This is a genomic window from Kitasatospora sp. NPDC022785, from assembly GCF_055561295.1.
Genome location: NZ_JBVHHB010000016.1, coordinates 1 through 57,554, shown reverse-complemented (window position 1 = coordinate 57,554; position 57,554 = coordinate 1). Strand labels below are relative to the sequence as shown.

At 72.7% G+C, this 57,554-nt stretch carries 47 protein-coding genes and 3 pseudogenes (1 of these 50 running past the window's edge); 18 read left to right on the top strand and 32 right to left on the bottom strand.

Annotation, left to right across the window (positions count from 1 at the left end):
• From ACZ3YO_RS23660 to ACZ3YO_RS23640, 5 genes are all read right to left on the bottom strand, one after another.
• A protein-coding gene (locus ACZ3YO_RS23660) for a cation:proton antiporter (protein ID WP_465572550.1) crosses the window boundary here: on the bottom strand, window positions 1–488 show its start. 1,279 nt of this gene lie to the left of the window's left edge; only the first 488 of its 1,767 coding nucleotides appear in the window; the start codon lies at window positions 486–488; its stop codon lies beyond the left edge, outside the window.
• A gap of 86 nt (window positions 489–574) precedes the next feature.
• Window positions 575–1,594, bottom strand: coding sequence for a cytochrome d ubiquinol oxidase subunit II (locus ACZ3YO_RS23655; RefSeq protein ID WP_465572547.1), 1,020 nt, complete (start codon window positions 1,592–1,594; stop codon window positions 575–577).
• Complete coding sequence (locus tag ACZ3YO_RS23650; RefSeq protein WP_465572544.1) at window positions 1,591–3,054, bottom strand: cytochrome ubiquinol oxidase subunit I; 1,464 nt, start codon at window positions 3,052–3,054, stop codon at window positions 1,591–1,593. Before ACZ3YO_RS23650 ends, ACZ3YO_RS23655 begins: the two co-directional genes overlap by 4 nt.
• A 168-nt stretch (window positions 3,055–3,222) precedes the next feature.
• Window positions 3,223–4,047 (bottom strand): SDR family oxidoreductase, encoded by an 825-nt coding sequence (locus ACZ3YO_RS23645; protein WP_465572802.1) that lies wholly within the window; start codon window positions 4,045–4,047, stop codon window positions 3,223–3,225.
• Window positions 4,048–4,199: 152 nt separating this feature from the next.
• The gene (locus ACZ3YO_RS23640; RefSeq protein ID WP_465572541.1) at window positions 4,200–5,159 is read right to left on the bottom strand and encodes a 2-hydroxyacid dehydrogenase; all 960 of its coding nucleotides are present in this window, start codon (window positions 5,157–5,159) and stop codon (window positions 4,200–4,202) included.
• A gap of 247 nt (window positions 5,160–5,406) precedes the next feature.
• On the opposite strand from ACZ3YO_RS23640, the gene ACZ3YO_RS23635 reads away from it, so the two are divergent.
• Window positions 5,407–5,895 (top strand): gluconokinase, encoded by a 489-nt coding sequence (locus ACZ3YO_RS23635; protein WP_465572800.1) that lies wholly within the window; start codon window positions 5,407–5,409, stop codon window positions 5,893–5,895.
• A 74-nt stretch (window positions 5,896–5,969) separates the two neighbouring features.
• On the opposite strand, the gene ACZ3YO_RS23630 is transcribed toward ACZ3YO_RS23635, so the two are convergent.
• Window positions 5,970–6,410, bottom strand: coding sequence for a DUF7144 family membrane protein (locus ACZ3YO_RS23630; protein ID WP_465572539.1), 441 nt, complete (start codon window positions 6,408–6,410; stop codon window positions 5,970–5,972).
• 408 nt (window positions 6,411–6,818) lie between these two features.
• Here ACZ3YO_RS23630 and ACZ3YO_RS23625 point away from each other — a divergent pair, with 408 nt between their 5' ends.
• Both ACZ3YO_RS23625 and ACZ3YO_RS23620 read left to right on the top strand, forming a co-directional pair.
• Window positions 6,819–7,271: a DUF6325 family protein gene (locus ACZ3YO_RS23625; RefSeq protein WP_465572536.1), complete on the top strand. Its 453-nt coding sequence runs from the start codon at window positions 6,819–6,821 to the stop codon at window positions 7,269–7,271.
• 34 nt (window positions 7,272–7,305) lie between these two features.
• Window positions 7,306–7,590: an SHOCT domain-containing protein gene (locus ACZ3YO_RS23620; RefSeq protein WP_465572533.1), complete on the top strand. Its 285-nt coding sequence runs from the start codon at window positions 7,306–7,308 to the stop codon at window positions 7,588–7,590.
• A 183-nt stretch (window positions 7,591–7,773) separates the two neighbouring features.
• On the opposite strand, the gene ACZ3YO_RS23615 is transcribed toward ACZ3YO_RS23620, so the two are convergent.
• The 9 genes from ACZ3YO_RS23615 to ACZ3YO_RS23575 all read right to left on the bottom strand — a co-directional run bounded on the left by ACZ3YO_RS23615 (window position 7,774) and on the right by ACZ3YO_RS23575 (window position 20,782).
• On the bottom strand, window positions 7,774–9,354 hold the full coding sequence (locus ACZ3YO_RS23615; RefSeq protein ID WP_465572530.1) for a GMC oxidoreductase: 1,581 nt from the start codon (window positions 9,352–9,354) through the stop codon (window positions 7,774–7,776).
• A 185-nt stretch (window positions 9,355–9,539) separates the two neighbouring features.
• Window positions 9,540–10,430 (bottom strand): cyclase family protein, encoded by an 891-nt coding sequence (locus tag ACZ3YO_RS23610; RefSeq protein ID WP_465572798.1) that lies wholly within the window; start codon window positions 10,428–10,430, stop codon window positions 9,540–9,542.
• An 85-nt stretch (window positions 10,431–10,515) separates the two neighbouring features.
• Window positions 10,516–12,339: a glycoside hydrolase family 15 protein gene (locus ACZ3YO_RS23605; protein ID WP_465572528.1), complete on the bottom strand. Its 1,824-nt coding sequence runs from the start codon at window positions 12,337–12,339 to the stop codon at window positions 10,516–10,518.
• A gap of 455 nt (window positions 12,340–12,794) precedes the next feature.
• Window positions 12,795–13,706 (bottom strand): LysR family transcriptional regulator, encoded by a 912-nt coding sequence (locus ACZ3YO_RS23600; protein ID WP_465547565.1) that lies wholly within the window; start codon window positions 13,704–13,706, stop codon window positions 12,795–12,797.
• A 103-nt stretch (window positions 13,707–13,809) separates the two neighbouring features.
• Window positions 13,810–15,750, bottom strand: coding sequence for a phosphatase PAP2 family protein (locus ACZ3YO_RS23595; RefSeq protein WP_465572524.1), 1,941 nt, complete (start codon window positions 15,748–15,750; stop codon window positions 13,810–13,812).
• A 925-nt stretch (window positions 15,751–16,675) separates the two neighbouring features.
• Entirely contained in the window at window positions 16,676–17,869 is a 1,194-nt protein-coding gene (locus ACZ3YO_RS23590; RefSeq protein ID WP_465547567.1) for a glycine C-acetyltransferase, read from the bottom strand.
• Window positions 17,870–17,905: 36 nt separating this feature from the next.
• On the bottom strand, window positions 17,906–18,934 hold the full coding sequence (gene tdh, locus ACZ3YO_RS23585) for an L-threonine 3-dehydrogenase (protein WP_465547568.1): 1,029 nt from the start codon (window positions 18,932–18,934) through the stop codon (window positions 17,906–17,908).
• A gap of 319 nt (window positions 18,935–19,253) precedes the next feature.
• Complete coding sequence (locus tag ACZ3YO_RS23580; protein WP_465572521.1) at window positions 19,254–19,910, bottom strand: hypothetical protein; 657 nt, start codon at window positions 19,908–19,910, stop codon at window positions 19,254–19,256.
• Window positions 19,907–20,782: an ATP-binding cassette domain-containing protein gene (locus ACZ3YO_RS23575; protein ID WP_465572519.1), complete on the bottom strand. Its 876-nt coding sequence runs from the start codon at window positions 20,780–20,782 to the stop codon at window positions 19,907–19,909. The genes ACZ3YO_RS23580 and ACZ3YO_RS23575 overlap by 4 nt, the downstream gene beginning before the upstream one ends.
• A gap of 295 nt (window positions 20,783–21,077) precedes the next feature.
• On the opposite strand from ACZ3YO_RS23575, the gene ACZ3YO_RS23570 reads away from it, so the two are divergent.
• On the top strand, window positions 21,078–22,508 hold the full coding sequence (locus ACZ3YO_RS23570) for a serine hydrolase domain-containing protein (protein WP_465572516.1): 1,431 nt from the start codon (window positions 21,078–21,080) through the stop codon (window positions 22,506–22,508).
• A gap of 164 nt (window positions 22,509–22,672) precedes the next feature.
• On the opposite strand, the gene ACZ3YO_RS23565 is transcribed toward ACZ3YO_RS23570, so the two are convergent.
• Window positions 22,673–23,734 carry an ATP-dependent DNA ligase gene (locus ACZ3YO_RS23565; protein WP_465572513.1) on the bottom strand — a complete coding sequence of 354 codons (1,062 nt, stop codon included), beginning with the start codon at window positions 23,732–23,734 and terminating at the stop codon, window positions 22,673–22,675.
• 66 nt (window positions 23,735–23,800) lie between these two features.
• Between ACZ3YO_RS23565 and ligD the strand changes: the two genes are divergently transcribed.
• From ligD to ACZ3YO_RS23550, 3 genes are all read left to right on the top strand, one after another.
• On the top strand, window positions 23,801–24,808 hold the full coding sequence (gene ligD / locus ACZ3YO_RS23560) for a non-homologous end-joining DNA ligase (RefSeq protein WP_405358789.1): 1,008 nt from the start codon (window positions 23,801–23,803) through the stop codon (window positions 24,806–24,808).
• 70 nt (window positions 24,809–24,878) lie between these two features.
• Complete coding sequence (locus ACZ3YO_RS23555; protein ID WP_465572509.1) at window positions 24,879–25,529, top strand: GNAT family N-acetyltransferase; 651 nt, start codon at window positions 24,879–24,881, stop codon at window positions 25,527–25,529.
• Window positions 25,526–25,699, top strand: a complete 174-nt coding sequence (locus tag ACZ3YO_RS23550) for a hypothetical protein (protein WP_465572506.1) — start codon at window positions 25,526–25,528, stop codon at window positions 25,697–25,699. Before ACZ3YO_RS23555 ends, ACZ3YO_RS23550 begins: the two co-directional genes overlap by 4 nt.
• Before the next feature lie 176 nt (window positions 25,700–25,875).
• Here ACZ3YO_RS23550 and ACZ3YO_RS23545 read toward each other — a convergent pair whose 3' ends face one another.
• Both ACZ3YO_RS23545 and ACZ3YO_RS23540 read right to left on the bottom strand, forming a co-directional pair.
• Window positions 25,876–26,406 (bottom strand): hypothetical protein, encoded by a 531-nt coding sequence (locus ACZ3YO_RS23545; protein ID WP_465572504.1) that lies wholly within the window; start codon window positions 26,404–26,406, stop codon window positions 25,876–25,878.
• Between the two features lie 251 nt (window positions 26,407–26,657).
• Window positions 26,658–27,872, bottom strand: coding sequence for an 8-amino-7-oxononanoate synthase (locus tag ACZ3YO_RS23540; RefSeq protein WP_465572502.1), 1,215 nt, complete (start codon window positions 27,870–27,872; stop codon window positions 26,658–26,660).
• A gap of 226 nt (window positions 27,873–28,098) precedes the next feature.
• Between ACZ3YO_RS23540 and ACZ3YO_RS23535 the strand changes: the two genes are divergently transcribed.
• From ACZ3YO_RS23535 to ACZ3YO_RS23520, 4 genes are all read left to right on the top strand, one after another.
• The gene (locus ACZ3YO_RS23535) at window positions 28,099–28,551 is read left to right on the top strand and encodes a WXG100 family type VII secretion target (protein ID WP_465547578.1); all 453 of its coding nucleotides are present in this window, start codon (window positions 28,099–28,101) and stop codon (window positions 28,549–28,551) included.
• Between the two features lie 25 nt (window positions 28,552–28,576).
• The gene (locus tag ACZ3YO_RS23530; RefSeq protein WP_465572500.1) at window positions 28,577–30,835 is read left to right on the top strand and encodes a hypothetical protein; all 2,259 of its coding nucleotides are present in this window, start codon (window positions 28,577–28,579) and stop codon (window positions 30,833–30,835) included.
• Complete coding sequence (locus ACZ3YO_RS23525) at window positions 30,828–31,502, top strand: hypothetical protein (RefSeq protein WP_465572498.1); 675 nt, start codon at window positions 30,828–30,830, stop codon at window positions 31,500–31,502. The genes ACZ3YO_RS23530 and ACZ3YO_RS23525 overlap by 8 nt, the downstream gene beginning before the upstream one ends.
• A gap of 360 nt (window positions 31,503–31,862) precedes the next feature.
• A complete protein-coding gene (locus ACZ3YO_RS23520) occupies window positions 31,863–34,355 on the top strand; it encodes a DEAD/DEAH box helicase (RefSeq protein ID WP_465572795.1) in 2,493 nt (830 codons plus the stop codon).
• A gap of 258 nt (window positions 34,356–34,613) precedes the next feature.
• Here the strand turns inward: ACZ3YO_RS23520 and ACZ3YO_RS23515 are convergent, their stop codons facing one another.
• Entirely contained in the window at window positions 34,614–35,447 is an 834-nt protein-coding gene (locus ACZ3YO_RS23515; protein WP_465572497.1) for a hypothetical protein, read from the bottom strand.
• Window positions 35,448–35,659: 212 nt separating this feature from the next.
• Here ACZ3YO_RS23515 and bioB point away from each other — a divergent pair, with 212 nt between their 5' ends.
• The 4 genes from bioB (at window position 35,660) to ACZ3YO_RS23495 (ending at window position 39,676) form a co-directional block, all read left to right on the top strand.
• The gene (gene bioB, locus ACZ3YO_RS23510; protein ID WP_465572495.1) at window positions 35,660–36,922 is read left to right on the top strand and encodes a biotin synthase BioB; all 1,263 of its coding nucleotides are present in this window, start codon (window positions 35,660–35,662) and stop codon (window positions 36,920–36,922) included.
• Window positions 36,923–36,945: 23 nt separating this feature from the next.
• Window positions 36,946–38,262: an adenosylmethionine--8-amino-7-oxononanoate transaminase gene (locus ACZ3YO_RS23505; protein WP_465572490.1), complete on the top strand. Its 1,317-nt coding sequence runs from the start codon at window positions 36,946–36,948 to the stop codon at window positions 38,260–38,262.
• Complete coding sequence (gene bioD, locus ACZ3YO_RS23500) at window positions 38,259–39,035, top strand: dethiobiotin synthase (protein WP_465572488.1); 777 nt, start codon at window positions 38,259–38,261, stop codon at window positions 39,033–39,035. The genes ACZ3YO_RS23505 and bioD overlap by 4 nt, the downstream gene beginning before the upstream one ends.
• A gap of 194 nt (window positions 39,036–39,229) precedes the next feature.
• On the top strand, window positions 39,230–39,676 hold the full coding sequence (locus tag ACZ3YO_RS23495) for a hypothetical protein (RefSeq protein WP_465572485.1): 447 nt from the start codon (window positions 39,230–39,232) through the stop codon (window positions 39,674–39,676).
• Between the two features lie 111 nt (window positions 39,677–39,787).
• Here the strand turns inward: ACZ3YO_RS23495 and ACZ3YO_RS23490 are convergent, their stop codons facing one another.
• Both ACZ3YO_RS23490 and ACZ3YO_RS23485 read right to left on the bottom strand, forming a co-directional pair.
• Window positions 39,788–40,234, bottom strand: coding sequence for a GNAT family N-acetyltransferase (locus tag ACZ3YO_RS23490; RefSeq protein ID WP_465572793.1), 447 nt, complete (start codon window positions 40,232–40,234; stop codon window positions 39,788–39,790).
• Between the two features lie 195 nt (window positions 40,235–40,429).
• On the bottom strand, window positions 40,430–41,029 hold the full coding sequence (locus tag ACZ3YO_RS23485) for a class I SAM-dependent methyltransferase (protein ID WP_465572482.1): 600 nt from the start codon (window positions 41,027–41,029) through the stop codon (window positions 40,430–40,432).
• A gap of 473 nt (window positions 41,030–41,502) precedes the next feature.
• Between ACZ3YO_RS23485 and ACZ3YO_RS23480 the strand changes: the two genes are divergently transcribed.
• A complete protein-coding gene (locus ACZ3YO_RS23480; protein WP_396323707.1) occupies window positions 41,503–42,684 on the top strand; it encodes an ROK family protein in 1,182 nt (393 codons plus the stop codon).
• Window positions 42,685–42,873: 189 nt separating this feature from the next.
• Here ACZ3YO_RS23480 and ACZ3YO_RS23475 read toward each other — a convergent pair whose 3' ends face one another.
• On the bottom strand, window positions 42,874–43,659 hold the full coding sequence (locus ACZ3YO_RS23475; RefSeq protein ID WP_465572479.1) for a GntR family transcriptional regulator: 786 nt from the start codon (window positions 43,657–43,659) through the stop codon (window positions 42,874–42,876).
• 319 nt (window positions 43,660–43,978) lie between these two features.
• Between ACZ3YO_RS23475 and ACZ3YO_RS23470 the strand changes: the two are divergent.
• Both ACZ3YO_RS23470 and ACZ3YO_RS23465 read left to right on the top strand, forming a co-directional pair.
• Window positions 43,979–44,770, top strand: a pseudogene (locus ACZ3YO_RS23470) (exodeoxyribonuclease III); the annotation flags it as partial.
• 964 nt (window positions 44,771–45,734) lie between these two features.
• A complete protein-coding gene (locus ACZ3YO_RS23465) occupies window positions 45,735–46,259 on the top strand; it encodes a P-loop nucleotide/nucleoside kinase family protein (RefSeq protein ID WP_465552637.1) in 525 nt (174 codons plus the stop codon).
• 70 nt (window positions 46,260–46,329) lie between these two features.
• Here the strand turns inward: ACZ3YO_RS23465 and ACZ3YO_RS23460 are convergent, their stop codons facing one another.
• The 10 genes and pseudogenes from ACZ3YO_RS23460 to ACZ3YO_RS23415 form a co-directional block, all read right to left on the bottom strand.
• Window positions 46,330–46,869 carry a hypothetical protein gene (locus ACZ3YO_RS23460; protein ID WP_465572476.1) on the bottom strand — a complete coding sequence of 180 codons (540 nt, stop codon included), beginning with the start codon at window positions 46,867–46,869 and terminating at the stop codon, window positions 46,330–46,332.
• 37 nt (window positions 46,870–46,906) lie between these two features.
• Complete coding sequence (locus ACZ3YO_RS23455) at window positions 46,907–47,269, bottom strand: hypothetical protein (protein ID WP_465572473.1); 363 nt, start codon at window positions 47,267–47,269, stop codon at window positions 46,907–46,909.
• A 258-nt stretch (window positions 47,270–47,527) separates the two neighbouring features.
• Window positions 47,528–48,379 (bottom strand): hypothetical protein, encoded by an 852-nt coding sequence (locus ACZ3YO_RS23450; protein ID WP_465572472.1) that lies wholly within the window; start codon window positions 48,377–48,379, stop codon window positions 47,528–47,530.
• Between the two features lie 180 nt (window positions 48,380–48,559).
• Window positions 48,560–49,743: pseudogene (locus ACZ3YO_RS23445) on the bottom strand (ROK family transcriptional regulator).
• A gap of 321 nt (window positions 49,744–50,064) precedes the next feature.
• Complete coding sequence (yjfF, locus tag ACZ3YO_RS23440) at window positions 50,065–51,036, bottom strand: galactofuranose ABC transporter, permease protein YjfF (RefSeq protein WP_465572470.1); 972 nt, start codon at window positions 51,034–51,036, stop codon at window positions 50,065–50,067.
• A complete protein-coding gene (locus tag ACZ3YO_RS23435) occupies window positions 51,033–52,115 on the bottom strand; it encodes an ABC transporter permease (RefSeq protein ID WP_465572467.1) in 1,083 nt (360 codons plus the stop codon). Before ACZ3YO_RS23435 ends, yjfF begins: the two co-directional genes overlap by 4 nt.
• Window positions 52,112–53,635 carry a sugar ABC transporter ATP-binding protein gene (locus tag ACZ3YO_RS23430; RefSeq protein WP_465572464.1) on the bottom strand — a complete coding sequence of 508 codons (1,524 nt, stop codon included), beginning with the start codon at window positions 53,633–53,635 and terminating at the stop codon, window positions 52,112–52,114. Before ACZ3YO_RS23430 ends, ACZ3YO_RS23435 begins: the two co-directional genes overlap by 4 nt.
• A 78-nt stretch (window positions 53,636–53,713) precedes the next feature.
• The gene (locus ACZ3YO_RS23425; protein ID WP_465572462.1) at window positions 53,714–54,697 is read right to left on the bottom strand and encodes an ABC transporter substrate-binding protein; all 984 of its coding nucleotides are present in this window, start codon (window positions 54,695–54,697) and stop codon (window positions 53,714–53,716) included.
• Window positions 54,698–55,164: 467 nt separating this feature from the next.
• Window positions 55,165–56,153: pseudogene (locus tag ACZ3YO_RS23420) on the bottom strand (LacI family DNA-binding transcriptional regulator).
• Between the two features lie 441 nt (window positions 56,154–56,594).
• The coding region (locus ACZ3YO_RS23415; RefSeq protein ID WP_465572459.1) for an alpha-L-arabinofuranosidase B at window positions 56,595–57,554 on the bottom strand (960 nt) is incomplete at its 5' end.

Below are 57,554 nucleotides of genomic sequence, written 5' to 3'. Positions count from 1 at the left end.
ACCGGGTCGATCAGGGAGCCCTCCCAGACGAGGATGCGTTGCAGCCGTTCGGTCGGGCGGACGAAACCCAGCAGGGGCCCGACCACGGTGGGTCCGCTGACCACGAGGATCGCGCCCAGCATCACGGCGGAGCCCAGCGACATGCTGATGATCGGGACGGCGAGCAGCGCCGCCGACATCCAGGTGACCAGGCCACCGAGCCAGATCAGCCTGACCACGACCCGGCGGGTGTGCCCCTTGAGCCGGCGCAGGTCCAGCCCGAGTCCGGCGTCGTAGAGGATCACCGCCACGGCGAGCGACACCAGCGGTGAGAAGGCGGCGCCCAGCAGCTTCTCGGGATTGACGTCGTCGGTCAGCGCGCCCGCGACGAATCCGGCGGGCAGCAGCAGGAGGATCGCCGGCACCCGCAGCAGGCTCGCCAGCAGCTGGGAGCCGACGGCAAGGGCGAAGATCAGTGCGATGCCGATCAGGATCTGACTGGATGTCACGACATCTCCTCCTTGGACGCGCCGGTCCTACCCGACGGGCTGCGAGATGCTCCGGCCGGCCGGGCGGGAGGGCCCCGCCGTGGCCGTCACCGCGCGACATCCTCGTCGGCCAGCGGTTCCAGCACGCCGTGGGTGTCGAGGCGGTAGAGGACGACGAGGGCCGGACCGATGAAGACCAGGGCGACGGCCGCGACGATGAGCATCCACTGGAGCGGGGCGCTCGCCCCCGCCCCCTGCTGGACGGTCAGCGAGGTGGGCACCAGGTAGGGCTTCTGGGCGAAGCCCCAGGCGGCGACCAGCAGGGCCACAACCGCCACCGAGGTGTAGCGCGCCCACCCGGCGGCAGGGCCGGCGACCAGCCAGGCCGTGACCGCCAGCGCCGCCGTGGCGAGCAGGAGGAGCAGCAGCCCGATCCCGTGGGTGAGCCCGTGGTGGACGTACGAGGCGTGCGGGTCGGTCACGGTCAGGCCGATCACGCCGAGGATCAGCAGGCCGGCGGCGGCGATCCAGGCGCGCAGCCGGAAGTAGCCGACCAGGTCGTGCGCCTCGAAGCGCCGGGCGTCCACCGTGAGGAACACCGCGCCGAGGAAGGCGGTGGCCGCCACGGCGATCAGGCCGCCCATGATCGAGGTGGTACTGGCCCAGGCGTCGGCCGACGCGACGGTGCCGGGGGCGACCCGCCCGGAGGCCACGGCGCCGATGGCGGCGCCCAGGAAGAACGGGGTGAGCAGGGAGGAGACCGCGAACACGGCGCCGTAGATCCGGCGTTCGGCCAGTCGCCGGGTGGGCTTGCGCAGCGCGAACCCGGCGCCGCGCAGGACCAGGCCGACGGCGGCCAGTGCCAGCGGGAGCCAGAGTGCGGTGAACACCGTCTGGAAGAACACCGGGAACCCGGTCCACATCACGATGAGCACGAAGATCAGCCAGACGTTGTTGACCTCCCAGACCGGTGCCATGGCGTGGTCGATCAGCCAGCGGGGGCGTTTGCCGCGCTCGGCGCCGCCGGCCAGGAGGTCCCAGAACCCCGCGCCGTAGTCGACGCCGCCGCCGCCGGCATAGGCGGCGATCGCGAGCAGCAGGATCCAGGCGACGACGTTCGCTGTCACAGCTCACCCCCGGGGGACCGGCCGTTGCCCGGGGTGCCCGCGGCCGCCTCCGGACGCGGACCGTACGGGGTGTCCGTCTCGGGGCCCTCGGCGAGCGCCGGGGAGGCTCCGGAGTCTGCGAGCCGCCAGCGACTGCGCATCTTCAGGACGACGGTGAGAAAGGCGCCGAAGACGAGGACATAGACCGTGACGATGATCCCGAACATGGTCCACAGCGAGGCTGCGGCGGTGGGGGTCACGGCCTCGGAGACCCGCATGTTCTGGTAGACGATCCAGGGCTGGCGGCCCACCTCGGTGGTGATCCAGCCGCACTCCACCGTCAGCAGGCTGGCCACACCGGCCACCGCGGCGCACCGGAAGAACCACCGGGAGCGGGGCAGGTCGCGGCGGCGCAGCCAGCACCAGCCGTACCAGAGGGCGAGCAGGATCAGCAGGCTGCCGATGGTGACCATGATGTCGAAGGCCCAGTGCGCGATGGTCGCCTGGGTCGTGGTGGGGCGGTCGGAGGCGGGCACCGAGGTCAGCCCGGTGACCTGGGTGTCGGGGCTGAACCCGGCGAGGATGGAGTCCAGTTGGGGAATCTTGAGGCCGCCCTTGATGGTGCCGTCCTCCTGGAGGCGGCCGAACATGTACTCGGGCACGTGGGTGCCGGTGTTCCAGACGATCTCCGTCGCGGCGAACTTGACGGGCTGCTTGTGGAAGACCGCCCGGGCGATGGCGTCGCCGAGCATGAACTGGACGGGGGTGAGGATCGCCGCGGCCGTGAACGGCACGGTGAAGCCGAGGCGGTGGTAGCGGTCCCGGCGGCCGCGCAGCCAGCCGACCGCGTAGACGCCCGCCACCACGTAGCCGGCGGTGAGGAACATCGCGACGACGAAGTGCCAGTACTGGGGGCCGAACATGGGCGTGAAGACCGCCTGTTGGACGCTGACGTCCACGGGATTGCCGCTCGCGTCGAGGGTGAAGCCCTGCGGGGTGTTCATCCACGAGTTGGCGGCGATGATGCCGAACGCGCCCATCAGCGCCGTCAGCGGCAGTGGCACGCCGAGCCAGAAGTGCGTCCACGGCTTCAGCCTGCGCCAGCCGTAGAGGTAGATCGCGATCAGGATCGCCTCCAGGAAGAACGCCCACGCCTCCACGCCGAAGCCGAGGCCGAAGACGTCCCCCCAGCGGCCCATCATGCCCGGCCACAGCAGTCCGAACTCGAACGAGAGCACGGTGCCGGTGACGATGCCGACGGCGAACTGGACGGCCATCACGGCGGACCACCGCCGCGCCAGCAGCAGGGCGGTCGGGTCGGCCTTGCGCAGCCCCCGGTGGTGCATCACCAGAGTGACGAACGGCAGCGCCACGCCCAGCGGCACCAGCAGGATGTGGGAGGCGAGGGTGAACGCCATCAACTCCCGGGCGGGGAGCAGCTGTGCGGGGGTGTCAGCCAGGAGGTGTGCTGCGGTGTTCATGCGGGCCTCGGTGGCTCGTGCCGGGTGGCCGCTGGGTCACCCGGTGGACCGGACGGGGAGGGGGCGTGCGGACCGGCGGCGGGAGGCAGGCCTCGGACCGCGCTGGGGACGGCCGGCCGGTCCGCGGGCGTCGCACGGTGGTGGGCACGGCGGCCTTCCACCCTGCGGTCAGCCTCCGGTGGCGAAGCCGGGGAAGAGGGTCATCCCGCCGTCGACGTAGAGCGTGGCACCGACGACGTAGTCCATCAGGTCGGAGGCCAGGACGGTCACCGCGTTGGCGATGTCCTCCGGGTCGCCGACCCGGTGGTAGGGGATCAGCCGCAGGAGGTCGGCCTCGGCCTCGGGGGTGTCCCAGGCGGACTTGTTGATGGGGGTGCGGATCGCGCCGGGCGCGATGGCGTTCACCCGGATCCCCTGCGGGGCGAGTTCCTGCGCCAGGGTCTGCATCAGCATCAGGACACCGCCCTTGGAGGCGGCGTAGTTCACGTGGCCCGTCCACGGGATGATCTGGTGCACCGAGCTCATGCAGACGATCTTCCCGGCCGAACGGGAGACCTCCGGCACGACGCCCCGGCGGACGAACTCCTTGGCGGCCTCCCGGGCGCACAGGAACTGGCCGGTGAGGTTGACGTCCAGCACCTTCTGCCACTGGGCGACGGTCATCTCGGTGAGGGCGGCGTCCCGCTGCAGTCCGGCGTTGGCCACCATGATGTCGATCGTGCCGAACTCCCCGACCATCCGGTCGACCATCGCGACGACCTGGTCCTCCTGGGAGACGTCCGCCTCGTGGGCGTAGGCCCGCACCCCGTAGGACTTGATCTCCTCGACCACCTCCTCGGCCGCCTCCGGGCCGAAGACGTAGTTCACGACCACATCGGCGCCGGCGCGGCCGAGACCGATCGCGGTCGCCTTGCCGATACCGGAGTTCGCACCGGTCACCAGGGCCTTCTGCCCCCGGAGAACAGGCGGAACCGGCCGCCGCCCCTTGTCCACAGCTGACGTCACTGATCTCTCCCGTCCTCGGCCGCAAGCCGGCACCGGGTGACCACACTGGTCGGCCCGGCCCGCGGCACGGGGAACGGCTCGCCCGACGGCGCGCCACTGTCCCCCCGACGGCTCAGCGCGCAGCCGGCGGCGGGCTCCGGTCAGTCACCCGGCCGGGCCACCACGTTCTCCAGCGGGCCGCCCGCGAGGAACCGCTCCAGCTGGGTGCGGATCAGGCGCAGGCCCCGGGGCAGGAAGGCGGAGCTGTTGCCGCCCACGTGGGGTGTGATCAGGGTGTTCGGGGCCCGCCAGAGGGGGTGGCCGGCGGGCAGCGGTTCGGGGTCGGTCACGTCGAGTGCCGCGGCCAACCGGCCGCCCTGCAGCTCGGCGAGGAGGGCGCCGGTGTCCACGACGGCCCCGCGGGCCACGTTGACCAGCAGGGCGCCGTCCTTCATCGCGGCGAGGAAAGCCGCGTCGACCAGCCCCCTGGTCCCGTCCGTGAGTGGGACGGTCAGCACCACGACATCCGCGCGCGGCAGCAGGTCCGGGAGGTCGGCGAGAGCGTGCACCGGCCCGCGAGCCGCCGTCCGGGCGGTGCGGGCCACGCGCAGGACCTCGCACTCGAAGGGCACGAGCCGCTCCTCGACGGCCGCACCGATCGACCCGTGGCCGACCACCAGCACGGTACGCCCGGCGAGCGACGCGAACGAGCCGCCCTCCCAGGCACCGGCGTCCTGCGCCCGGACGAAGCCCGGGACTCCGCGCAACGAGGAGAGGACGAGGGTGACCGCCAGCTCGGCGGTGCTCGCGTCGTGGACACCCCTCGCGTTGCAGAGCACCACACCCGCCGGCAGGACGGGAAGCAGTTCCTCGACTCCCGCCGAGAGGCTCTGCACGACCCGCAACCGGGGCATCCGGGCCAGCAGCGGAACGGCGGCCGACGTGCAGGTGTAGGGGATGACGAAGAACTCCACCTCGTCGAGCACCCGCTGGGGCGGGCCGTCACCCCGGCCGTCCCACACCACCGTCGCCACCTCCGGGCGCAGGCCCACCTGTGCGAGCGGGTAGGGAAGCAGGATCCTGGCCGGGGGGCCGCCGGGCACCGCGTTCGGGATGCTCATGAGGCGATCTCAACAGCGATCACCCGCCGGGGCAAACCCCCGGCCCGCCATTCGGTGCGGCCGGCGGAGGCGCAGGGCCGGCGGAGGCGCAGGGCCGCCGGGGCCGGGGTGGACCCGCACGGCCGCGCCGTCGCGCCGCCCCGGTGGAACTGCGCGCATGATCTCCTGCAAGGGCCGTCCAGCTCATGCGCAACCCGGGAGAGCCGCCGTGGAGACATCCGGACCAGCACCGGCCATCGTCGTGATCATGGGCGTGTCCGGCTCGGGCAAGACCACCCTGGGGAGGCTGCTCGCCGAGCGGCGCGGCGTGCCCTTCGTGGAGGGCGACGACTTCCACCCGGCCGCGAACATCGCCAAGATGGCGGCGGGACACGCACTCGACGACGAGGACCGCGAGCCGTGGCTGCGAGCCCTCGCCGACTGGATCCGGGACGCGACCCGCCTCGGAACGGGCGGCGTCGTCACCTGCTCAGCCCTCAAACGCGAGTACCGGGACGTCCTCCGCGCCGCCGGCCCGGGCGTCCGGTTCGTGTACCTGAGGCTGGACCGGGAGGTCGCGCGGGCCCGCGTCGCCGGGCGCGCCGGGCACTTCATGCCGGCCGGCCTCCTGGAGTCGCAGTACGACACCCTGGAGCCGCTGGGCGCCGACGAACCCGGACTGACCGTCGACGCGGACGCCGACACCGCCGCCGTCCTCGGGCAGGTCCTCGCCGCCACCGCCCGCTTCGGGACGTGACGCCGTGCGGGCCGCGCACTCCGGGGCGGCGCGCCGTCGGCGGTGACGGGCCGGCGAGGACGGTTCGTCAGGGTTCAGGGCCTGCGGGCGTCGCGGAGCGATCCCGCACACAGGGCCCAGATGATGAAGATGTTGACGGCGATCAGGACGATGGCCCAGAACGGGTAGTAGGGCAGCCACAGGAAGTTGGCGATCAGGATCAGGCCGGCGAGCACGACACCGACAGCACGCGCCCACACCGCCCCGGTGAACAGGGCGCAGCCGGCCAGGAGGATCACGATGCCCAGGATGAGGTGGATCCAGCCCCAACTGGTCAGGCTGAACCGGAACGTGTAGTTGGCCGTTCTGACGAACAGGTCGTCCTTGGCGATGGCGGCGATCCCCTCGAAGATCGCCATGGCTCCGCCGAAGATCATCAGGACGGCGGCGAGAACGATCCAGCCCGACCGTAGGGCATGCCGCGAGGTATCGGCGGTGACCTGCCCGGGCTGCGGCTGGTTGACGTTGCCGGCCATGGGGCCTCCTTGGTTCGGGGAGCCGCCCGGCCTTCCGAAGGACCGGCCGGCGGCTCCGCTTCCAGCGTTCCACGACGACGTCCATACCGCGCTCCGTACCACCGGGGGCCGCCGGGGCGCGGGACGCGGGGCGCGGGACGGCGGAGGCGCAGGGCCGTGTCGAGTCAGGGCAGCGTCGTGTCAGGACCGGCAGCGTCGTGTCAGGACCGACAAGCAGACCCGAGATGCGGCGGTGGCCGCCCGCTGGTGAAATGACCGTGAGTACCGAACCGGCCGTCCGCACTGCTCCGGCAGCACTTCGGCCGTGGTCCGGCAGCACGCAACCCGCCCGGCAGCAGGTGCGGAACAGTTCCCGGCGCCGAGCCCGGACGTCCGGCCCGGGTCGGACAGACCCGATGAGGAGTCGATGTGAGCACCGAAGCCACCGAACCCGACGAACCGGGACCCATCGACTACGTGGTGATCGAGTTCCCGGGGAGCCGGGTGAACGGGGAAGGGCTGCCCCTGCTCGTCGACCTGGTCGATCGGGGCATCATCCGGATCCTGGATCTCATCTTCGTCCGGAAGGAACCGGACGGGTCGGTCGTCGGTGTCGAACTCGCCGACCTGACCGGCGACGGCCAACTCGACCTCGCCGTGTTCGAAGGCATCTCCTCCGGCCTGCTCGGCCAGGACGAGATCGACGACGTGGGCGGCGTCCTGGAACCCGGCAGCTCCGCCGGCATCCTCGTCTACGAGAACGTCTGGGCCGCCCCCTTCGCCGCAGCCGTCCGCCGCGGCGGCGGACGGCTCGTCGCCAACGGCCGCATCCCGGTCCAGGAACTGCTGGCAGCCCTCGAAAGCGCCGAGACTCAGGCCTGACCTTTCCGGGTCGGTCCAGCAGAGGAGCAACACCATGCCAGGCCTACTCCGCGGCGTCGCCCGCACGGCCGTCATCGCCGGGACGGCAACCGCCGTCTCCAACCGGGTCTCCCGCCGCCAGGCCGGCCGCTGGGCACAGCAGGAGGCGCCGGCGGCACCCCCGCCCGCCGCCGAGGCCGCGCCGGCACCGGCACCGGCACCGGCCGCCGATATGAGCAGCAAGATCGCCCAGCTCAAGGACCTCGGTGAGCTCAGGGACCAGGGCGTGCTCACCGACGCCGAGTTCGAGACGCAGAAGGCCCGGATTCTCGCCTCCTGAGCACGCGCGGGGCCAGGCGGAACGAGGAGCTGTCGGGCCCACGGCGCCGGCCTCGCACTCGGGCCGTCCTGCGGGGACGGCGGCCATGACCGCCGTCCCCGTCGCGCAGCCGACAACACGGCGCCGGCATGGCACGGCGCCTTGCCGGCACGGCGCTGAACCCGCCACGGCGCCGTGCCGGGTTCAGCGGAGGCGCTCCGCGATGCGGTCGCCGACCCGCAGGGCGTTGGCGATGGCCGTCAGCGACGGGTTCACCGCACCGATGCTCGGGAAGAAGCTGGTGTCGACGACGTAGAGGTTGTCCAGGTCGTGGGCCTTGCAGTCGGTGTCGAGGGCCGAGGCCTGCGGGTCGGTGCCGAAACGCACGGTGCCGGCCTGGTGCGCGGTGGCGCCGATCGGCATCCCCTTGTGCAGGTAGAGGCTGTGCGGCAGCAGGTGGTGGGGGTGCATGCCGAGGTAGCCCAGCATCTTCTGGAGTTTGTGCTGCAGGCGCTTCAGCCCTTCGATGTTGTTCTTCTCGTCCAGGGCGAGGTGGATGTCGCCGTCGCTGTCGAGGGTCACGCGGTTGTCGGGGTGCGGGAGGTCCTCGCCGCACAGCCAGAAGTCCACCGCGTGGTGGGCCAGCACCTCGAACGGCATGTCGGGTGAGGCGAGTCCGGCCCAGCGGGGGGCCTCGCCCTTGATCTGGTCGGAGTCGGACTTGCCGAGCATCTGGATGCCGCCGAGGGGGTAGTCCCAGTCGTCCGCGCCCAGGTACCAGTCGTTGAGCGCGAGGGTCTTCTGGAACTGCGTGTCGTTGGGCTCCTTCGACACCGCCATCAGCGCCAGGTTGTTGTGCCGCATGTAGTGGCGCCCCACCACGCCCGAGCTGTTGGCGAGACCGTCCGGGTGCCGGTCGTTCGCCGAACGAAGCAGCAGAGCAGCCGAGTTGACGGCTCCACAGGCCACCACCACGATGTCGGCGGAGTACTCCGCGACCGTGCCGTCGGCGAGTTCGGCGACCACCTTGTCGACACTGCGACCGGTCGGCCCGGTCTCGAGCCTGCGGACGTTCGCCCCGGTGACCATCGTGACATTGTCGTGCTCCAGGGCCGGGTCGACACAGATGACCTGGGCGTCGGCCTTGCCCTGTACCAGGCACGGGAATCCGTCGACCCGGTTGCAGCGGATGCACACGCTGGTGTGGGTCGCCCGGCCGTCGCCGTCCTGGGTGAGGTTCACGCCGATCGGCAGGTGGAAGGGGTGCAGACCCTGCTTCTCCAGGTCGTCGCTGAGCTGCTGGATGCGCGGCTCGTGCTGCACCGGCGGGTACGCGTACTGGGCGCTCACCGGCCCCTCGCCGGGGTCCTCGCCGTGGTGGCCGTGCACCAGGTACAGGTGCTCGGCCTGGGTGTAGTACGGCTCCAGGTCCTCGTAACGGATCGGCCAGGCCGGGGAGATGCCGCCGTGGTGCCGCAACTCGCCGAAGTCCTCGGGGCGCAGCCGGAACAGCGCGGCGCCGTAGAACTTCGTGTTGCCGCCGACGTAGTAGTTGACCTCGGGTGGGAACCGGTCGCCGTGCTTGTCGTACCAGAACTCGGGGGCGCGGTACTTGCCCTTGACGAAGACCGCGGTGGACTCCCAGTTGTCCCGCTCGCGGGGCAGGTAGCCGCCGCGTTCCAGGATCAGGATGCGTTTTCCGGTCGGGGCGAGGCGGTGGGCGAGGGTGCCGCCGCCTGCTCCGGTGCCGATGACGATGACGTCGTAGTGCTCGGTGGCTGCCATGGGGTCGCCTCGGATCGTGAGTCGGTGCGGTGCGGTGCGGGTTGATGCGGTGCGGGTTGGTGCGGTGCGGGTCGGTGCGGGTCGGTGCGGGTTGGTGCGGTGCGGGTTGGTGCGGTGCGGGTTGGTGCGGTGTGGTGCGGGTTTGCGCGGTGCGGTGCGGTGCGGGCCGGCGGCCGGACCGTCGGTCAGAGGATGGCGATGGGGTTGACGGGGGACCCGGTGGCCGCGGGGAGCCGCAGGGGCGCGACCACGCAGAGGAACGACCAGCGGCCCTCCTCCTCGCAGAGCGGCACCAGGTCCTCGAACTGCAGGTAGTCCATGAAGTAGAGCCCGAGGGCGTGGATGCCCAGGACGTGCACGGGGAAGTCCACGCCCTCGGTGAGGCTGGGGGCCGTGTCGTTGTTGCCGTCGCTGCCCAGCGCGCAGACCCGGCGCTCGGCCAGGAACTCCACGGCGGCGGGATGCAGCCCGGCCCGGCTGCGCGCCGCGTCCCAGGGCCCCGTCTCGACGCGCCTGCGGCGGTGGCCGACCCGGACGAGGAGGATGTCCCCGGCGCCGACCCGCACATGCTGCGCAGCCTCGGCGGCGCGGAGGTCGTCGGCGGTGACGTGGTCGCCCGGCTCCAGCCACGGCACGCCGCGCAGCCGCGGAATGTCGAGCAGGACGCCGCGGCCGACGATGCCGTCCCGCACGAGCTCGACGGAAAGGGCGGTGGCGCCCTCCCCGGTCACGGTGCTCGCGGGGACGCCCCCGTACAGGGTGCCGTCGTAGACGACGTGGCACAGGGCGTCGAGGTGGCTGTCCGCGTCGCCGTGGACGTGCATCGAGAAGTGGTCGGTTGCGAAGTGGAGCCCGGTGGCCGGAGCCTCGGTCTCCGGCCGGCTGGTGAGCCGGTGGCCGGCCGGGTGCGGGTTGTCGGGGGCCGCGCGGGTCTCGACCGGTGCGGCGAGGGTGACGGTCCGGCCCGAGCGGACCTCCGCCGCCGCGGCGCGGACCGTCGCGGGCGTGACGGCGGCCGGCGCCCCGCGCCCGCCGGACCGTGCACCGGCCGACGACTCCCGCAGGCGTGCGTACAGTGCGTCGAACGCGGCCCTGCTCTGCGGGCGGCCGCCGCCCTGCCCGTGCTCCGGATTCCCGTGCCCCGGCTGCCCCGGCTGCGGATCAGTCACGCTGTCGCTGCCGGTCAAGGGCCTCGTCCAGGGTCGATGCCGCCATGATGAGCGACAGGTGGGTGAACGCCTGTGGGAAGTTGCCGAGTTGCTCACCGCTCGGGCCGATCTCCTCGGCGAAGAGCCCGACGTGGTTGGCGTAGGTGTGCATCTTCTCGAAGGTGTAGCGCGCCGGACGGACGCGCCCGGCCCGCGCCAGGGCGTCGACGTAGAGGTAGGTGCAGAGGCTGAACGTGCCCTCCGAGCCGCGCAGGCCGTCCGGCGACGCGGCCGGGTCGTAGCGGTAGACGAGGCTGTCCGAGACGAGTTTGCGCTCCATGGCGTCCAGGGTGGAGAGCCAGCCCGGGCTCTTCGCGGCGAGAAACCCCACGCGCGGGATGAGCAGGAGGGAGGCGTCCAGGACGTCGCCGCCGTAGTGCTGCACCAGGGCCTGCTCGGCCCTGCTCCAGCCCTGCTCCATCACCTGTTCGAGGATGCTGTCGCGGGCGGCGCGCCAGCGCGGGATGTCGGCGGGCCGGCTGAGTTCGGTCGCCAGGCGCATGCCCCGGTCGAACGCCACCCAGCACATCACCCGGCTATAGGTGAAGTCCTTCCGCCCGCCGCGCGTCTCCCAGACGCCCTCGTCCGGACGGTCCCAGTTGTCGGACAGCCAGTCCAGGGTCCGCGCGAGGCCCTTCCAGCCGTGGTAGCCCAGCTCCACGCCGACGTCCAGGCCCTCGGCCATCGCGTACAGGGACTCGCCGTAGATGTCGAGCTGCAGCTGGTCGGCGGCGGCGTTGCCCGCCCGCACCGGGCGCGAACCCCGGTAGCCCTCCCAGTGGTCCAGGATCTCCTCGGTGAGATGCGGGTCGCCGTCGACCCGGTACATGATCTGCAACCGCTCGCCGGGCAGGTCGGCCCGGTCGTGCATCCGGTCACCCAGCCACTTGGTGAAGGCCGACGCCTCCTCCACGAACCCGAGGTCGAGCAGCGCACGCACCGAGAGCGAACCGTCCCGCACCCACGAGTACCGGTAGTCCCAGTTGCGCTCGCCCCCGACCTGCTCGGGCAGACCCATGGTGGCGGCGGCGACCGGTGCACCGGAGGGGTGGTAGGTGAGGAGCTTGAGGGTGATGGCCGAGCGGTTCACCATCTCGCCCCAGCGGCCCCGGTAGCGGGACGTGTGGAGCCACTTCTGCCAGAAGTCGACCGCCGCCCACAGCCCGTCCGTGATGCCCTCCACGGTGAGCGGGGGCGGCGCCGCGCCGTCGGCGGCGGAGGTCGTGAACACGGCGGCGGCGGACTCCCCGCTGTTGAGGGTTACCGCTCCTCGGACGTCGTCCCCGTCCCGCTCCAGCGGGAAGCTGGCCTGCAGGTGCCCGGCGATCCCGGGGGCGCGGAACACGGCGTCCTGGCCGTGCAGTTCGAGCTCGTGACCGGCCCGGCCGTAGTCGAACCGCGGCCGGCACTCCAGGACGAACCGCACGGTGCCGCGCACGGCGCGGACCACCCGCATCAGGCTGTGGCGGTCGGTCGGGGTGCGGCTGGTGTTGGCAGGCATCCAGTCGACGACCTCGCCGACGCCGTCCGGCGACATGAACCGTGTCACCAGCACGCCGGTGTCCGGGTAGTAGAGCTGCTTGCACGACATGTCAGAGTGCTCGGGCGCCAGCCGGAAGTACCCGCCGCGGTCGTGGTCGAGCAGCGCGGCGAAGACACTGGGCGAGTCGAACCTAGGCGAGCAGAACCAGTTGACCACGCCCTGCGAGGACACCAGGGCGGCGGTCTGCAGATCGCCCACCAGACCGTGGTCGGCGATCGGGGGGTAGCGGTCCATGAACATCCAATCCCCGAGGGTGACTACACAGCGTCCACTATCCGACGCTTTGTGCGACAAGAAGGCGCGCGACGCGCCGCGACCGTCGATGTGCCGTCACCGGCGTTGGCGCGGTCGCGGCCCTGGTCACCGGCCCTCCCGGTGGAGTCGCCGAGCTCGCCTGTCTGCCCGCGCTCTGCGACGGCGGGAAGGCGGCGTGCCCGGGGTGGGCCGGCTCCTTCAGGTCGGGTGGGGGGCGTTCGGGCTCTTGAGGTGGGTCGCGGCGGGGCCGCTGTTGCCGAACCGCTGGGAGGCTGCTGCTGCGGTCGGCGGAGGAGGTTCGACGGGGAAGGTTCGGCGGAGGAGGTTCGACGGGGAGGGTGAGGAGCGCGCTCGGCTGCGGGCGCGCTCGACTCCGTGCCGGCTCGGCTGGTGACCGCTCTCAGGGGGCGTCCGCTTCCGGGGAGCGTCCGCTCTCAGGTGGTGGCCGTGGCCGCCTCGGCGAGGGCGTCCAGGACCGGGCGGATCAGCGGGTGGCCGTCCGCGCCGGCCCGGACGGCCGCGAAGACCCGGCGGGTGGCGAGCGCGCTGTCGACCGGCCGGACCGCGACCTGTGCGAGGTCCACGCCCAGCAGCGCGGAGCGCGGCACCAGCGCGACCCCGGCGCCGGCCGACGCGAGCGCGACGACCGCGCGGAAGTCGTCCGAGGAGTGCACCAGACGCGGCTGGAACCCGGCGTGCTCGCAGGCCAGCAGCACCACGTCGTGGCAGGGGTTGCCGGGGTACGGGCCGATCCACGGCTCGGCGGCGAGGTCGGCGACGGCGATCGGCCCCTCGGTGGCGGCGAGCGCGTGGTCGAGCGGGAGCACCGCCTCGAACGGTTCGGCGTACAGCGGCACCCGGGTGAGCCGGGCGTCGTCGGCACGCGGGGCGCCCCGGTACTCGACGGCCACCGCGAGGTCGGCGCGCCCGTCCAGGACCATCGGGAGGCTGGCGTCCCCCTCCGCGTCCAGCACCTTGAGGCGGACGCCGGGCGCGCGGGTGGCGAGGGTGCCGATTGCGGGGGCGAGGACGAGGGAGATACCGGTCGCGAAGGAGGCGACGGTGACCTCGCCGCAGACGCCCGCGGAGTAGGCGGCGAGGTCCGCCTCGGCCCGCTCCAGCTGGGCGAGGACGGCGTCGGCGTGGCCCAGAAGGATCTCCCCGGCCGCGGTGAGCCGCACGCCCCGGCCCTCGCGGGCGAGCAGGTGGTGGCCGGTCTCCTGCTCCAGCGCGGCCAGCTGTTGGGAGACCGCCGAAGGGGTGAGGTAGAGGGCGGCCGCCGCGGCGGTCACGGTGCGGTGGTCCGCCACGGCCCGCAGGGTCCGAAGCCGTCGTGCGTCGATCACACGCCAATTCTGCCAGCGTGGCGGGGAGCCCCGGGGCGGGGGAGGCAACGGGTGCCGGAGTGGGAAGTCGGACGGGCCGACTTCCCACTCCCGGGCGTGGCCCTCAGGGGTCCTTGCGGCCCGGGTGGGCGAGGTCGTCGTCCGGGGCCGGAGCGGAGGCGGACGCGGGCGCATGGACGGGCAGGTCGGGGTCGGTGAGGAGGCGGGCGGTGAGGACGTACTGGACGAGGCAGCCGGCGAGCAGGACGGCGACGCCGCCGACCGCGTCCAGGACCCAGTGGTTGGCGGTGGCCACCACCACGAGGAACGTGAGCGCCGGGTAGAGGGCTGCCAGGGGGCGCAGCCCGGGGTGGCGGGTGGTGGTGATCACGACCAGGGCGCACCAGCCGGCCCAGGCGATGTGCAGGGACGGCATCGCCGCGTACTGGTTGGAGAGTGCCGTCAGGGCGCCGAGCGGGGCGTCGCCGGGGCTGTCGGACGGGTCCTCGCGCAGGCCGTACTCGGGGACCAGCCGGGGCGGCGCGAGCGGGAAACCCCAGAAGCCGACCAGGGCGAGGCCGGTGGCGGCGAACAGGATGGTGCGGGCAGTGCGGTAGCGGGACGGATGCCAGGCGTAGAGCCAGACCAGCATGCCGAGCGGCACCACGAAGTGGAGCACCTTGTAGTACTCCTGTGCCGCGTCCAGCAGCCAGTCGCCGGCCTGCAGCGCCCACCCGTTGAGGCCCGGTTCGATGTCGATGTGCAGCGCCCGTTCCAGGTCGTAGATGCTGCGGGCGTGCCCGGTGGCGATGGCGACGCGGTCGGGGGCGGCGTTGCGGATGAAGCTGTAGATGCCGTAGCCGACCTGGATGAAGAGGAGTTCCAGTACCAGGTTCGGGCGGGACACCGGCCGCAGCGGCGCGGGCAGCAACGGCATGTGCCGCAGGACGGGCCGGTGGCGCGGGGGCGGGGCGGGGCTGCGGCGCAGGTGCCAGAGCGGGTCGCTGCGGGAGCGGAACGGGAGGACGGCGGCCGCGGCGAGGGCGACCAGGGTGGGGGCCTTGCGCAGCAGCAGGCCGCTGACCGGTTCGATCCCCGGGTCGAGCATGGTGCTGGGCAGCAGGGCGACGGTGGTGGCGATCACCGGCCAGAGTGCGCGGTCCTCGGGCCGGCGGCCGAGCCGGCCGGTGGCCGCGAGGAGCAGCCAGCCGAGGTCGGCGGGTACGGCGACGGGGGCGATGACCAGGGTGGCGCAGCCGAGCACGCCGGCCGCGAGCAGCGGCTGGCCGTCGCCGGCGAGGGTACGGGCGCGGCGGAGGGCGAGCACCACGGCGGTGACCGCCACCGCCAGCCAGACGCCGAGCAGCGGCGGACCGTGCAGGCCCAGCCGGAGCAGGACGCCGAGGGCGGTCTGGTTGGCGGGGTCGCCGGTGGCGGCCGGATCGTCGAACCGGTGCCGGAAGCGGGCGGCGCGCGCCGGGTCGGCGACGCGGACGACACCGTGCAGCAGGACGGCCACCGTGAAGGCGGTCAGGGCGGGACGGATGCGGGTGGACGGCCGGGGGCCGGGGCGCGGGAGGGCGGCGACGAAGAGGAGCAGGGCGGGGTGGAGCGCGATCGCCGCGCCGAGCGCGAGACCGGAGGTGGGACCGGGGTGCCCCGCACGGCGCGGCAGGACGTCGAGCAGGACGAGGGCGGTGGTGGCGAGTCCGAGGACGGCGTCCACCGGGTGGCCGCGCAGGTCGGCGCTGACCAGCACTGCGCCGGCCGCGAGCGGGCCGACGGCGGCCGGGGCGGGCACGCCCGGGGGTGGGTGGCGGGCGATCAGGGCGCCGATCGTGGCCGCGGCGGCGAGGGCGGTGAGCACCAGACCGGCCCGGGTGGCGGTGGACGGCCAGGTGCCGAGGAGGAGTGGAAGGGCCGGCCGGTCGTCGGCGGCGTCGCCGAGGGTGGTCCAGGTGACGGCGGCGGCCGCGGCGAGGGCGATCACCAGGCAGAGCACGGTGAGGATGGTGCGGGGGCTGGGCCCCCGGCGCGTTCCGGTGGCGGGCCTGGTCGGGACCATCCCGCTCCTCTCGCCGCACCGCACCGCTGCGCCCGGGCCGGTCGGCCGGGTCGCCCTCCTGCCGACTCTCGGACGGCGGCGGCCACCTCGCACCCCGAACGGCGCCGCGCGGGGGACGGGTGGGACCGGGTGGGACGGGGTGGGACCAGGACTGCGGGGTGGGACCTGGACTGCGGGGCCGCGGTGGGCGGTGCGCTTTGCAAAGGTGGGCAGCTGTTTGCAAAGTGCGAGGCGAAGGGGCGGTACGGGCAGGGCGGGAGGGAGCGTACGGGCTCGGATAGAGGCGAGCCGGGACGGAAAACGGTTCGCCCCACACCTCCGTACTTTGCAAAGCCACGTGTTTGCAAAGTACGGGAACGTGCGGGAAACGAAGCGGGAGCTGCGGGAACAGGGCGGGAGCGTGCGGGAACGCGGGTGGGAGCCCTGCCGGAAAGGAGCGGAAGCTACGGGACCGCGCCGGAACGGGCGGAAACGGGCGGCACACGATCCGCGGTCGGGAGTGGGAAGTCGGACGGGCCGACTTCCCACTCCCGGGCGGGAGGGTGGGGGAGATGGTCTCAAGTGGCACGGCCGGCGTCGGCGCCGCAACCGGCCTCGGCGGTACGGCCGGCGTCGGCGCCGCAATCGGCCTCGGCGGTACGGCCGGCGTCGGCGCCGCGGGGTCGGCCTCGGGGTGGCCCGGCCACCTACGCTGGCCCGGCGCGCCCCGGGCACACGGCCTGCCCCGGGCACGGCAGCCGGCGGTCTCGCCGCGGGCCTTACCGCTCCGGGGATCCCGGAGGCTTTGGTGCCGTGCGGCGGAGGCGGGCCGGTCCGGCCTCCGCCGCACGGCGGCTCGGGGGCCCGTGACGCGTCCGGTTCCGAGCGGACGGGCCACGGGCGGTCCGACGGGGTGCCGGGATCGATGGCACCCGTGCGCGGAGGGCTACTCCCCCATGGCCGCGCGGGCGTCGACGAAGGCGGCGACGGCGCGCTCGACATCCTCGGTGGAGTGCGCGGCGGAGAGCTGCACGCGGATCCGGGCCTGGCCGTGCGGCACCACCGGGAAGGAGAACCCGATCACGTACACACCGCGCTCCAGCAGCAGCTCGGCGAGCCGGCCGGCCTTGGCCGCGTCGCCGATCATCACCGGGGCGATCGGGTGGTCGCCGGGCAGGATCTCGAAGCCGGCCTCGGTCATCTTCGACCGGAACAGCGCCGTGTTGGCGGCCAGCCGCTCGCGCAGCTCGGTCGACTGCTCGACCAGGTCGAGCACCTTCAGCGAGGCCGCGGCGATCACCGGGGCGAGCGAGTTGGAGAACAGGTACGGCCGCGAGCGCTGGCGCAGCAGGGCGACGATCTCGCGGCGGGCCGCGACGTAGCCGCCGGAGGCACCGCCGAGGGCCTTGCCGAGGGTGCCGGTGATGATGTCGACGCGGTCCATCACGCCGTGCAGCTCGGGGGTGCCACGTCCGTTCGGGCCGACGAAGCCGACGGCGTGCGAGTCGTCGACCATGACCATCGCGTCGTAGCGGTCGGCGAGGTCGCAGATCTCGCGCAGCGGGGCGACGTAGCCGTCCATGGAGAAGACGCCGTCGGTGACGATGAGGCGGCGCCGGGCGTCCTGCGTCTCCTTGAGCTGCTGCTCCAGGTCGGCGAGGTCGCGGTTGGCGTAGCGGTGGCGGCGGGCCTTGCAGAGGCGGATGCCGTCGATGATGCTCGCGTGGTTGAGGGCGTCGGAGATGACCGCGTCGCGCTCGTCGAGCAGGGTCTCGAAGACGCCGCCGTTGGCGTCGAAGCAGGAGGAGTAGAGGATCGTGTCCTCCTGGCCGAGGAACGCGGAGAGGCGGTCCTCAAGCTCCTTGTGGACGTCCTGGGTGCCGCAGATGAAGCGGACCGAGGCCATGCCGTAGCCCCAGCGGTCGAGGGCGTCCTTGGCGGCGGTGAGGACCTCGGGGTGGTCGGCGAGGCCGAGGTAGTTGTTGGCGCAGAAGTTGAGCACCTCGCCGGGGCGTCCGCCGCCGGTGACGGTGACGGCGGCGCTCTGCGGGGTGCCGATCACCCGCTCGGGCTTGAAGAGGCCGGCCTCGCGGATCTCGTCGAGGGTGGCGGCGAGGTCGTCGCGCACGTTGTCGAACACAGCAGACTCCTAGTCAGCGGGGAGGCTCGGGCGGTCTCAGGCGGTCCAGTCGAGAATGATCTTGCCGCAGCGGCCGCTGGCCGCGTCGTCGAAGGCGGCCTCGTAGTCGGAGGCGGCGTAGCGGCCGGTGATGACGGGGCTGAGGTCGAGGCCGCCCTCCAGCAGGACGGACATCGCGTACCAGGTCTCGAACATCTCGCGGCCGTAGATGCCCTTGATGGTGATCATCGAGGTGACGACGGAGGCCCAGTCGACCGGGAACTGCTCGGCGGGCAGGCCGAGCATGGCGATCTTCCCGCCGTGGGTCATGTTGGCGATCATCGACTGGAGGGCCTCGGGGCGGCCGGACATCTCCAGGCCGACGTCGAAGCCCTCGCGCAGGCCGAGCTTCTGCTGGCCCTCCTCGATGGTGTGTTCGGCGACGTTCAGGGCGAGCGTGACGCCGACCTCGCGGGCCAGGTCGAGCCGGTAGGGGGAGACGTCGGTGATCATCACGTTGCGGGCGCCGGCGTGCTTGGCGACGGCGGCGGCCATGATGCCGATCGGGCCGGCGCCGGTGATCAGGACGTCCTCGCCGACCAGCGGGAAGGACAGGGCGGTGTGCACGGCGTTGCCGAAGGGGTCGAAGATCGCGGCGACGTCGAGGTCGACGGGGACGCGGTGCACCCAGACGTTGGAGGCGGGCAGCGCGACGTACTCGGCGAAGGCGCCGTCGCGGCCGACGCCGAGGCCGACGGTGTTGCGGCAGAGGTGGCGGCGGCCGGCCAGGCAGTTGCGGCACTTGCCGCAGACCAGGTGGCCCTCGCCGCTGACGAGGTCGCCGACCGCGATGTCCGCGACGGCCGCGCCGATCTCGGCGACCTCGCCGACGAACTCGTGGCCGAGGACGAGCGGGGTCCGGATGGTCTGCTGCGCCCAGCCGTCCCAGTTGCGGATGTGCAGGTCGGTGCCGCAGATGCCGGTGCGCAACACCTTGATCAGCACCTCGCCGGGGCCGATGGCAGGCTTCGGGACGTCCATCAGCCAGAGTCCGGGCTCGGCCTTCTGCTTGACGAGTGCCTTCACTGCGGCGGCTCCTGACGCACGAGGGGGGCGGCCTGGTGTGGGCAGGCCGGCGGGGCCCGGCGGGGTGGCGAATCCTGCCTCCTCGTACCGGGCACGGAGCAATCTGCCTGGTGGGAGCGGGTGCGGTCCATCGAGGAATTCTTAAGGGCCGCCACAGCTGGGCTAAACGATCGTGCCCGAGCAGCGCCGGGCGGCCTTCGCGGCGTGCCGGTGGCCACCCTTTCGGCGGAGCGTGCGGAGCGTGCCAGTCGGGCGGGGCGGGCGGAGCGTGCGTGCCGGGTGTGGCGGACGTGCGGGCCAGGTGTGGGACCGGCCGGGTTCAGTTCCTGCGGTTGCTGATCGCCTGGGTGAGCGCCGCCGCGGCCGCCAGGCATCCGGTGGCGACGACGAGCAGGCCTGCGGTGGAGGCCAGCAGGTCGGCCGCGCGGGGGGTGGTGGTGAGGCGGGTGAGCAGCGGGTTCACCGGGGGCAGGCCCTTGGCCACCATCAGCGTCAGCAGCAGCACCAGGGCGAGCAGCAGTGCGTGGCCCGGCCGCCGGAAGACCAGGCGGGAGCAGACCAGGCCGACGGCGATGCCGGTGAGGGCGCAGGTGAGCTGGGCTTCGACGCCGAGCAGCAGGTCGGCGCCGGTCGGCCGGTGGCTGCCGGTCAGCAGGGGGATGCCGAGGCCGAGGGCGGTGAGCGGCAGGCACCAGAGGGCGGCGGCGCAGACCGAGCCGAGCAGGACGCGGCGTGAGTCGCCGGCGTTGACGACGACGACGGCGTGGTGGGACCGGTCCTCCAGTCCGATCTGGGCGATGGTGAGCCAGGTGGAGCTGAGCAGCATGATGCCGGCCGCCGAGCCGTAGGTGGCGGTCAGCGGTCCGTTGTCGCTGCTGGTGAGCACGGTGAGGAGGACGAGGAAGAGCAGCACCGGCGCGAGGTAGCGCTGGGAGAGCAGCATCGTGGTGAACAGGTACCGGACCAGTGCGCTCACCGGGCCGCCTTCCTCGACGTGCCGCCCTGGGCGTCGGTGAGGCCGCCGGCCGGGGTGAGACCGTCGACGGACCAGTGGTGCCGGAGTGCGGTCAGCAGGACGGCGTCCGAGTGCCGCCGTTCGACCCGGACCACCAGGGAGTCGCCGTGGCGGGCGGCGTCGAGCACGCCGGGGAGGGTGGACCAGTCCGGTCCGGCCGGGGTGGCGCCGGTGCCGGTGGAGCGGGTGCTGAGGACGATCTCGGCGACGGCGGTCTCGTCCGCGGTGTGCCGGTCGCCGCCGCGGGGGGTCACCCGGCCCTCGCTGATCGCGTAGGCGCCGGTGGCGTGACTCCTGGTGATCGCCTCGCGGTGGTCGGTGAAGACGACGGCCCCGCCCTCGGCGGCCACCTCGTCGATGAGTTCGCCGAGCACGCCGTGGGCGGAGGCGTCCAGGCCGGACCAGGGTCCGTCGAGGACGAGGAGTCCGGGCCGGACGAGCAGGGCCTGGGCGAGGGCGACCTTCTGGGCGTTGCCCTTGGAGAGGGTGCGCAGCGGTGACCGTGGTCCGCCGACCAGTGCGAGGCGGTCGATCAGCAGGTCGGCCCGGTCGCGGGCGGCGGCGGTGGGCAGGCCGCGGATGCGGCCCATGTGGGTCAGGTAGGAGCGCACGGTGATGCGGTCGTCGGCGGTGAAGCGGTCCGGCACGTAGCCGGTCTCCCGGGGGCGGCCGGTGATGCGGCCGGAGGAGGGGCGGGAGAGTCCGGCCAGGAGCCTCAGCAGGGTGGACTTGCCGGAGCCGTTGCCGCCGAGGACGGCGAGGACGTCACCGGCGGTGATGTGCAGGTCGACGTCGTGGAGGATCCACCGCGCCGCACCGTAGCGCTTGCTCACTGCCTCGCATCGCAACAAGTCGGCTCCCGTTGGCGTCCGTTGACCCTCCGCACCCTACTGCGCCGTGTCGGGGGCGGGGTGTCGTGGTGCCGGGCGGGGCGGTGGTGGAGGCTCGTCCGTTCGGGCCGGCGATGCGGTGGCGGGCGGTGGGGTGGGGGCGGTGCGTCCGTTCGGGTCAGCGGGGCGGCGGCCCGGCGCGCGGGCCGGGCGGGGCGCACATACGGTGGCGATCGCTCCCCCACGGCCTCGTGGAGCGCTGCTCCGGGGCCGTCCGCCGCAGAGAGGCGTCTCGACCATGAGCTCGACCGTGACGAAGACCCGACGACGGACGTTACCCGCGGTGCGCCGCCGCTCCCGCTCGCGGACGGCCACGGCGGCGCTGGCCCTGGCCACTGTGCTGGCCGCCGCCGGCTGCTCGGGCGGGGAGGCGTCCGGGCCGTCGGCCGCCGGTGCGGTCACCGCCGTTCCGGCCGCGCTCAGCCCCTCGGCTAGCGGCCCGTCCTCGGCCGGCGGTACGCCGAGTGTGTCGGGCTCGGCGAGTGCGTCGGGCTCGGCGAGTGCGTCGGGCTCGGCGAGTGCGTCGGGCTCGGCGGGTGCGTCGGGCGGCGCCGTGGTGCGGCTCACGCCGGACGTCACCGCCCGGATGGACGCCGCGGTGCAGCGGGTGCTGAGCCAGACCTCCGTCCCCGGGGTCATGGTGGGCCTGACCACCCCCGACGGCAGCTACCTCAAGGCCTTCGGCGTCTCCGACAAGATCGCCGGTACTCCGATGGTGACCGGCCTGAACATGCGGATCGGCAGCGAGACCAAGACCTTCACGGTCACCGGACTGCTGCGGCTGGTCGACCAGGGCAGGGCCGGCCTGGACGACCCGGTCACCAAGTACGTCCCGGACGTGCCCGGTGGCGACGCGATCACCCTGCGCCTGCTGGCCGACATGCGCAGCGGCCTGTTCTCGTACACCGCGGACCCGGATTTCGTGCAGGCCTTCCTCACCGACCCGGCCCGGGTCTTCACGCCGCAGCAGCTGCTGGCGTACGCGTTCCAGCACCCCGCGGACTTCGCGCCGGGCACCCAGTTCGAGTACTCCAACACCAACACGGTGCTGCTCGGCCTGGTGATCGAGAAGATCAGCGGGCAGCCGCTGGGCAGCTTCCTGAAGCAGCAGGTGTTCGACCCGGCCGGGCTGGGGCGGACGGTCTTCCCGGCCGACGCGTCGTTCCCGCAGCCGCACGCCCGCGGGTACACCAACCAGACGCCCAGTGGCGCGGTCGAGGACGCCACCGACTGGAACCCGTCCTGGGCGTGGGCGGCGGGCGCGGCCATTTCGGACCTGGCCGACCTGCAGAAGTGGGCGAAGGTGCTGGCCACCGGCACGCTGCTCAACCCGGCGACCCAGGCCGAGCGGCTGATGACCCTACCGACGGGGGCACCCGGCCTCGGCTACGGGCTGGGGTTGTTCGTCAACCACGGATGGGTCGGGCACAACGGCTCGCTGCCGGGCTACCAGAGCGTGACGGTCTACCTGCCGTCGGCGCAGGCGACGCTGGTGGTGCTGCTGAACAGCGATGTACCGTACCGGGGTTCGGAGCCGTCGACGCTCTTCGCGCAGGCGGTCACCGAGATCGTCTCGCCGGGGAACGTCTACTCCTTCCCGGCGGCTCCGGAGAGCACCTCGACCGCGCCCGCGGCGCCTGAGTCTGCGCTGGAGCCGGCGGCGGCCTGATCCCGCGGCGGCTTGACCCCGCGGCGGCTTGACCCCGCGGCGGCTTGACCCCGCGGCGGCTTGACCCCGCGATGGCTTGAGCCCGCGCGCTGCGGGGCGGTGAAGCGGGCCTGCCACCGGTCGGGCGGCCGGGCCGGCTTCGTGCCAGCAGTTTTGGCGGTGCGTCAGATCCCGAGCACCCGGGAGAGGTCGTAGGAGACCGGCTCCTCCAGCTGCGCGTAGGTGCAGCTCTCCGGGGTGCGGTCCGGGCGCCAACGGCGGAACTGTGCGGTGTGCCGGAAGCGCGTCCCCTCCATGTGGTCGTACGCCACCTCGACCACCCGCTCGGGGCGCAGCGCCACCCAGGAGAGGTCCTTGCCGCCGGTCCAGCGGCTGACCGCGCCGGGCAGCCGGGCGTCGGTGTGTGCGGCCTCGTCGGCCCAGCCGCCCCACGGGTGGGCGGAGGTGTCGTCCATCCGCAACGGGGCCAGTTCCTCGGCGAGTTCGCGCCGGCGGGCCATCGGGAAGGCGGCGCAGACGCCGACGTGCTGGAGCCGGCCCTCGGCGTCGTTGATGCCGAGCAGCAGGGAGCCGACCACCGGGCCGCTCTTGTGCTCGCGGTAGCCGGCGACCACGCAGTCGGCGGTGCGCTCGTGCTTGATCTTGAACATGGTCCGCTCCCCCGGCCGGTAGGGCTGGTCCAGCGGTTTGGCCACCACGCCGTCGAGTCCGGCGCCCTCGTACTCGGCGAACCAGCTCTGGGCCAGGTCGCGGTCGGTGGAGGCGGGGGCGGTGAAGACGGGGTCGCCGGCGTCGGCGAGGGCCGCCTCCAGGGCGGGGCGGCGCACGGAGAGCGGTTCGTCCAGCAGCGAGGCGTCGCCGAGGGCGAGCAGGTCGAAGGCGACGAAGGAGGCGGGGGTGCGCGCGGCCAGCATCGTGACGCGGCTGGCGGCGGGGTGGATCCGTTCCAGCAGTTCCTCGAAGCGCAGCCGCCCCTCGCGGGCGATCACCACCTCGCCGTCCAGGACGCAGCGTGGTGGCAGATCACGTCTCAGCGCCTCGACCACTTCGGGGAAGTACCTGGTCAGCGGCTTGCCGGTGCGGCTGCCGAGCTCGACCTCGTCGCCGTCGCGGAAGACGACGGTGCGGAAGCCGTCCCATTTGGCCTCGTACTGCATCCCGGGCGGGATCTTGGCGACGGACTTGGCGAGCATCGGTGCCAGCGGCGGCATCACGGGCAGGTCCATGGCTCCGATCCTCGCGCCAACCGTTCCGGGGCGCGCGCCGGGCGGGGCGCGCTTAGCGTGAGAGGCATGGGCTCAGCCGTGGAACTGGATGTCGCCGGGCGCAGCGTCCGGCTGTCGAACCCGGACAAGGTGTACTACCCGGAGCGCGGGTTCACGAAGTTGGACGTCGCGCAGTACTACCTGGCGGTGGCGGACGGGGTGCTGCGCGGGTTGCGGGACCGGCCGACGACGCTGCAGCGATTCCCGGACGGGGTGGAGGGCGAGTTCTTCTACCAGAAGCGGGCGCCGAAGGGCCTGCCGGAGTGGCTGCCGACGGCGCGGATCAGCTTCCCGAGCGGGCGGTCGGCGGACGAGATCTGCCCGAGCGAGCCGGCGGCGGTGCTCTGGGCGGCCAATCTGGGCTGTCTGACCTTCCACCCGTGGCCGGTGCGGCGCGGCGACACCGACCACCTGGACGAGCTGCGGATCGATCTCGACCCGCAGCCGGGGACCGATTTCCACGACGCGGTGCGGGCGGCGCACGAGTTGCGGGCGCTGCTGGAGGAGTTCGGGCTGCGCGGCTGGCCGAAGACCTCGGGCGGGCGCGGGTTGCACGTGTACGTGCCGCTGGAGCCGGAGTGGACGTTCACCGACGGGCGGCATGCGGTGATCGCGCTGGGCCGGGTGCTGGAGCAGCGGCTGCCGGGCCGGGTGACCACGGCCTGGTGGAAGGAGGAGCGCGGCGAGCGGATCTTCGTGGACTACAACCAGATGGCACGGGACCGGACCATCGCCTCCGCGTACTCGCTGCGCGCGCGACCGCGGGCGACGGCGTCGGCGCCGCTGCGCTGGGAGGAGCTGGACGACGCCGCGCCGGAGGACTTCGACCTGCGGACGCTGCCGCCGCGGTTCGCCGAAGTCGGGGACCTGCAGGCGGAGATGGACGACCGGGCGTACCGGCTGGACGGGCTGCTGGAGCTGTACGAGCGGCAGCTGCGGGACGAGGGCATGGGTGAGCTGCCGTACCCGCCGGACCATCCGAAGGCGGCGGGCGAGCCGACCAGGGTGCAGCCGAGCCGGGCGAAGAAGACATGATCACGAGCGGAGTGTGATCACGTAGGCTGGCGCTCTCGGGAGACAGTCGGGGCACGGGAGGGGTTTCGGGGTGGGCGAGCGCGGAGTGCGGGAGATCCTGGCGGACGCGGCGGGCGGGGTGTTCCCGCCGTCGGACGGGACGGTGACGGTGGTGCCGCAGCCGTCGCCGCGGGAGGCCGGGGTGTTGTCGTTCGCGGCGCACGCGGTGGTGTTCACCGACGAGGACCCGGCCTGGGTGCACGCCGTGCTGGCCGCCGTGCCGAGCGACCCGCTGGCCGCGCCGCTGTGCCCGCCGTTCCTGACCGCGTTCGCCGAGCGGACGGGGCGGGTGGTCAACAACATCGACCTGCTGACGGTGGCCGGCCGGCTGTCCGGTGAGCCGCCGCTGGCGCTGGAGGAGGTCGCGGACCGGGAGCACCCCCGGGTGGTCCGGGCGCTGCGCTACCGGGAGGACGTGCGGGTGTTCACCGTGGACGGCGGGGTGGTGGTCCTGGGCCGCGGGGTGGCCGGGCGGTGGGAGTGCGCGGTCGAGGTGGATCCGCGGGCGCGCGGGCGCGGCCTGGGGCGGGCACTGGCGGTGAGCGCCCGGCACCTGCTCCCGGAGGGCGAGTGGATCTGGGCGCAGCAGGCGCCGGGCAACGCGACGAGTGTGCGGGCGTTCCAGGCGGCCGGGTACCGGCCAGTCGGCGCGGAGACGCTGCTGGTGCTGGGGCGGCCGTGAGTGACCTGCCGGAGGTGCCCGCGGAGGTGCGGGCCCGGCTGGCGGTGCGGTTCGGGCCGGCCGCGCAGGAGTGGTGCGCCGGGCTGCCGTCGCTGGTGACGGAGCTGACCGGGCGGTGGGGGCTGACCGTGCTGTCGGCGGGCGCGCCTGGTGCCGGGCGACCGTGGTGATCGTCGCCGCCCCGCGGATGGCGGCCGGGCGTCGGGACGCGGAGACGGCGTTCCTGGCGGAGCTGGCCGGGATCTGAGGCCGCCGGGCCCGCCGATGGGTCCGGCCCCGTGCCCGCCGGGCCCGCCGATGGGTCCGGCCCCGTGCCCGCCGGGCCGCTCAGAGCTCCGGCCGACGCTCAGCGTGCCGCGAGGGCGCCGAGGAAGAAGGCGAACGCCCCGACCAGGAGGATGCCGGTGGCGACCCCGAAGGCCGTCACCAGCCACGTCCACGGGAGCAGCGGGCGCAGCAGCCGGGCGGCCAGGCAGGCGCCGAGGGCGACCGCGGCCAGGGCGAGGTGGAGCATGCTGAGCCAGAACAGCACTCCCGCCGTGCCCGCCAGGCGGCACACGCCGTCGTCGCAGGAGACGCGGACCCTGGCGTGGGTCTCCACCTTCCAGTCGATGCGAGCGTGCTCGTTGGGGATGCCGCCGTCGTCGGGGTAGAACGTGCCCCGGCAGTCGCCGCTCTCGGCGGCGACGGCTTCGGCGGTGTCGGTGCGCAGGCACCGGTCGGCGACCAGTGCGCCGGGGGTGCCGGAGAACCCGGCCGCGTACCCGAGCCCCTCCCCCGCCACGGCCGTGCCCCAGCCGCCGGCCCCGAGCAGCGCCAGCACTGCGGCGGCGATCGTGAGCGCCTTGACGAGCGCGCGCCGAATGTCCGGATCCATTCCTGCCCCTGTCCGTCGCTCCCGTTGCTGGGACGCGCGCCCGGGCCGCGCGGTTCGGCGCCGGGGGCCGGTACCGTCCGCGCGTTCGAGCCGCCGGAGCCACGTTCGTGCCGCCGCCGCGAAGCCGCCGGTCGGGCCATCGGGCCGTCGGGTGGTCGGGCGGGGCGAGTGGCCCGCGCCGCCCTCCCCCCGGGGGTACGGGAGGGGCGGGCGCGGGAGGGGCGGGTGCGCGGCGGCGGGCGCGGCTGTGGTCAGGCGGTGCGGGCGCCCTCCGGGGCGAGGGAGGCGATGATCCTTACCGCGTCGGAGATCTGAGTGTTCGTCAGGTCGCCGCGGGCGGTGAGCCGGAGGCGGGAGATGCCGTCCGGGACGGAGGGCGGGCGGAAGCAGCCGACGGCGAGGCCGGCCCGGCGGCAGTCGGCGGCCCAGGCGACGGCGGCCTCCGGGCCGGGTGCGCGCACCGACACGACGGCCGCGTCCGGGGTGGAGGCGTGCAGGCCGGCCGCGGCGAGCCGGTCGGCGAGGGTGCGGGCCACCTCGCGGGCCCGCTCGGCGCGGTGCGGCTCGCCGCGCAGCAGGCGCAGCGCGCCGAGGGCGGCGCCGGCGGCCGCGGGGGCGAGGCCGGTGTCGAAGATGAAGGTGCGGGCGGTCTCGGTGAGGTGGCGGATCACGCGGCGCGGGCCGAGGACGGCGCCGCCCTGCGAGCCGAGCGACTTGGAGAGGGTGACGGTGGCGACGGTGTCGGGCTCGCCGGCGAGGCCGGCGGCGGCCAGGGCGCCGCTGCCTCCGGGGCCGAGGACGCCGAGCCCGTGTGCGTCGTCCACGAGCAGGGCGGCGCCGAACGCGCGGGCGGCGAGGGAGAGTTCGGGCAGCGGGGCGGCGTTGCCGTCGACCGAGAAGACGGAGTCGGTGACCACCAGCGCCCGGCGGTGGGTGCGTTCGGCGAGCGCGGAGCGGACGGCGCCCGGGTCGCTGTGGGGGGCGCGGTGGACGTCACCGCGGGCGAGCCGGCAGCCGTCGATCAGCGAGGCGTGGTTGTAGGCGTCGGAGACGATCAGGGTGTCCGGGTCGGTGAGCGCGGTCAGCGCGGCCAGGTTGGCGGTGTAGCCGGAGGAGAACACCAGGGCCGCCTCCACGCCGCAGAACTCGGCCAGCTCGCCTTCGAGTTCGGTGTGCAGGGCGGTGGTGCCGGTGACCAGCCGGGAGCCGGTGGCGCCGCCGCCCCAGCGCAGGGCGGCGTCGGCGGCGGCCCGGGTGACGGCCGGGTGGCGGGTGAGGCCGAGGTAGTCGTTGCCGGCGAGGTCGAGGACCGGGTCCTCCGCGGGGCGGCTGCGCAGCGTCCGGGTGAGGCCGGCGCGGGAGCGCAACTCGGCCGTCTCGTCGAGCCAGTCGAAGACGGCGCCCGGCGCGGGGGCGCCGTCCGGGGCTGCGAGGACGGGCGGTTCGGGCACTGTGCGATGGGCCATGGTCGGCACTCTGGCACGGCGGGCGCGGGGCGGGCAATGTGCGACGCGGCACACGGTCGCCACGCCATTCACGACTGATTAACCTGGAATTCATCCAGAGATTGCTTCCGATTCACTTCCATCGCCGGATTTTCGCCAAGACCCTCAAGTCTTTGCCAAGGATTTTCAGCCATCTGTTCGATCGGTTACGCTCCCCCAGCGATCTGACACGGGGGGATTACTACAGATGGCAGACCTGGAATTCGAGCGGCGCATGAATCCCTGGCTGTTCGACAGCTCGGGAAACCTGACCGCGGACGCGAAGAAGCAGTTCCCGGACCTGGCCGCGGCGGCCGCCGGCACCACGGCCCCGGTCACCGTACCGGCGAGCGGCGGCGGCCAGACCGTCACGACCAACCCCGGCATGATCCGGCAGGCCGGGAACAACGCCGCCGCCCTCCAGGGCTCCGTCCGCACCGAATGCGGCCAGCCCTGGGAACACGTCAACAGTGCGGTCACCTCGCTGATGGGATTCAGCCTCTGTGCCGGGCTGAACAACGCGTGGAGCGTCTGGCAGGGCCAGACCCACACCCTGGAGCAGGCCATCGGCACGATCAGCCAGAACCTGCACACCACCGCGCAGAACTACGAGGCGACCGAGGCCTCGATCCAGAGCCAGTTCGCGCAGAAGCACGACTGAGGACCCGGGGGAAGACCAGACCACCATGGTGACGTTCAGCCAGCTCCAGCACCTCGACCTCGCCTCGCTCAACGCGGCGGCCGGCGACTTCGAGGCCATGGTCCGCAAGTGGGACCTCTCGACCAAGATGCAGAACGAGGTCATCGGCCCCGTCCAGCAGTCCAACTGGCACGGCCCCAGCGCCGAGCCCGCGCTCGCCTCGCTCACCCGCACCCGCGACCAGATCCACGCCGCCTTCGAGGAGGCCTCCGCCATCGCGCGCACCCTGCGCGAGGCGCACGACGAGTTCGCGGCCGCCAAGAAGGACCTCCAGACCGCCGTCCAGCACGCCACCGACAAGGGCCTCACGGTCGACGCCGAGGGCAGCGTGCACTGGCCGCCGGCCACCGACCCGGCCGACAAGAAGGACCCGGACTACGCCAAGGGCCAGCAGGACAACGCCCAGGCCGCCGCCGAGGAGATCGGCAAGGCCCTCGACCGCGCCAACGAGGCCGACACCGCGGCCACCGCCGCGCTGGCCGGCGACACCGGCGCCGACAGCAGCACCTTCAACAGCAACCCGGTCGGCAGCCTCGCCGAGGCCGAGGCCAAGCAGGCCTCGCAGATCCTCGGCCTCGGCTCCAAGGCCACCGACGCCCAGCTCGCCCAGCTCCAGACGCTGCTCCAGCACCACTCCGGCGACTCGCGGTTCGCCGCCGCGTTCTACGGCGGACAAGACCCTGCCACCTTCCTCGCGTCCTACGGCGCGATGGCGCAGAGCGGCGACTTCAGCGACAGCCCGGCCCGCAAGGCAGCCGTCAAGGGCATCCAGGACGGCCTGGGCCTCACCCTGGCCACCGCCACCGACAGCCACAAGCAGCCGCACGTCTCCGACGACTGGGAGCAGCGCCTGCGCAAGGCCGGCGGCGAGCAGATCCCGCTGGACCCCCGGGCCAACCCGAAGGCCAGCCCGTACGGGTACCAGATCCTCGGCAACATCCTGCGGCACGGCGACTACGACGCCCACTTCATCAACCCGATCGCCGAGCACGTCACCCAGCTGACCAACGAGAACCCGGGCCGCTGGGACGCGGTGGCGGCGATGCACGGCTCGCCGTTCCAGGAGTTCCAGTTCACCGGCGTCCCGGACGAGAAGGGCAACGTCCACGGGTTCAACCCGATGTCGTCCGTCCTGGAGGCACTCGGCCACAGCCCCGAGGCGGCCACCAAGTTCTTCACCGACCCGCCGACCACGTACAACCCGGACGGCTCGGTGAAGAGCCACGGCGGCGAGAACAAGTACTTCGACATGCTCACCGACGGCGGCGAACGCTCGCTGCTGCGCGACATGCCCTACCCGCTGCGCCCCAACCCGGGCACCGCGCAGCCCTTCGAGGTGGGCGCCCTCGGCCACGCCCTGGAGGCGGCCGCCACCGGGCGGGCCTACGACGACGAGAAGGGCGCACTACCTCCGCACACCAAGGAGATGGGCGTCGTCATGCAGCAGAGCGTCCACAAGTTCGGCGACAAGGACGCGGCGGGCCTCCTGTACGGGGACGACGCGCTGTTCGGTGAACTCAACGGCAGCCTCGCCCACATGACCGGCGCCTACATGGGCGACGTCCAGCACGCCCTCGACGGCTCGAGCGTCAAGCTGCCCGTCTCCGGCGTCCCCACCGAGCTCGGCAAGGACGACGTGCAGCGGCTCGTCGTCACGCTCGGCCGCAATCCCGACGCCTACGGCTCGATCGCCACCGCGCAGCAGGCGTACACCACCGCCGTGATCGACGACGTGATCGCCCACCGGGCCGACCACGGCGACCTCACCGCGGCCATCCAGAACGTCTCCCGGCCGGGCGGCGAGATCACCGGTCTGCTCACCAGCGCGATGGTCGACGAGGTCTACAACAAGCACGCCGCCGAGGACGCCGAGTATAACGAGGCCGTCGCCACGAAGCGGGAGTGGGCGGGGACGATCTGGGAGATGACCGGTGGCAAGGCCCTGGAGGAACGCGCACCCGTCGCGGGCCCCATGGTCAACGAGGTCGTCAACCAGATCATGGACGGCGTCGCGGACAGCTACCACGTGGACTCCCACAACCAGGCGACCAACGAGGCCCTGGAGGCGTACAACAAGGCCGTCACCGGCGCCCAGGGCTCCGTGGAGCAGGCCATCCGCGACGCGGCCGCCAGGGAGGGCATGGACCCGAAGTACATCAACGACCTCGCCCCCAGCGCGGCGGGCAAGATCAAGGACGGCTACGGCAGCGGCCGCGACACCTACGAGGTGATCCAGCATGCCTGACGCGTCGCAGGACTCCGCTCCCGCGGCCCGCCGACGGTTCCCCCGGTGGCAGGCGGGCACGGCGGCCGCCGTCGTCCTGGTGCTGGCCGCCGCCGGGCTCTGGCAGTGGAAACCCTGGCAGTCGGTGGACCTGCCGCAGAGCGCCTGCTGGGGGCTGCTCACCCGCGAGCAGGTCCGCCCCCTGGTCGGGGACGACGGGAAGGGCACCGAGTGGTCCACCGGCGGCGACCTGTCCGGGAAGACCCCCGACGTGACGTGCGCGGTCGTCTGGCAGCCCAAGGGCGGCGTGGCCGCCGTACAGGTCGAGGTCCGGCAGGAGGACGAGAGCGGCCACCGGTCCAGCGTGGAGGACCTGGCGGGGAAGGCCTCCGGTGGCGGGGCCGGGAAGCTCGACTTCGGCGACGGGACCGACGCCTGGCTGCGTCTCGGCTTCTTCCCCACCGTCCTGTTCCGCTGCGACGGCGCGGGGCAGAGCCGGCCCGGCGCCGTCTATCGCCGCATCGACATCAGCGGCGACCTCACCCTGTCCGGGCTGTCGGACCGCAAGCGGGCGCAGGCCTACGTCGACCTCGCGCACCGGACCGCCGTGGAGATCGTCCGCCGGGAGGGGTGCACCGGCGTGCACCTCGCCGACCGGGCGCCCGCGGTGCCGGCGCCGGCGAGCTGACCGGTCCCGGTGACCGGCCGCGCACCCATCACCTCCGCCACGGCCCGGCGGCCCCGGCCGGGACCGGCCCGGGGCGGGACCGGCCCGGGGCGGGCCCGGGGCGGGCGGGGGCGGCGGCGCAGCGGCGCAGGGGCGACGGGCCGGGCAGCGCCGGCGGCGCAGGGGCGACGGGCCGGGCAGCGCCGGCGGCGCAGGGGCGACGGGCCGGGCAGCGCCGGCGGCGCAGGGGCGGCGGGCCGGTGACCGGGGAGGGCCGCCCGGTGGGTGCCCCGCCCGCCGTTCCCGGGCGGTGGGGGACGACGGGCTTTGCCCGGGGCGGACGCGAGCAGGCAAGATAGCCGGGTGACCCTCCTTGACCTGATGCCGAAGCCCGCCACTCCCGACGCCCTGTACGAAACGTTCGCCGCCTGGGCGGAGGAGCGCGGCATCACCCTGTACCCGGCGCAGGAGGAGGCGCTCATCGAGCTGGTGTCGGGGAACAACGTGATCCTGGCGACGCCGACCGGCTCCGGCAAGAGCCTGGTGGCGGCGGGCGCGCACTTCGCCGCGCTGGCGGAGGGCAAGCGGACGTTCTACACGGCCCCGATCAAGGCGCTGGTGTCGGAGAAGTTCTTCGACCTGTGCAAGATGTTCGGCACCGAGCAGGTCGGCATGATGACCGGCGACGCGAGCGTGAACCCGACCGCTCCCATCATCTGCTGCACCGCCGAGGTGCTGGCGCAGATCGCGCTGCGGGACGGGGCACGGGCCGACATCGGCCAGGTGGTGATGGACGAGTTCCACTTCTACGCGGAGCCGGACCGCGGCTGGGCCTGGCAGATCCCGCTGCTGGAGCTGCCGCAGGTGCAGTTCCTGCTGATGTCGGCGACGCTCGGCGACGTCCGCCGCTTCGAAGAGGACCTCACCCGGCGCACCGGCCGGCCGACCACCGTCGTCCGCTCCGCCACCCGGCCCGTGCCGCTGTTCTACGAGTACCGCCGCACCACCATGCACGACACGCTTGAGGAGCTGCTGAAGACGGGTCAGGCGCCCGTCTACGTCGTGCACTTCACACAGAAGGAGGCGGTGGAGCGGGCGCAGTCGCTGATGAGCATCAACATGTGCTCGAAGGCGGAGAAGGACGCCATCGCCGACCTCATCGGCGGCTTCCGCTTCACCACCAAGTTCGGCCGCAACCTGTCCCGGTTCGTGCGGCACGGCATCGGCGTGCACCACGCCGGCATGCTGCCCAAGTACCGCCGGCTGGTCGAACGCCTCGCCCAGGCGGGCCTGTTGAAGGTGATCTGCGGGACGGACACGCTCGGCGTGGGCGTCAACGTGCCGATCCGCACGGTGCTGTTCACCGCGCTGTCCAAGTACGACGGCGTGCGGGTGCGCGTCCTGCGGGCCCGGGAGTTCCACCAGATCGCGGGCCGCGCCGGCCGGGCCGGGTTCGACACCGTGGGGCAGGTCGTCGCGCAGGCGCCGGAGCACGTCATCGAGAACGACAAGGCCGTCGCCAAGGCGGGCGACGACCCGAAGAAGAAGCGCAAGATCGTCCGGAAGAAGGCGCCGGAGGGCTTCGTCGGCTGGTCCGAGGAGACCTTCGAGCGGCTGATCGCCGCCGACCCCGAGCCGCTGGTCTCGCGCTTCAAGGTGAGCCACGCGATGCTGCTGTCGGTCATCGGCCGGCCCGGCAACGCCTTCGAGGCGATGCGCAAGCTGCTCACCGACAACCACGAGGACCGTGCCGCCCAGCGCCGGCACATCCGCACCACCATCGCCATCTACCGCTCGCTGCTGGAGGGCGGCGTGGTGGAGCGGCTGCCGGAGCCGGACGCCGAGGGCCGGATCGTCCGCCTCACCCTGGACCTCCAGGAGAACTTCGCGCTCAACCAGCCGCTCTCCACCTTCGCGCTGGCCTCCTTCGAGCTGCTCGACCCGACCTCGCCCTCCTACGCGATGGACGTCGTCTCCGTGGTCGAGGCGACCCTCGACGACCCGCGCCAGATCCTCGCCTCGCAGCAGAACAAGGCACGCGGCGACGCCATCGGCGAGATGAAGCGCGACGGCATCGAGTACGAGGAGCGGATGGAGCGGCTCCAGGAGATCACCTACCCGAAGCCGCTGGAGGAGCTGCTCACCCACGCCTACGAGGTGTACCGCCGGGCGCACCCGTGGATCGGCGACCACGAGCTGCGGCCGAAGTCCGTCGTCCGCGACCTGTACGAGCGGGCGATGACCTTCTCGGACTACGTCGGCCACTACGAACTGGCCCGCACCGAGGGCATCGTGCTGCGCTACCTGGCGGGCGCGTACAAGGCGCTGGAGCAGACCGTCCCCGAGGACGTCAAGACCGACGACCTCAAGGACGTCATCGCCTGGCTCGGCGAGCTGGTCCGCCAGGTCGACTCCAGCCTGCTGGACGAGTGGGAGCAGCTGGCCAACCCGACGGAGCCGCAGGCCGCCGAGGTCACCCTGGACGACAAGCCGGCGCCGGTGACGGCCAACGCGCGGGCGTTCCGGGTGCTGGTGCGCAACGAGATGTTCCGCCGGGTCGAGCTGGCGGCGCTGGAGCACTACGACGAGCTGGGCTCGCTGGACGGCGAGTACGGCTGGGACGCGGACCGCTGGGCGGACGCGCTGGACGGGTACTGGGAGGAGTACGACGACCTCGGTACCGGCCCGGACGCGCGCGGCCCGAAGATGCTGCTGATCGAGGAGGAGGACTCCTCCTGGAAGGTCCGGCAGATCTTCGACGACCCGGCGGGCGACCACGACTGGGGCATCAGCGCCGAGGTCGACCTGTACGGCTCGGACGAGGAGGGCCGGGCGGTGCTGCGGGTCACTGCCGTGGACCGGCTGGGCGGCTGAGGCCTCGTCGGCCGGCGAACGTGAGAAAGCCGGGGGTCCACCGTGCGGTGGGCCCCCGGCTTCGTCACGTCCGGGCTGAGCGGCTTGCGGCGGGGTGCCTTCCGGCGGGACGGCTCCCGGCAGGACGGCTCCCGGTGAGGTGTCTTCCGGCGGGGTGGCTCCGGGCGCGGTGCGGCGTCGGACCGGGCGCCTCCGGGCCGGGCGTACTCCGGGCCGGGCGCACTCCGGGCCGGGCGCACTCCGGGTCGGCCCGCGGGCTCACATCCAGATGAAGGGCGCGCCCGCCGAGTACGAGAGGGCCCGGGTGGCCTCGTCCAGCACCTGCTCCGGGCCGGCCGACGCCGCGGTGGGCGGGACGGCGAGGGGGGTCGCGACGGTGGGGGCGGCCGGGGACGCCGACGGCGAGCCGCCGTGGGCCTCGACCGGCCGCGAGCTGGTGACGGTCACGTGCCGGCCGACCACCTCGACGCGCGGCTCCGTGCCGGGCTTGGCGGCCCCGGCCGGCAGGGCGGGAGCGGTGGAGGCGTTCTCGAGGATGAAGGCGACCGCGCCCGGCTTGGCGCGCAGCGCCTCCGCGGCCCGGGCGGCGGCGGCCTGGTCGGCGAACCGCAGCAGGGTGACGCTGCTGAGCACCGGCTTGTCCTGGCCGGCGAAACTGACCGTCAGATAGCCCTGGCAGCCGCTCTCGCGGAACAGGTCCTGGGTACGGTCCTGGAGGGCCTCGGTGCAGTTCTCGCCCTGGCGGACGCCGGAGCGCCTGCCCTTGTAGCCGCCGACCTCGACGAGCCGCTGGGCGGGGAAGAGCGTGTCGACGTTGAGGCCCTCGGGGTCGGCGCCGCTGCGCGGCGGCGGGCTGCCGACCACGGGCGGTGACTTGGTCGTGTCCTTGCTGGAGGGGCCGAGGCCGGGTATGAAGTCGCCGGGCGTCGGGCGGGTGATGATCCAGCCGCCGGCCGCCACCACACCGGCCACCACGACCCAGCCGACGGCGCGGCGGGCGCCGATTCTGCCGGCCGGCCTCCGGTACGCGCCGCTCGGCTGGTCGGTCCCGTGGTCTCCCGGTGACGGGGTGCGCTCCCCCTGCGTGGTCATGGCGCAGATTCTAAGCAGTGCGCGGGTGGTGCAGGTCACGGGGGAGGGCCGTCGACGATCACCGCACGACCGGCCCGCACCGCCGTGGGCGGGGACGTGACGTGGGCCACTACCGTGAGCTTCGACACTGTGACAACTCGCACATCCTCCCGGAGATCTTCTGGTGGGTTTCCTCTGGCGTCGCCCGTCGGCCACCAGGCAGGATCAGGCCCATGGATCTGCTCGATACCCTCACTGCCAAGGGCCTGCGCGGGGAAGCCCCGACCCGCGAGGAGGCGCTCGCCGTCCTCGCCACCACCGACGACGAGCTGCTGGACGTCGTCGCGGCCGCCGGACGGGTGCGCCGGCAGTGGTTCGGCCGCCGGGTCAAGCTCAACTACCTGGTGAACCTCAAGAGCGGGCTCTGCCCGGAGGACTGCTCGTACTGCTCGCAGCGGCTGGGCTCCAAGGCCGAGATCCTCAAGTACACGTGGCTGAAGCCGGACCAGGCCGCCGAGGCCGCCAAGGCGGGCGTCGCCGGCGGCGCCAAGCGGGTCTGCCTGGTGGCCAGCGGCCGCGGCCCGACGGACCGTGACATCGACCGGGTCGCCGACACCATCTCCGCCATCAAGGACGCCGACCCGGCCGTCGAGATCTGCGCCTGCCTGGGCCTGCTCTCCGACAACCAGGCCGAGCGGCTGAAGGCGGCCGGCGCCGACGCGTACAACCACAACCTGAACACCTCCGAGGGCACCTACGGCGACATCGCCACCACCCACACCTACGCGGACCGGGTGGACACCGTGCAGAAGGCGCACGGCGCCGGCCTGTCCGCCTGCTCCGGCCTCATCGCGGGCATGGGCGAGAGCGACGAGGACCTGGTGGACGTGGTCTTCGCGCTGCGCGAGCTGGGCTCGGACTCGGTGCCGGTCAACTTCCTCATCCCGTTCGAGGGCACCCCGCTGGCCAAGGAGTGGAACCTCACCCCGCAGCGCTGCCTGCGCATCCTGGCGATGGTGCGCTTCGTCAACCCGGACACCGAGGTGCGGATCGCGGGCGGCCGCGAGGTCCACCTGCGCACGCTCCAGCCGCTGGGCCTGCACATCGCCAACTCCATCTTCCTGGGCGACTACCTGACCAGCGAGGGCCAGGCCGGCCAGGCCGACCTCGACATGATCAAGGACGCGGGCTTCGAGGTCGAGGGCGCCGGCGAGGCGACCCTGCCCCGGCACCGGGCCGACGTCGCCGCCGCGGTGGCCGCGGGCGGTGCCTGCGGGACCGGCGGCGGCTGCGGGCCGTGCGGCGGGCACGGTGACACGGGCGCGCACGCCGACACGGACGGCGAGGCCGACGCGCACGGGTGCGGCCCCTGCGGCGGGCACGCCGCGGCGGCTCCCGGGGAGGCACCGGCCGAGAACCCCGCCGACGAGCTGCGCGGCGACCTGGTCCGCGTCCGGCGCCGCGGCGCCGGCACCGAACTGGCGCCCAACGCCTGACCTCCGCAAGGGAATCCACCATCATGGCTCAGCTCCCCGGCACCCCCATGCCCACCGACACCCTGCTCGCCCTCGACCGGGCGCACGTCTGGCACCCGTACGGGCCGATGCCCGGCACCGCCACCCCGTACGTGGTGGAGTCCGCGTCCGGGGTGCGGCTGCGACTCGCCCGACCCGTCGCGGGGAGAGACGAGTTGGTCGACGGGATGTCGTCCTGGTGGGCGGCGATCCACGGCTACGGGCACCCGGTGCTGGACGGGGCGGTGCGCGAGCAGCTGGGCCGGATGAGCCACGTCATGTTCGGCGGGCTCACCCACGAGCCCGCCGTCCGGCTGGCCGCCAGGCTGGTCGAGATCACCCCGGAGCCGCTGCAGCACGTCTTCCTGGGCGACTCGGGCTCGGTGGCCGTCGAGGTCGCGATGAAGATGTGCCTGCAGTACTGGCAGTCCACCGGCCGGCCGGAGAAGCGCCGGCTGCTCACCTGGCGCGGCGGCTACCACGGGGACACCTTCCACCCGATGTCGGTCTGCGACCCGCAGGGCGGCATGCACCACCTGTGGGGCGGGGTGCTGCCCGACCAGCTCTTCGCACCGCAGCCGCCGGCCGGCTTCGACGCGCCGTTGGACACCGAATACGCCGCACGGTTCGACGAGTTGATGGAGCGTCACGCCGGCGAGCTGGCCGCCGTCATCGTCGAGCCGGCGGTGCAGGGCGCCGGCGGGATGCAGTTCCACTCCCCCGCCTACCTGCGGATGCTGCGCGAACTCTGCGACCGGCACAACGTGTTGCTGGTCTTCGACGAGATCGCCACCGGCTTCGGCCGCAGCGGCGCACTGTTCGCGGCCGACCACGCGGGCGTCTCTCCGGACGTGATGTGCCTGGGCAAGTCGATGACGGGCGGCTACCTCACCATGGCCGCCACCCTCTGCAGCAGCGAGGTCGCGGACGGGATCAGCCGCGGCGAGATGCCGGTGCTGGCGCACGGCCCGACGTTCATGGGCAACCCGCTGGCCGCCGCCGTCGCCAACGCCTCGATCGACCTGCTGCTCGGACAGGACTGGCAGGTCGAGGTGAAGCGCATCGAGACCGGTCTGCGGGACGGCCTGGCCGCCGCGGCCGACGTGCCCGGCGTGCGCGACGTCCGGGTCCAGGGCGCCATCGGCGTCGTCCAGTTGGCCCACCCGGTCGACATGGCCTCCGCCACGGCGGCGGCCGCGCGGGAGGGCGTCTGGCTGCGCCCCTTCCGGGACCTCATCTACACCATGCCGCCCTACGTGACGGGGGACGAGGACGTGGCCCGGATCGCGGCCGCGGTGACCGCAGCGGCGGTGGCCGGATGATCACCCCTCCCGTTCTCTTCGTGACCGGCACCAACACCGAGGTCGGCAAGACCGTGACGACCGCCGCCATCGCGTCGGCGGCCCTCCAGGCCGGCCTGCGGGTCGCGGTGCTGAAGCCCGGGCAGACCGGGGTCGCCCCGGGCGAGCCGGGGGACGCCGAGGAGGTCGCCCGCCTGGTCGGCGCCCCGCTCGACACCAGGCTCGACGACCCGTTCGACACCAGGCTCACGCTGCGCGAACTCGCCCGCTACCCCGAGCCGCTGGCGCCGGACACGGCCGCCCGCCGGTCCGGCCGGCCCTGCCTCACACCCGCCGAGACGGCCGCCGCGGCCGCCGAACTCGCCCGCGACCACGACCTGGTGCTGGTCGAGGGCGCCGGCGGCCTGCTGGTCCGCTACGACGAGGAGGGCCGCACGCTCGCCGACCAGGCGCTCGCCGCCCGCGACCTCGGCCTGCCGGCCCAGGTACTGCTGGTCGCTTCGGCCGGCCTCGGCACGCTCAACATCGCCGCCCTCAGCGCGGAGGCGCTGGCCGCGCGCGGCCTGCCGCTGTTCGGCGTGGTCATCGGCTCCTGGCCCGACTCCCCCGGCCTGGCCGACCGCTGCAACCTCGCCGACCTGCCCCGCTCGGCCGGCGCCCCGCTGCTCGGCGCCCTGCCCGAACGGGCCGCCGGCGCCGCGGACTTCGCCGCCCTGGCGCGCGCCGCGCTCGCCCCGGCGCTGCAGGGGCACTGGGACGCGGCGGAGTTCACCGCGGCCAACGCGCCCGCGTAGGACGGCGCACGGCCGACCTTGCGCGCGGTGCGGCCGGCACTGCGGCGGTGCGACCGGAGCGCGGCAGTGCGCCGAAGGGCCACCGGTGCCACCGGTGCACTCCGGCGGCCGGGGTCCGGTCGGTTTCGCTCGAAGGAGTGAGAAATTCCGACGGGTGCGGCGCGGGCCCGGTAGGGCTCAATACCGTTCTCGGCATGACAGATGGCCTGACGGTAGACGAGTCCCTCCGGGCCCTCGCCACACTCGAGGCGGCGTGGAAGGACGACGAGGAGGCGCTGGCCGCGCTGGCCGCCGGCGGCCCGGACGAGCAGCCGCTCCCGGCCCTGGTCGCGGCGTACGGCGAACACGCCATCGACACCCTGATGGCACTCGCCTTCGGCCTGCGCTCCAGCATGACCGACGAGGAGCTGGAGGCGCTGACCGACGCCGTCAGCTCCAACATCGGCGCCCGGATGGCCGCCCTGCTCGCCCGGACCCTCCGCGCCTGGGCCGCGACGACGGCCGCCGGCGACCTCGGGGCCACCAAGGCGATCGCCCGCACCGTCATCGACGCGATGCGGGCGGTCACCGAGGAGCCGGGCAAGACGGACGTGCTGCCGCTGCTCGCCACCTTCCGCACCTACGCGCTCAGCAACCCGTGAGCGGACCGGTCGGGGCGCGGTTTCGCCACGGAGCCGTCGCGGCGCCTGAGGCTTGAGAGTCGAGGCGTGCGGTTCGCGGGGGTCCCGGGGGGGGAGGGTCGGGGCCTGCGGTCAGGCGTCCAAGGGCTTGGCCCAGCGGGTCCACTGCGGCTGGGGGCCGTAGCCGGCCGCCCGCCAGGTGCGCTGCCCGAGCCCGTTGTCGTCCAGCACCATCGCGTCGGCGCGGCGGCCGCCGAGGGCGGTGAAGCGGGCCTCGGCGGCGGCCAGCAGCGCGGCGCCGATGCCTCGGCGGCGGTGCCCGGGGTCGACGGCGAGGCGGTAGAGGTGGCAGCGCCAGCCGTCCCAGCCGGCGATCACGGTGCCGACGATGGTCCCGGTGTCCGCCGCCGTCGTGGCGACGATCAGGCACTCCCGGTCCCTCTGCAGCAGAGCGGCCACGCCGTCGGCGTCGTCCGTGATGCTGGTCCCCTTGGCCGCGCGGGCCCAGAGGGCGAGCACGGCGGGGATCTCGTCGGGGGTGGCGGTGCGCAGCGCGATGTCGGCGGTCGTCCCGGCCATCACGTCGTCGGTCAGGCCATCGGTCACGTCGTCGGTCAGGCCAAAGGTCAGGTCATCGGTCATGCCGGGTTGTCTACCAGGGGGTCGGATCCGCCCGCGGGGAATTCCGGATCACGGACGGGCCCGGCGCTGCGGACAGTCCCGGCGCTGCGGACGGTCCCGGCCTTACAGGCGGTCTCCCTCCGGGCGGGTGTCTCAATCCTTCGGCGGGTCGAGCCGCCAGACCGTGGTGGTCTTGAGCGCGGCGTCCTCCAGGTCGGCGACCACCGGGACGTCGTACGCGGCCAGTGCGCTGAACCGTTCGCGCGGCAGGTAGGCCCGGCCCGGGTCCCCGACGATCACCACCGCGCCGCGGGCCCGCGCCCGTTCCAGGAAGGGGAGGAAGCGGGCGGCCATCGCCCGCTCGTAGAAGACGTCGCCGGCGAGCACCACCTCGGCCGGCGCGCCGTCCCCGTCCAGCAGGTCCTCCACCGCCGCGTCGACGCGGACGCCGTTCGTCTCCGCGTTGACGTCGATGGCGGCCACCGCGTAGGCGTCGATCTCCGCGGCCCGCACCGACCGCGCGCCGCGCAGTGCCGCCGCGATGCCCACCAGCCCGGATCCTGCCGCCAGGTCGAGCACCGTCCGCCCGGCGACCAGCTCCGGGTGGTCGAGCACGTACCGCGCGACGCCGACCCCGCCGGCCCACGCGAACGCCCAGAACGGCGGCGCCAGGCCCTCCTCGCCGCGCGCCGCCTCCGTGGTCTCCCACAGCGCGATGGCGTCCTGCGCCATGTGCAGGGTGACCTCCGGCACGAACGGCACGGGAGTCGGCCGGGTCTCCCTCCGCACAAAGCTCCGGTCCGACGGCACAGTTGCGCCGGGATGAACGTCGCGCGTCTCGTTCAGCATGTCCGCAGCATAGAGGCTCGGCAGGGGTGTCCCGACCAGGCGGCGCGGCTCCGGCGGCCGAGGCGGGAGGGAGCCCGGGGACGTCCGGTGGCGCCATGGAAGGGCGGCGTACGCACGGCGACCCGGTGCGTACCATTTCGATACCGAAGCCTGGGTGAGCTGCGGAGATGCTCGCCCGCCGGGCCTGGGCCCCGGTAGCATCCGGCACATGCCCTCCGGGCCTGGCGCAGGCGGCCCAGCGCTGTCGTGCCCGCGGTCCGGTCGGCGGACTCTCGTGGGACACCCGGCAGTCGGCCTTCGGTGGTCGGCACTCGGTGGTCGCCGCGCACTCGGCACCGCGCGCCAGGGCTGTCGCGCGAACGGCGAAGGGCAGCGTTTTGGCGGATCGGCTCACCGGAGGAGACTCCTCGCTGCTGCGGCGGATCAACGCGGCGGTCACGCTTCGGGCGCTGCGGGCCGGCCACTCGGTGACCCTCACTCAACTGGTCGGGGACACCGGACTCTCCCGGCCGACGGTGGAGGGTGTGATCGAGGGGCTGGTCGAGACCGGCCTGGTCGCCGAGGTGGACCAGCCGCAGAACGGCGGTCAGCCCGGTGGTGCGGGCCGCCGGGGGCGTCCGGCACGCTGGTTCCGGTTCCGCGCCGAGGCCGGGCACATCCTCGGCGTCGAGATCGGTGTGCACGACATCCGGGTCATCCTCGCCGACCTCACCGGCGAGGTGGTGGGCAGTCACTTCCGGACCGTCGAGGAGACCCTGGACGCCGAGGAACGGCTGAGCGCCGTGCGCACCGTCGTCGCCGAGGTGCTGCGCAAAGCCGGCGTCTCCCGGGACAACCTCTGGGCGGTCGGCGTCGGCACCCCCGGCATCGTCGACCGGGACGGCACCGTGCAGCTCGGCACCGCCATGGCCGGCTGGACCGGCCTCGACCTGGGCGCCCGGCTGCGGCGCTCGTTCCGCTGCCCGGTGATGATCGAGAACGACGCCAACCTGGCGGCCATCGCCGAGCACTGGCAGGGCGCGGCGGTCGGCGCGGACGACGTGGTCTTCGTGATGGCCGGCCTCAGCCCCGGCGCCGGCTCACTGATCAACGGCAAGCTGCACCGCGGCTTCGGCGGTGCGGCCGGCGAGATCGGCGCCCTCCACCTGCTCGGTCAGGAGGTCACCCCCGAGCGCCTGCTCTCCACCACCGGCAAGCCGCTCAACCCGCTGGACGAGGCAGCCGTCGCCCGGGTGCTGAAGCTGGCCCGCGAGGGTGACGAGGTGGCGAAGGTCGCGATGGACCGGTTCCTGACCCGCCTGGTGCAGAGCGTCGCCGCCCTGGTGCTGGCCATCGACCCGCAGTTGGTCGTGGTCGGTGGCTGGGCCGCCGGCCTCGACGGCGTGCTGGAGCCGCTGCGCGAGCGCCTCGCCCAGTTCACCCTGCGCGCCCCCGAGGTGGCGCTGGCCGCCCTCGGCTCGGAGGTCGTGGCGATGGGTGCGCTGCGGGTGGCGCTGGACCAGGTGGAGGAGCAGCTCTTCGCCGTCGACCCGCCGACGGGCGCCGGCGCCCGGGGGTGACGTCGGGTGACGTCGGGTGACGTCGGGTGACCGCTCGGCCGTGGGGCGCGGACCGGCGCTCGGTGGCCGAGCATGCCTGCGCTCGGTGGCCGAGCGTCCCGGCGCCCCGGCTGCTCGCCCGTCACCAAGGCCGAGGCCCGGGCACCTGTGGGGCGTCCGGGCCTCGGCCTGAGGGTGTTTCGGGGTGGTTCAGGAGGCGGTGCGCACCTCGGTGGTGGCACCGGCGGTGGCGGCGACCGGGGTGACCTCGACCAGGCCGGTCTCGCCGAAGGTGAGCTTGCAGGTGTCCGCGCGGTAGGTGGAGACGGCGAGGGCGACCAGGCGGCCGGCGGCGGCGTACTGAGTGGTCATCACCAGGACGGGCGAGCCGGGCGGGCGCTCCAGCAGGGCGGCTTCCTCGGCCTCGGCGACGCCCAGCTCGACGGCGCGGGACTCGCCGTCGACCTCCAGGCGCTCCAGCTGGCGCAGCACCGAACGGGCACGGTCGCTCTCGGCGCGGAAGCCGGGCAGGTGCGGCAGCGCGGAGGCGGGAACGTGCAGGGACTCGGTGGCCATGTTCTGGCCCTGGACCATCCGCACCCGGCGGACGGTGTGCACGGTGGCGCCCTCGGCGACGCCCAGGGCCTTGGCGAGCCGGTCGGAGGCCGGGGCGGTGGTGCAGTCGACGGTGCGCCAGGCCTGGCTGCGGGCGGTGCCGGGCCAGCCCTCCTCGTGCCGGTTGACCGGAACGCCGACCCGGGGGGCCGCGATCAGGGTGCCGATACCGCGGCGGCGCACCAGCCGGCCCTCCAGCTCCAGCTGGTCGAGCGCCTGGCGCAGGGTGGCCCGGGCCACGCCGAAGCGGGCGGAGAGCTCGCGCTCGTTGGGCAGGACCTGGCCGGTGGAGAACTCCGTGTCGATCGCGCGGAGCAGCACTGTGCGCAGGTGCCAGTACTTCGGCTCCGGTACCGCCGTGAGCTGTCCAGTCGTTCCCACCGTGGCCTCCACCCTGCTTTGTCCGCCCTGCCGAAAGGAGGGCGGACCCGGCCCGCTGTCCGCTGTTGCGGCAGGTGGGAGAGCGGGCTTTATCCGTCCTTCTTTATTAAAGGTCCTTGCAGTAAGTGACCCTAGGGGCTGTCTCCGGAGATGGTCAAGACCAATGGCGGCGGTTGGTGCGGTTGTCGCGCTGATTCATGCCGCGTTCACGACATCCTGACATCCGGACCCGACGCCGCCCCGGAGAGACCCCTCCCGGACGTGCCGTTCCCGGACGTGCCGCCGCCGGGCCGGCCGGGGCGCTCGGTAGGCTTCCCGGGTGATTGTGGTGACGAGTGTCAACGTGAACGGGATCCGGGCGGCCGCCAAGAAGGGCTTCATCGAGTGGCTGGCGGCCACCGAGGCGGACGTGATCTGCCTGCAGGAGGTCCGCTCCGAGCCCGGGCAGCTCCCGGTGGAGCTGCGTGACCTGGAGGGCTGGCACGCGGTCTGGGCACCGTCGGTCACCAAGGGCCGTGCGGGCGTCGCGGTGCTGTCCCGGCAGAAGCCGGAGCGCACCGTGGTCGGATTCGAGTCCGAGGAATTCGACAATTCGGGCAGGTATGTCGAAATCGACCTTCCGGGTCTGACGGTGGCCAGCCTCTACCTCCCTTCCGGAGAAGTCGGCACCGAACGCCAGGAGGAGAAGGAACGCTTCATGGCGGAATTCCTCGTCCACCTCGGCAGGCTCCGCACCCGGGCCGCCGCCGACGGCCGCGAGGTCGTGGTCTGCGGCGACTGGAACATCGCCCACCGCCCGGAGGACCTCAAGAACTGGAAGGCCAACCAGAAGGCGGCCGGCTTCCTCCCCGAGGAGCGCGCCTGGCTCACCCGCGTCTACGAGGAGGCCGGCTACGTCGACGTCGTCCGCCGCCTCCACCCCGACCGCACCGGCCCCTACAGCTGGTGGTCCTACCGCGGCCGCGCCTTCGACAACGACTCCGGCTGGCGAATCGACTTGATTTGTACGACGGAGGGTATCGCAAGCCGCTGCACCGAGGCGTACGTAGAGCGGCCTGCCTCCCACGCCGAGCGCTGGTCCGACCACGCCCCTGTCACGGCGGTCTTCGACCACAAGTTCCGACTCAGTGACCCGGCTTCGCCAAGCGCCGGGGTGCGCCCGGCGGAACTGCAGTTCGACGTTGGCGGCCAGTGAGTCCTTCTCCTTCGTCCGGAGGCGAGTTCGTGGGTGAGCCGCTCGGGTTCGTCGTGGCGGCCGCAGGCCAGCGCCGCCTCGACGGCGTAGGTGATCAGGGAGCTCGACCGCGTCCGCTCCCCCGCTGCCCGCGAGAGGTCGACCGCCCGGGCGGCGGTCGCCAGGGCGGCGTCCGGTGCGCCCTGGAGGGCAGGACGGCGGTGAGTGCGACGGCAGCGCGGTGCCGGTGTCGCAGCGCTTGCGACCGTGCTCGGCGGCGGAGTTCGCGAGGCGGGGGCCTGCGTGGACTGCCCGCGGGCGAGGGCAATCCAGGCGAGCGACCGGTCTCCCCACGCGGCGGGATGACCTCGGGATACTCGGAGCCTCGGTGAACCGCTCCTCCAGGCCGGACCAGCACCCTGCGGCAGCGTCCAGACGCGGCAGGGCAATCCGGCTGTAGTACTCGATGGTCGGAGGCGCCGGTTCGGTGCGCGATGTCCCGGCTCTCCGCCAGCAACCGGGCGGCCCGGGCGTTGTGCCCCACCTCGACAACGCACTCACCAACGTTGTGCAGGGTGCGCGCGCTCTGCCGCAGGACCTCCAGGTCGTCGGACGTCCGCGGCAGGCTTTCGGCGCGGTCCATCCATTCGGCGGCCCGCCCGGCGCGGGCGTCCGTTTCGTGAGCTCCCGCTGGGTCCGCAGGTGTGTCGGCCCCATACCCACGGCTCTCTTGGCCGTCAGCGCCGTTCCGGCCTTCGAGTTACCCGACACGCCGAGGCAGGTTCGCGATTGCACAAACATCACGTTGAGCTGCTGTTCGGGTCATGGGGCGGGCGGTCTGACCGGCATCAGGCAGATAAAGCGGTGGTCGCCTGCCCGGCCTCCCTGCCACCATCTGGGTGTGACCACGTTGTTCCTGATGGTCGGCCTGCCAGGGGCCGGAAAGACCACGAGGGCTCGGCAGCTCGCCGATGAGCACGGCGCGCTGCGCCTGACACCCGACGACTGGATGATTCCCTTGTTCCGTGAGTCGGAGGCGAACGGGAAGCGCGACGTGTTGGAGGGGCGCATGCTCTGGCTCGCCTTGGAGGCGGTCAAGCTGGGCACCAACGTTGTGGTGGACTACGGCTGTTGGTCCCGTGACGAACGGTCTGCGATCCGGTGGCTGGCGCAGGCCGAGGGCGCGTCCTTCCGCATGCTCTACCTGCCGGTGGACGATGCGACCCAGCGCGCCCGGATCGCCCATCGCTGGGCGACTACCCCCGAGGAGACGTTCCCGATGACCGAGGCCGACATCCAGGATGGCCGGGCGCACTTCGAGGAGCCCGACGCGGCGGAGTTGGGAGGCGGCGAGGTCGCCGGCCCGCCCTCTGGCTGGGCGGGCTGGCGGGAGTGGGCCGCCTACCGGTGGCCGTCGTTCGCGTGACTGTTCGGCCCGACATGGTACGGGAAGGGCCCTTTGTGCATGTCCCGTGACGCTCCAAACCCAATGTGGTTCAGGGGATGACGCGACCGATGTCGTTGTCTCGCTGATGGATCTGTTCAATCTCACCCCAGGGTGGCGGACCACCCAAACGCCAGGGGACTTGCTTCGCGTCTGACGCGTGGATCGACCGCCTGGCGGCTTTGACGAACTCCCGTTGTGCAGCGTCGAGTTTCGTATGAATCCGACGAAGCATCGCCATGTCCTTTGGCTCCCCGAACGGGAAGGCACTGAACTCTCCTACGACTGAGGCGAGTTGCTCCGCAGCGATCCCCACATCGGTATCGGCTACCAGGCTGACCGACACCAGGGCAGCGTTCCACTCCTCCCAGCCGATCCCCTCGGGCTCGCGCTGCTCCCAGTACGCGTGGCGCATGCCGATCTCGACCGCGCCGAAGCTCTGGAGAAGGCGCTCGTACGCCGCGATCTTCCGATCGCGTATCCACTGCCCGGATTCATTGCGGCGCCCGGCCAGGGTTCCTACGAGGATGCCAAGGATTGTCGCGGCCACTCCGCTGGCGGTGGATATGAGGGTTCCCCAAGGGAGATTCATGCTATTCCTACCTTTCAGTCGGACGTCCAGCCAAGGCTCAGTCGAGGCTTCTATCAGGTCGGGTGTAGAAGGACTCGACGCCCCGCCAGGGCGAGGGGCCTCCCAGTGATCGGTCCAGGCGCCGTTGGGACGGGGCAAGGGAACAGCGGGCCGCATTGACGAAGCTCAGGTGAGCCTCGCCCAGCGCGGCATGAATCGGCCGCAGTTCTTCGAGGTCGGTCGGCTGACGACCATGGAAGAGGATGGTGAAGTCCTCCAGGATCTCGCAGACCCGCTCGGCTGCTGCGCTGGTCGCCGGGTCGGCAACTAGGCTGACCGAGTGCTGGGCGGCCATGAAAGGCACCCAGTCAACGGCGGGCCTGCGCTCGTCGAGGAAGGCCTCGCGCAGCTCCGCCTCCACGCCCCCCGAACGCCTGCAGGAACTTCTCGTAGGCGGCGGTCTGCGTCCCCTGCAGCCATTGCTGGTGCTGGCTGCGGCGCCCGACGACACCGCCGGCGATGACGCCCACGACCGTTGCGGTGACACCACCTGCGGTGGATATCAGCAGATCCCATGAGACAGTCAAGCCAGGGCTCCTCACGATGGATGAGCAGGGCGCCCCCGAGCAGTCCCACACTGAACGAAACAAACTGAATGAACGTCAATTCCTGCCCAGTGTCAATGAGATGGACGCTCGCAGTCTCCTAATTGGCCTTCCGGAGACGCCACCGGGTTGTGCTGCAGGTCGTTCATGGCCGAGCTGGTTACGTGGCAGCAGTCAGGTCGGTGGCTCTCGCGGTGAGGTAGGTGCTCCAGTCGCGTTGCGCGTGGCGGGCCCACTTCAGCGCAGTATGGATGTGAATGTCGAGGAGGTTCCAGTGCCGGTGCGGGTAGCTCGGTGGCGAGGGCGATGAGGGCGGGCTGCAGTGCGGGCGGGTCTGGTGTGGATGTCCTGGCGCGCGAGCCGGTCGTTGAACGCTTTGCGACTGAGTGGAACCGGTGAGGTTTCGGCCGGATGCGGACGGACTTGCCGGTGGCGGTCGCGGTGACCTTCCCGTCGAACGTGGTGTCACCACCGACCGTCAGTTGGTTGACCACAAGGTTGGGGTCGTTGACGGTCAGATAGGTGGTCAGGTAGCGGTCCTGTCCGTCCAAGGTCGCCTTCAGCGTGAAGTTCGCGTTGTCGGTGAGCGTCGGCGACTTCCACACCCCGCCCCCGAAGTTGGGCTGACTGCTGTCGCTCTTCTCCCTCCCGTCCGCGCCCTGGTAGTACATCGTGTACGTGATCCCTGTGTCGGCGGGAGCGTCCCACAACAGCTCCACGGTGTCGCCCCGGTTGACGACCGTGGTCCGGGGACGCAGGCTGCGGAAGTAGAACTCGTCGTTGCCCTTCTTCACCTTCACCTGACCGGTGCGCTTCCGGTAGCTCTCGTGATCCCCCGTGGTCGAGGTCATCTCCTCCAGGTCCACGTCCACCGTTCCGATGGCCGGGTTCACTTCGATGCCCGAGAAGGTGAAGCTGCCGCCCACGGCGGCTTCTGGGGATCCGGGGTGATACTGGGGCCCGCACCGGGGCGAATTGGGTGGGCTGTCCCTGCTGGGCGGTGACCAGCCGCAGGGCCTGACCGAAGCGGTCGATGATGTGCAGCTCGGTGAAGTAGAACTGCCCGGCCCGCACCGGCTGGAACCGCTGCTCGCGGCGGTCGCCGGTCACCCGGCGGGGAGCAGGGTCGGGTCCGCCATGATGCGGCGGACCGTCGTCAACGCCGCGCCCAGCAGGGGCCCGCGCCGGCCCAGGGCGGACGGGCGCACCGCCTCCGGTGCCCACGGCCGCACGGTGACCCGGGCGGCCAGCTCGGCGCGCACGGACGGCAGCAGCCAGTCGGCGAGTTCGGCGTAGGCACCGCCGAGGACGAGGCCGTCCGGGTCGATGAGGTCGACGGCGGAGGTGAGGGCCAGGCCAAGGGCCCGACCCGCGCGGTTCCAGGGCCCGCAGGGTGGGCGCGTGCCCGGCTGCCGCCCGTTCGGCCAGCAGGGCGACGGGGTGGCCGGGGCCCGTCCCGGTGGGACCGCCCGCGGGGCGGCCGTGTGGCGTGAGGCCGGCCTCGCGCAGCACGGCCGCCTCGCCCGCGTACTGCTCCAGGCAGCCGCGGGAGCCGCAGGCGCAGTCCGGGCCGTCCGGCCGGACGGGGAGGTGGCCCAGTTCGCCGGCGAAACCGCGGGCGCCCCGGAACAGCCGCCCATCGATGACCAGGGCGGCACCGATCCCGGCGTCCGCGGAGACGTGCACGAAGGTCTCTTCGGGCCGCCCGGCGTTCCAGTACTCGGCCAGGGCCCCGAGGTTGGCCTCGTTCTCCGGCTCGGGCACCGTGTCCGGGTCCGGCCAGTGGTCGGCGAGCCGGACACCGCTCCAGCCCAGGTTGGGCGCGCGCTCGACCAGTCCGCCGGGCCGGTTCGGCACCACCCCGGGCACGGCCAGCAGCCGGCCCTCGACGCGCAGCCCGAGGGCTTCGGCCTCCGCTCCACCTCGGCGCCCAACGCGGTGGCCTCCGCCAGCACCTGCCCGGGCGGCCGGCGTTGGGCCGTTCCACCCGGCGCCAGATCCGCGGCTCGCCGCGCAGGTCCGCGACGCACGCGCCGAGGTGGGCGACGCCGATCTCCAGCCCGAGACCGGCCGGGCCTTCGTCGCACACGGTCAGTGCCCGTCAGGGGCGGCCGACCCGGCCATGGGCGGTGGCCGCCGCCTCGGTCACCGCGCCCCGGCCGATCAGCTCGTCGACCAGTGAGGAGACGGCCGCTCTGGTCAGGCCGACGCGCCCGGCGACGTCCGCGCGGGAGAGCGGGCTGTGCGCGACGACCGCGCCGAGCACGACGGCCAGGTTCTGCCGCCGCATGTCCTGTTGCGACGCGGGCCCGTGCTCCGCACTCCTGCTCGCCACGTTGCCGACCGCTGTCACCCGCGCGCCCGCTGACTCCGACCACGGAAGCCGGGTCGTGCGCACCGCACGACCCGGCTTCCGGCGCTCGCCCGGCAGCCCGCGGCTTCGGCCGGACGGTCCCGGTGGACCGCCGACGACGAGGAGCCCGCGCCTCGCTAGGGCTTGTCTGACAATTCCCGCCGCGCGCGCCGCCCCGGACGGCCGTCGGTGCGCACGCAGTGGCACGGCCCGGCCCCGGCACGGACCGGACGGGCCGTGCCGGGGCCGGGTTGTGCGCTACCGCCGGCGGGCGGTGATCAGACGCTGCAGGACGATGAAGACGAACAGCAGCCCGCCGATCACGATCCTGGTCCACCACGAGCTGAGGGTGCCCTGGAAGCTGATGATGGTCTGGATCAGGCCCAGCACCAGCACGCCCAGCAGGGTGCCCAGCAGGTAGCCGGAGCCGCCGGTCAGCAGGGTGCCGCCGATCACCACGGCGGCGATCGCGTCCAGCTCCAGGCCGACCGCGTGCAGGCCGTAGCCGGAGAGCATGTAGAAGGTGAGCAGCACACCGCCGAGCGCCGAACAGAAGCCGCTGATCGCGTACACGGTGGTCTTGGTCCGTCCCACCGGCAGGCCCATCAGCAGGGCGGACTGCTCGCTGCCGCCGAGCGCGTACACGTTCCGGCCGAGCCGGGTGTAGTGCAGCACGACGAATCCGGCCGCCACCACCAGGAGCGCGATGACCACGCTCGGCGAGACGAACAGGTCCCCGAGCGGGATGCGGGTCTGCGCCATCGCGGTGTACGACGGATCCGTGATGGAGATCGACTCGATGCTGATCATGTAGCACAGGCCCCGGGCGAGGAACATGCCCGCCAGTGTCACGATGAACGGCTGGATCTCGAAGGTGTGGATCACCCACCCCATCACCCAACCGCCGGCCGTGCCCATCACCAGCACCAGCGGGATGACCAGCAGCGGCGGCCAGCCCTGCCGCTCCACCAGCCAGGCGGAGACCATGGTGGACAGGGCCACCACCGCGCCGACCGACAGGTCGATGCCGCCGGTCAGCACGACGAAGGTCATCCCGACCGCGACCACGAGCAGGAAGGCGTTGTCGATCAGCAGGTTGAGCAGCACCTGCCCGGAGAAGAATCCGTCGTACTGCACCGACCCGGCGGTGAACATCGACACCAGCAGGACGGAGGTGACCAGCAGCGGGATCTGTCCGCGCACTCTGGTCAGCAGGGCGTTGGCGTTCACGCGCCGACCTCCCGGTTGGTGGTGGTGGCAGGGCGCGGCCGGCCGGTGCTCCGGCGCCCGGCGCCGCGCCGGGCGACCTTGGCACGGAAGTTCGGCGACTGGATCAGGCAGACCGTGATCACGACGAACGCCTTGAAGACCAGCGTGGTCTCCGGCGGGATGCCGATCGTGTAGACCGTGGTGGAGAGGGTCTGGATGATCAGCGCGCCGAGGACCGTGCCGCCGATCGAGAAGCGACCCCCGTTGAGCGACGTCCCGCCGATCACCACCGCGAGGATGGCATCGAGCTCGATCCACAGACCGGCGTTGTTGCCGTCCGCCGCCGAGACGTTGGAGGAGACCATCAGTCCGGCGACGGCCGCGCAGAGGGCGCTGAACACGTACACCAGGCCGACCAGGCGCATCGCCCGGATCCCGACCAGCCGGCTGGCCACCGGGTTGCCACCGACCGACTCCAGCAGCAGGCCGAGGGCGGTGGAGCGGGTGAGCAGCGCGGTGAGCAGCGCGACCAGCCCGCTGAGCAGGATCGCGAACGGCATCCCCAGCCAGTAGCCGCCGCCGATGAGCTTGTACGGCTCGCTGGTGATCGTGATGATCTGACCGTCGGTGATCAGCTGGGCGACGCCGCGGCCGGCGACCATCAGGATCAGGGTGGCGATGATCGGCTGTACCCCGATCCGGGCCACCAGCACCCCGTTCGCGACACCCAGCAGCACCGCCGTACCGAGCGCGATGCCGATCGCGCCGAGCACCGTGCCGAGACTCGCCGGGTCGGCCGCCTCGCTGATGTGCAGGCAGGCCAGCGCGCCGGCGATGGCGACGGTGGAGCCGACCGAGAGGTCGATCCCGCCTGTGGCGATCACCAGGGTCATGCCGAGCGACACCAGGATCAGCGGAGCGCCGAAGTGCAGGATGTCGACCGTGCTGCCGTACAGGTGGCCGTCCTTGAGGTGGACGGCGAAGAAGTCCGGGGTGAAGGCGAGGTTGGCGAGCAGGAGCACGGCCAGCACCACGGCCGGCCAGAACAGCCGGTACCGGGTCACCGCCTTGCCCCTCCCGGTGGTCGAGGCCGTGGTCATTGTTCCGCTCCACTCGCGATGGTGGCCAGGACGCGCTCCGGGGTGAGGGCGTCGTCGTTGCGCAGTTGGGCGACCATCCGGCGGTCGCGCAGTACCCCGACGCGGTGGCTGAGCCGCAGCACCTCCTCCAGCTCGGCGGAGATGAACAGCACCGCCATGCCCTCCTCGGCGAGGTTCGCGACCAGCTTCTGGATCTCGGCCTTGGCGCCGATGTCGATGCCGCGGGTGGGCTCGTCCAGGATCAGCAACTTGGGGTCGGTGATCAGCCAGCGGGCCAGCAGCACCTTCTGCTGGTTTCCGCCGCTGAGGTTGCGGACCAGCGCCTCCGGATCGCCCGGGCGGATGTCCAGGGCACGGATCCAGCGCAGCGCCAGCGCGTCCTGCACGGTGCGCGACAGCGGACGGGCCCAGCCGCGGGCCGCCTGCATCGCCAGCACGATGTTCTCCCGGACGGTCAGCTCGCCGACCAGGCCCTCGGTCTTGCGGTTCTCCGAGCAGAACGCGATGCCGTGCGCGATCGCGTCGCGCGGGCTGCGCAGGTCGGTCTCGGTACCGTCGATCCGCACGGTGCCGCCGTCCTTGTGGTCGGCGCCGAACAGCAGCCTGGCGGCCTCGGTCCGGCCGGATCCCAACAGGCCCGCCAGGCCGATCACTTCACCGGGACTGATGGCGAGGTCGTACGGGGCGACGGCGCCCTGCCGGGCCAGGCCCTCGGCCTCCAGGAAAGGCCGGCCGGTGGCCGGAGCGGAGCGCTCGCCCCGGTGGCCGCCGGCGAGTCGGTCGAGCCCGGCGAGCTCCGCCCCGATCATCCGCGAGACCAGTTCGACCTGGTTGAGCTCGCTGGTCAGGTACTCGCCCTCGAGCCGTCCGTTGCGCAGCACCGTCATCCGGTCGCAGATCTCGTAGATCTGGTCGAGGAAGTGCGAGACGAACAGGATGGCGACGCCCTGGTCGCGCAACCGCCGCATCACGGTGAAGAGTTGGCTGACCTCTTCACGGTCCAGGCTGGAGGTCGGCTCGTCCAGGATCAGCACCTTGGCCGAGACGTCCACCGCGCGGACGATGGCGACCAGTTGCTGGACGGCGATGGAGTAGCTGTCCAGCGGCGCACTGACGTCGACGTCCAGCTCCATCGTCCGGACCAGTTCGGCGGCCCTGCGGCGCATCTCGGCCCAGTCGATCAGGCCGAGGCGGCGCGGTTCGCGACCGATGAAGATGTTCTCCGCCACCGACAGGTTCGGGCAGAGGTTCACCTCCTGGTAGACGGTGCTGATGCCCACCTCCTGGGCCTGCAGCGGACCGGCGATCCGAACCCGCTCTCCGGCCAGCACCACCTCGCCGCCGTCCGCCGGGTGCACCCCGGTCAGCACCTTGATCAGCGTGGACTTGCCGGCGCCGTTCTCCCCCATCAGGGCGTGCACCTCGCCTGGGAAGAGCCGGAAGTCGACCCCGTCCAGCGCCACCACCCCGGGGAACTCCTTGCGGATCCCCCGCACTTCCAGGACCGGTTGCTGACGCACCCCGGTTCTCCTCTCCTCGTGCGACCCTGTCCGCCCGGGGAGTGATCCGCCGATCACTCCCCGGGCGGGCGGGCCCGTTCAGTACTGGCGGGTCGGCAGCGCGGCAGCGGCCTGGTCCTGGGTGAAGACACCCTCCTGCGTCTTGATCCGCTTCGGCACCTGCTCGCCGGCCTTGACCTTCTTCACCAGGTCCATCAGCTGGTCGCCGAGGATCGGGTTGCACTCCACATCGACGTTGATCTTGCCCTGGGTCATCGCCGTGAAGGCGTCCTTGACCCCATCCACCGAGATGACCCTGATGTCGGTGCCCGGCTTCTTGCCGGCCTCCTCGATCGCCTGGATGGCCCCCAGCGCCATGTCGTCGTTGTGCGCGTACAGCACGTCGATCTTCGGCTGGGCCTTCAGGAAGGCCTGCATGACCTCCTTGCCCTTCGCGCGGGTGAAGTCGCCGGTCTGCGAGGCCACCACCTTGAACTTCGCGTCCGCCTTGATCACGTCACCGAAGCCCGCCTTGCGGTCGTTGGCCGGCGCCGAACCGGTGGTGCCCTGCAGTTCGACGATGTTCACCTCGTCGGACTTGCCCTGGTACTCCTTCACCAGCCAGTCGCCGGCCTTCTTGCCCTCCTCGACGAAGTCCGAGCCGAGGAAGGAGACGTAGAGCGAGTCGTCCTTGGAGTCCACCGCGCGGTCGGTGAGGATCACCGGGATCTTGGCGTCCTTCGCCTCCTTCAGCACGGTGTCCCAACCCGACTCCACCACCGGCGAGAAGGCGATCACGTCGACCTTCTGCTGGATGAACGAGCGGATCGCCTTGATCTGGTTCTCCTGCTTCTGCTGCGCATCGGAGAACTTCAGCTCGATACCGGCCTTCTTCGCGGACTCCTGGATCGACTTGGTGTTCGCGGTGCGCCAGCCACTCTCCGCGCCGACCTGCGAGAAGCCCACGACGAGCTTGTGGCCGGCTCCCTTGTCGGCCGAGCCCCCGCCACCGCCGGAACCACACGCGGTGAGGACGGTGACCATCGCACCGGCGACCAGGGCCGCCGCAGCTCTCTTGGACATGGTGGGACTTCCTCTCGGGATCGTCGATCGCGCGAACAGCACCGGCTCACATGAACGGGAGGTATCGGCGCCGTTTCGCTCGAGACAGATTGTTAACGCTCACAATCAGAACCGGCAAGGCCCCCGGGCCCCGTTACCCAATCTTGACCAGGCCGTCCGCAGCAACCCGATCGCCCGTCAACTCCGCGACAGACTCAGGAGTTGATCATTCGCCGAAGAGGGTTCCCACCGGCCGGGACCGGTCCGACCGCACCCCCTCGCCCCCTCGGCAGGGCAACGTACAAGCCTGACCGGCCCCGGCCCCGGCCCCGGCCTTCGGACGCGAAGCGCCCCGTGCCCGCACGGGCTCCCCGCGCTCCGCCGAGGCGGGCCCTTCGCGGACACCGCCCCCGGATCCGCGGACGCCCACCCGTCGAACGGGACCGAGCGCCCCGATCGGCCGCCCCGGCGGCCACGGGCGGCAGGGGTCAGACGGGGCGGGCGGGGCTGGCACTGCGGCGCAGGACCATCTCCGGGGAGATCTGCACGTGGTTGTGGTTGTGGGCGACGCCGTCGAGTTCCTCGAGGAGGAGTTCGAGGGCGTGGCGGCCGAGTTCGCCGAAGTCCTGGCGAACGGTGGTGAGCGGCGGGGTGAAGTACGCGGCCTCCGGGATGTCGTCGAAGCCGATCACGCTGATCTCTCCCGGCATGGCGCGGCCCGCCTCGTACTGGGCGCGGACCAGGCCGAGCGCCATGTGGTCGTTGGCGCAGAAGACGGCCGTGACCTCCGGGTCGTGGGCGATCCGGCAGCCCGCCTCGCACCCGGAGCGGGAGGTCCAGTCGCCGGTCTCGACCGGCGGCACGCGGGCGCCGCCGGCCTCCAGGGTCCGCCGCCAGCCGTCCTGGCGGTCGCGGCTCTCCATCCAGCCCGCGGCGCCCGCCAGGTGGTGCCCGGTCCGGTGGCCGAGGTCGAGCAGGTAACGGGTGGCGGCCTCGGCACCGGCCCGGTTGTCGAACGACACCATCGGCAGCCGGGACCGGCTGCCGGATCGATCGCGACCACCGGCACCGAACTGGAGAGCTTCGCGAGGGCGCCGACCGCAGAGACCTGCGGGGCGATCACCACGACGCCTTCAACGCCCTGGTCGCGCATCCCGTCCACGGCCTCCTGCACGGATCGGCCGTCCAACGAGCGCAGGCTGGCGACGCTGACGAAGTAGTCGGCGGTGCGGGCGGCGCGCTCGATGCCGTCCAGCATCGACGCGGGCCCGTACAGCGTGGAGTCGAAGGTGACCACGCCCAGGGCCCGCGAGCGGCGGGTGACCAGGGCGCGGGCCGCCGAGTTGGGCCGGTAGTCGAGTTCGCGGGTCGCAGCGAGCACCCTTCCGCGGGTGCCGGGCCGCCCGTGCGGGGCGCCGTTGAGCACCCGGGACACCGTCCGGTGGGAGACGCCGGCCAGTTTCGCGACGTCCGCCATCACCGGCTGCCGCACCTCGGTACCGACCGCTTCAGCTCCCACGTACAGCCCTCCGGTGCCACGGTCCGACCGGCCGCCTCGTGGCGGCGCGGCGGCGCCACTGTCTCATGCCCACCATGCGCAAGCATGTTAGCGTTAACAACTGCCATGCGGTCAGGCTTCGATCCGGCCTCGGGGCGGTAGCCCAGGCAGGCCGCGCCCCTCCCCCGCGCGGGCCGCACCCATGACGGGCGGCTCGTCGAGCCGATCGGCGCGGCCCTCCCGGGGATGGCCGGGCCCGGGCATCACGAAGGCCCGGCCCGTCGCCTCGCCGCCCTCTCCCCCGCCACCGGCGGCGGGCGGAGATCGGGCTCGGCCACCGGCCCCGGGGCGCGGCACGGGAACGGCGGACGGCGGCGGACCCGGCCGTCGGGTCCGCCGCCGTCCGCCGAGCGAGTCGGCTCAGCTCCAGGGCTGGGCGATCGTCCAGCTGGTGTCGGCGGCCCAACTGGTGGTGCTGTCCCAGCTGTTGGTGCCTCCGTTGGACGCTATGTAGGCGGTGTAGTTGTAGTGGCGGAGGTACTTCGTCGGGAAGTTGACGGACTGGAAGGAGGTGCCCGTCCCGCTGTTGCCCTTGGTCGGGCAGAAGGTGGCGTCCTGGGCGAAGGAGCCGGCCCCGCTGTCGAAGTCCAGGTAGAGCTCGTAGTTGTAGTGGTGCAGGAACTGCCCGGGGTTGTTGGCGGACTCGAAGGACAGGCAGGAGCTGTCGGCCAGGCCGGCGCGGACGATCCAGGTGGCGTCGGCCTTGTCGGTGGCCGAGCTGGCGGCGGTGGTGCCGGAGATGACGACCTTGGTGTCGGCGTCGTCGTGGCGGAGGTAGTGGGAGGTGCAGCAGGGCGCGGTGGTGGCCCGCAGCGAGATCCGGGAGCCGGGGGTCAGCGTGCCGGTGCCGGTCGAGCCGCTGGCGTAGCCGGCGGCGGTGATGTTGGCCTGGACGGCGTTCTCGGTGGTGTCCGACGGGTAGCCCTGGGTCATCACGCCTTCGTAGAAGGTGCCCTGGGCCCACTTGCTGTTGTCACCGCCGATGCCGAGGATGATCGCGCCTTCCTTGTGCATCGGGTTGTAGCCGGTGGCGTTGGGGCGCACGCCGTTGTAGAAGGTGGACAGGCCGCCCGACTGGGCATCGCCCCCGCGGAGGGCCCACTGGTTCGGTCCGCCCTTGAGCATGGCGGTCAGGAAGCGGTTGTGGACGCTGGGGTCGTTGGCGTTGGATCCGCGGTTGACCCCGGAGAACAGGCCGTTCTCCAGGTCGGCCATGACCCAGGGTCCGTTGCCGCTGCCCGAGCCCCAGCTCTTGTTGTCGCCGAAGTAGAGGGCCTCCATGTGGCCGTTGCCGGTGTCCAGGTTGTTGGTCTCGGCGTT

Bases quoted from the DNA above. Each gene is read 5' to 3' on its own strand.
- ACZ3YO_RS23635 (WP_465572800.1), top strand. From the start codon at position 5,407: ATGGGCGTGTCCGGCTCGGGCAAGACCACCCTGGGGAGGCTGCTCGCC.
- ACZ3YO_RS23640 (WP_465572541.1), bottom strand. From the start codon at position 5,159: ATGAGCATCCCGAACGCGGTGCCCGGCGGCCCCCCGGCCAGGATCCTG.
- ligD (WP_405358789.1), top strand. From the start codon at position 23,801: ATGGGCTCAGCCGTGGAACTGGATGTCGCCGGGCGCAGCGTCCGGCTG.
- ACZ3YO_RS23535 (WP_465547578.1), top strand. From the start codon at position 28,099: ATGGCAGACCTGGAATTCGAGCGGCGCATGAATCCCTGGCTGTTCGAC.
- bioB (WP_465572495.1), top strand. From the start codon at position 35,660: ATGGATCTGCTCGATACCCTCACTGCCAAGGGCCTGCGCGGGGAAGCC.
- ACZ3YO_RS23495 (WP_465572485.1), top strand. From the start codon at position 39,230: ATGACAGATGGCCTGACGGTAGACGAGTCCCTCCGGGCCCTCGCCACA.
- ACZ3YO_RS23650 (WP_465572544.1), bottom strand. From the start codon at position 3,054: ATGAACACCGCAGCACACCTCCTGGCTGACACCCCCGCACAGCTGCTC.
- ACZ3YO_RS23425 (WP_465572462.1), bottom strand. From the start codon at position 54,697: ATGTCCAAGAGAGCTGCGGCGGCCCTGGTCGCCGGTGCGATGGTCACC.
- ACZ3YO_RS23630 (WP_465572539.1), bottom strand. From the start codon at position 6,410: ATGGCCGGCAACGTCAACCAGCCGCAGCCCGGGCAGGTCACCGCCGAT.
- ACZ3YO_RS23540 (WP_465572502.1), bottom strand. From the start codon at position 27,872: ATGGCCCATCGCACAGTGCCCGAACCGCCCGTCCTCGCAGCCCCGGAC.
- ACZ3YO_RS23545 (WP_465572504.1), bottom strand. From the start codon at position 26,406: ATGGATCCGGACATTCGGCGCGCGCTCGTCAAGGCGCTCACGATCGCC.
- ACZ3YO_RS23460 (WP_465572476.1), bottom strand. From the start codon at position 46,869: ATGAATCTCCCTTGGGGAACCCTCATATCCACCGCCAGCGGAGTGGCC.
- ACZ3YO_RS23530 (WP_465572500.1), top strand. From the start codon at position 28,577: ATGGTGACGTTCAGCCAGCTCCAGCACCTCGACCTCGCCTCGCTCAAC.
- ACZ3YO_RS23620 (WP_465572533.1), top strand. From the start codon at position 7,306: ATGCCAGGCCTACTCCGCGGCGTCGCCCGCACGGCCGTCATCGCCGGG.
- ACZ3YO_RS23490 (WP_465572793.1), bottom strand. From the start codon at position 40,234: ATGGCCGGGACGACCGCCGACATCGCGCTGCGCACCGCCACCCCCGAC.
- ACZ3YO_RS23525 (WP_465572498.1), top strand. From the start codon at position 30,828: ATGCCTGACGCGTCGCAGGACTCCGCTCCCGCGGCCCGCCGACGGTTC.
- ACZ3YO_RS23505 (WP_465572490.1), top strand. From the start codon at position 36,946: ATGGCTCAGCTCCCCGGCACCCCCATGCCCACCGACACCCTGCTCGCC.
- ACZ3YO_RS23595 (WP_465572524.1), bottom strand. From the start codon at position 15,750: ATGGTCCCGACCAGGCCCGCCACCGGAACGCGCCGGGGGCCCAGCCCC.
- ACZ3YO_RS23570 (WP_465572516.1), top strand. From the start codon at position 21,078: ATGAGCTCGACCGTGACGAAGACCCGACGACGGACGTTACCCGCGGTG.
- ACZ3YO_RS23435 (WP_465572467.1), bottom strand. From the start codon at position 52,115: ATGACCACGGCCTCGACCACCGGGAGGGGCAAGGCGGTGACCCGGTAC.
- ACZ3YO_RS23615 (WP_465572530.1), bottom strand. From the start codon at position 9,354: ATGGCAGCCACCGAGCACTACGACGTCATCGTCATCGGCACCGGAGCA.
- ACZ3YO_RS23520 (WP_465572795.1), top strand. From the start codon at position 31,863: ATGCCGAAGCCCGCCACTCCCGACGCCCTGTACGAAACGTTCGCCGCC.
- bioD (WP_465572488.1), top strand. From the start codon at position 38,259: ATGATCACCCCTCCCGTTCTCTTCGTGACCGGCACCAACACCGAGGTC.
- ACZ3YO_RS23605 (WP_465572528.1), bottom strand. From the start codon at position 12,339: ATGGACCGCTACCCCCCGATCGCCGACCACGGTCTGGTGGGCGATCTG.
- ACZ3YO_RS23565 (WP_465572513.1), bottom strand. From the start codon at position 23,734: ATGGACCTGCCCGTGATGCCGCCGCTGGCACCGATGCTCGCCAAGTCC.
- ACZ3YO_RS23515 (WP_465572497.1), bottom strand. From the start codon at position 35,447: ATGACCACGCAGGGGGAGCGCACCCCGTCACCGGGAGACCACGGGACC.